44 protein-coding genes and 1 pseudogene (2 of these 45 running past the window's edge) are annotated in these 57671 nt (G+C 71.5%); 32 read left to right on the forward strand and 13 right to left on the reverse strand.

Features of this window, described 5'->3' with window-relative positions; translation table 11 throughout:
• Positions 1–971 carry the 5' portion of an adenosine deaminase gene (locus ACZ601_RS33500; protein WP_469544981.1) on the reverse strand. It extends 64 nt beyond the left edge of the window, so the window shows 971 of its 1035 coding nt (coding positions 1–971); its start codon is at positions 969–971; its stop codon lies off the left edge, out of view.
• Positions 972–1095: 124 nt separating this feature from the next.
• On the opposite strand from ACZ601_RS33500, the gene ACZ601_RS33505 reads away from it, so the two are divergent.
• Positions 1096–1872, forward strand: a complete 777-nt coding sequence (locus ACZ601_RS33505) for a DUF4190 domain-containing protein (RefSeq protein ID WP_469544982.1) — start codon at positions 1096–1098, stop codon at positions 1870–1872.
• 90 nt (positions 1873–1962) lie between these two features.
• Here the strand turns inward: ACZ601_RS33505 and ACZ601_RS33510 are convergent, their stop codons facing one another.
• The gene (locus ACZ601_RS33510; RefSeq protein ID WP_469544984.1) at positions 1963–2523 is read right to left on the reverse strand and encodes an NADAR family protein; all 561 of its coding nucleotides are present in this window, start codon (positions 2521–2523) and stop codon (positions 1963–1965) included.
• Positions 2524–2729: 206 nt separating this feature from the next.
• Between ACZ601_RS33510 and ACZ601_RS33515 the strand changes: the two genes are divergently transcribed.
• The 9 genes and pseudogenes from ACZ601_RS33515 to ACZ601_RS33555 all read left to right on the forward strand — a co-directional run bounded on the left by ACZ601_RS33515 (position 2730) and on the right by ACZ601_RS33555 (position 13635).
• Positions 2730–4244, forward strand: a complete 1515-nt coding sequence (locus tag ACZ601_RS33515) for a gamma-aminobutyraldehyde dehydrogenase (protein WP_469544986.1) — start codon at positions 2730–2732, stop codon at positions 4242–4244.
• Positions 4245–4287: 43 nt separating this feature from the next.
• Positions 4288–5538 (forward strand): polyamine ABC transporter substrate-binding protein, encoded by a 1251-nt coding sequence (locus tag ACZ601_RS33520; RefSeq protein ID WP_469544987.1) that lies wholly within the window; start codon positions 4288–4290, stop codon positions 5536–5538.
• Between the two features lie 88 nt (positions 5539–5626).
• Positions 5627–6775, forward strand: coding sequence for an ABC transporter ATP-binding protein (locus tag ACZ601_RS33525; protein ID WP_440578163.1), 1149 nt, complete (start codon positions 5627–5629; stop codon positions 6773–6775).
• On the forward strand, positions 6772–7698 hold the full coding sequence (locus ACZ601_RS33530) for an ABC transporter permease (protein ID WP_440578162.1): 927 nt from the start codon (positions 6772–6774) through the stop codon (positions 7696–7698). Before ACZ601_RS33525 ends, ACZ601_RS33530 begins: the two co-directional genes overlap by 4 nt.
• Entirely contained in the window at positions 7698–8501 is an 804-nt protein-coding gene (locus ACZ601_RS33535) for an ABC transporter permease (protein ID WP_469544990.1), read from the forward strand. The genes ACZ601_RS33530 and ACZ601_RS33535 overlap by 1 nt, the downstream gene beginning before the upstream one ends.
• A 23-nt stretch (positions 8502–8524) precedes the next feature.
• A complete protein-coding gene (locus ACZ601_RS33540) occupies positions 8525–9940 on the forward strand; it encodes an NAD(P)/FAD-dependent oxidoreductase (protein ID WP_469544992.1) in 1416 nt (471 codons plus the stop codon).
• Positions 9941–10093: 153 nt separating this feature from the next.
• Positions 10094–10555, forward strand: a complete 462-nt coding sequence (locus ACZ601_RS33545; RefSeq protein ID WP_469544994.1) for a hypothetical protein — start codon at positions 10094–10096, stop codon at positions 10553–10555.
• Between the two features lie 300 nt (positions 10556–10855).
• Positions 10856–11629: pseudogene (locus ACZ601_RS33550) on the forward strand (GH12 family glycosyl hydrolase domain-containing protein); the annotation flags it as partial.
• 176 nt (positions 11630–11805) lie between these two features.
• A complete protein-coding gene (locus tag ACZ601_RS33555; protein WP_469544996.1) occupies positions 11806–13635 on the forward strand; it encodes a chitinase in 1830 nt (609 codons plus the stop codon).
• On the opposite strand, the gene ACZ601_RS33560 is transcribed toward ACZ601_RS33555, so the two are convergent.
• Both ACZ601_RS33560 and gabT read right to left on the reverse strand, forming a co-directional pair.
• Positions 13586–14401: a phosphatase PAP2 family protein gene (locus tag ACZ601_RS33560; protein WP_469544997.1), complete on the reverse strand. Its 816-nt coding sequence runs from the start codon at positions 14399–14401 to the stop codon at positions 13586–13588. The two genes, ACZ601_RS33555 and ACZ601_RS33560, sit on opposite strands and share 50 nt — an antisense overlap.
• A 147-nt stretch (positions 14402–14548) precedes the next feature.
• A complete protein-coding gene (gabT, locus tag ACZ601_RS33565; protein ID WP_469544999.1) occupies positions 14549–15889 on the reverse strand; it encodes a 4-aminobutyrate--2-oxoglutarate transaminase in 1341 nt (446 codons plus the stop codon).
• Between the two features lie 258 nt (positions 15890–16147).
• Here gabT and ACZ601_RS33570 point away from each other — a divergent pair, with 258 nt between their 5' ends.
• The 12 genes from ACZ601_RS33570 (at position 16148) to ACZ601_RS33625 (ending at position 33380) form a co-directional block, all read left to right on the forward strand.
• Entirely contained in the window at positions 16148–18595 is a 2448-nt protein-coding gene (locus tag ACZ601_RS33570) for a type IV secretory system conjugative DNA transfer family protein (RefSeq protein WP_469545001.1), read from the forward strand.
• 146 nt (positions 18596–18741) lie between these two features.
• Positions 18742–20307: a PucR family transcriptional regulator gene (locus ACZ601_RS33575; RefSeq protein ID WP_469545003.1), complete on the forward strand. Its 1566-nt coding sequence runs from the start codon at positions 18742–18744 to the stop codon at positions 20305–20307.
• A 133-nt stretch (positions 20308–20440) separates the two neighbouring features.
• Positions 20441–21886 carry an aldehyde dehydrogenase family protein gene (locus ACZ601_RS33580; RefSeq protein WP_469545005.1) on the forward strand — a complete coding sequence of 482 codons (1446 nt, stop codon included), beginning with the start codon at positions 20441–20443 and terminating at the stop codon, positions 21884–21886.
• A gap of 217 nt (positions 21887–22103) precedes the next feature.
• Positions 22104–24065, forward strand: coding sequence for an acyl-CoA dehydrogenase family protein (locus ACZ601_RS33585; RefSeq protein WP_469545007.1), 1962 nt, complete (start codon positions 22104–22106; stop codon positions 24063–24065).
• Positions 24066–24149: 84 nt separating this feature from the next.
• Positions 24150–25403, forward strand: a complete 1254-nt coding sequence (gene aroA / locus ACZ601_RS33590; protein WP_469545009.1) for a 3-phosphoshikimate 1-carboxyvinyltransferase — start codon at positions 24150–24152, stop codon at positions 25401–25403.
• A 35-nt stretch (positions 25404–25438) separates the two neighbouring features.
• Positions 25439–25930, forward strand: a complete 492-nt coding sequence (locus tag ACZ601_RS33595; protein WP_469545055.1) for a nucleotidyltransferase domain-containing protein — start codon at positions 25439–25441, stop codon at positions 25928–25930.
• A 125-nt stretch (positions 25931–26055) separates the two neighbouring features.
• A complete protein-coding gene (dxr, locus tag ACZ601_RS33600) occupies positions 26056–27309 on the forward strand; it encodes a 1-deoxy-D-xylulose-5-phosphate reductoisomerase (RefSeq protein ID WP_469545011.1) in 1254 nt (417 codons plus the stop codon).
• The gene (locus ACZ601_RS33605; RefSeq protein ID WP_440577943.1) at positions 27306–28616 is read left to right on the forward strand and encodes a M50 family metallopeptidase; all 1311 of its coding nucleotides are present in this window, start codon (positions 27306–27308) and stop codon (positions 28614–28616) included. The genes dxr and ACZ601_RS33605 overlap by 4 nt, the downstream gene beginning before the upstream one ends.
• Positions 28617–28800: 184 nt before the next feature.
• The gene (gene ispG, locus ACZ601_RS33610) at positions 28801–29955 is read left to right on the forward strand and encodes a flavodoxin-dependent (E)-4-hydroxy-3-methylbut-2-enyl-diphosphate synthase (RefSeq protein ID WP_328865239.1); all 1155 of its coding nucleotides are present in this window, start codon (positions 28801–28803) and stop codon (positions 29953–29955) included.
• A gap of 165 nt (positions 29956–30120) precedes the next feature.
• The gene (locus tag ACZ601_RS33615; RefSeq protein WP_440577941.1) at positions 30121–30966 is read left to right on the forward strand and encodes a GNAT family N-acetyltransferase; all 846 of its coding nucleotides are present in this window, start codon (positions 30121–30123) and stop codon (positions 30964–30966) included.
• A gap of 74 nt (positions 30967–31040) precedes the next feature.
• On the forward strand, positions 31041–31607 hold the full coding sequence (locus tag ACZ601_RS33620; protein ID WP_440577940.1) for a GNAT family N-acetyltransferase: 567 nt from the start codon (positions 31041–31043) through the stop codon (positions 31605–31607).
• Between the two features lie 72 nt (positions 31608–31679).
• Positions 31680–33380 (forward strand): proline--tRNA ligase, encoded by a 1701-nt coding sequence (locus tag ACZ601_RS33625; protein ID WP_469545013.1) that lies wholly within the window; start codon positions 31680–31682, stop codon positions 33378–33380.
• Between the two features lie 629 nt (positions 33381–34009).
• On the opposite strand, the gene ACZ601_RS33630 is transcribed toward ACZ601_RS33625, so the two are convergent.
• Genes ACZ601_RS33630 through ACZ601_RS33640 form a run of 3 tightly spaced genes read right to left on the reverse strand, consistent with a single transcriptional unit; the run spans position 34010 to position 36038 of the window.
• Positions 34010–34942, reverse strand: a complete 933-nt coding sequence (locus ACZ601_RS33630; protein ID WP_469545014.1) for an aminoglycoside phosphotransferase family protein — start codon at positions 34940–34942, stop codon at positions 34010–34012.
• A gap of 29 nt (positions 34943–34971) precedes the next feature.
• Entirely contained in the window at positions 34972–35505 is a 534-nt protein-coding gene (locus ACZ601_RS33635; protein WP_440578917.1) for a ferritin-like domain-containing protein, read from the reverse strand.
• Complete coding sequence (locus ACZ601_RS33640) at positions 35502–36038, reverse strand: hypothetical protein (RefSeq protein ID WP_469545016.1); 537 nt, start codon at positions 36036–36038, stop codon at positions 35502–35504. The genes ACZ601_RS33635 and ACZ601_RS33640 overlap by 4 nt, the downstream gene beginning before the upstream one ends.
• A 177-nt stretch (positions 36039–36215) precedes the next feature.
• On the opposite strand from ACZ601_RS33640, the gene rimP reads away from it, so the two are divergent.
• The 10 genes from rimP (at position 36216) to ACZ601_RS33690 (ending at position 49550) form a co-directional block, all read left to right on the forward strand.
• Positions 36216–36713 (forward strand): ribosome maturation factor RimP, encoded by a 498-nt coding sequence (gene rimP / locus ACZ601_RS33645; protein WP_469545018.1) that lies wholly within the window; start codon positions 36216–36218, stop codon positions 36711–36713.
• 2 nt (positions 36714–36715) lie between these two features.
• A complete protein-coding gene (gene nusA / locus ACZ601_RS33650) occupies positions 36716–37756 on the forward strand; it encodes a transcription termination factor NusA (protein ID WP_073739165.1) in 1041 nt (346 codons plus the stop codon).
• Positions 37757–37915: 159 nt separating this feature from the next.
• Positions 37916–38194, forward strand: a complete 279-nt coding sequence (locus ACZ601_RS33655; RefSeq protein WP_469545021.1) for a YlxR family protein — start codon at positions 37916–37918, stop codon at positions 38192–38194.
• 154 nt (positions 38195–38348) lie between these two features.
• Positions 38349–41471 carry a translation initiation factor IF-2 gene (infB, locus tag ACZ601_RS33660; protein WP_469545023.1) on the forward strand — a complete coding sequence of 1041 codons (3123 nt, stop codon included), beginning with the start codon at positions 38349–38351 and terminating at the stop codon, positions 41469–41471.
• Between the two features lie 137 nt (positions 41472–41608).
• Complete coding sequence (locus tag ACZ601_RS33665; protein WP_073739168.1) at positions 41609–41905, forward strand: DUF503 domain-containing protein; 297 nt, start codon at positions 41609–41611, stop codon at positions 41903–41905.
• 22 nt (positions 41906–41927) lie between these two features.
• Complete coding sequence (rbfA, locus tag ACZ601_RS33670; RefSeq protein WP_440575964.1) at positions 41928–42380, forward strand: 30S ribosome-binding factor RbfA; 453 nt, start codon at positions 41928–41930, stop codon at positions 42378–42380.
• On the forward strand, positions 42377–43279 hold the full coding sequence (truB, locus tag ACZ601_RS33675) for a tRNA pseudouridine(55) synthase TruB (protein WP_469545026.1): 903 nt from the start codon (positions 42377–42379) through the stop codon (positions 43277–43279). Before rbfA ends, truB begins: the two co-directional genes overlap by 4 nt.
• 182 nt (positions 43280–43461) lie before the next feature.
• Entirely contained in the window at positions 43462–47376 is a 3915-nt protein-coding gene (locus tag ACZ601_RS33680) for a trypsin-like peptidase domain-containing protein (protein WP_469545028.1), read from the forward strand.
• A gap of 43 nt (positions 47377–47419) precedes the next feature.
• Complete coding sequence (locus ACZ601_RS33685; RefSeq protein WP_469545029.1) at positions 47420–48373, forward strand: bifunctional riboflavin kinase/FAD synthetase; 954 nt, start codon at positions 47420–47422, stop codon at positions 48371–48373.
• A gap of 79 nt (positions 48374–48452) precedes the next feature.
• Positions 48453–49550 carry an XdhC family protein gene (locus ACZ601_RS33690; protein WP_469545030.1) on the forward strand — a complete coding sequence of 366 codons (1098 nt, stop codon included), beginning with the start codon at positions 48453–48455 and terminating at the stop codon, positions 49548–49550.
• Between the two features lie 53 nt (positions 49551–49603).
• Here the strand turns inward: ACZ601_RS33690 and ACZ601_RS33695 are convergent, their stop codons facing one another.
• The 6 genes from ACZ601_RS33695 to ACZ601_RS33720 all read right to left on the reverse strand — a co-directional run.
• The gene (locus ACZ601_RS33695) at positions 49604–50599 is read right to left on the reverse strand and encodes an ABC transporter ATP-binding protein (RefSeq protein WP_469545031.1); all 996 of its coding nucleotides are present in this window, start codon (positions 50597–50599) and stop codon (positions 49604–49606) included.
• The gene (locus ACZ601_RS33700) at positions 50596–51624 is read right to left on the reverse strand and encodes an ABC transporter ATP-binding protein (protein WP_469545033.1); all 1029 of its coding nucleotides are present in this window, start codon (positions 51622–51624) and stop codon (positions 50596–50598) included. The genes ACZ601_RS33695 and ACZ601_RS33700 overlap by 4 nt, the downstream gene beginning before the upstream one ends.
• On the reverse strand, positions 51621–52589 hold the full coding sequence (locus ACZ601_RS33705) for an ABC transporter permease (protein ID WP_469545035.1): 969 nt from the start codon (positions 52587–52589) through the stop codon (positions 51621–51623). The genes ACZ601_RS33700 and ACZ601_RS33705 overlap by 4 nt, the downstream gene beginning before the upstream one ends.
• The gene (locus ACZ601_RS33710) at positions 52586–53668 is read right to left on the reverse strand and encodes an ABC transporter permease (RefSeq protein WP_469545036.1); all 1083 of its coding nucleotides are present in this window, start codon (positions 53666–53668) and stop codon (positions 52586–52588) included. The genes ACZ601_RS33705 and ACZ601_RS33710 overlap by 4 nt, the downstream gene beginning before the upstream one ends.
• Before the next feature lie 120 nt (positions 53669–53788).
• The gene (locus ACZ601_RS33715; RefSeq protein WP_469545039.1) at positions 53789–55666 is read right to left on the reverse strand and encodes an ABC transporter substrate-binding protein; all 1878 of its coding nucleotides are present in this window, start codon (positions 55664–55666) and stop codon (positions 53789–53791) included.
• A gap of 197 nt (positions 55667–55863) precedes the next feature.
• Positions 55864–57671: the 3' portion of an SCO5717 family growth-regulating ATPase gene (locus tag ACZ601_RS33720; protein ID WP_469545040.1), read on the reverse strand. The gene runs 907 nt beyond the window's last position; only the last 1808 of its 2715 coding nucleotides appear in the window; its start codon lies beyond the right edge, outside the window — the gene reads right to left on this strand; it ends in the stop codon at positions 55864–55866.

The following is a 57671-nucleotide window of genomic DNA, read 5'->3' on the forward strand; positions in this document are numbered from 1 at the left end:
TTGCCCGCCGGGTCGAGGAAGGATGCCTCGACGGCGTTCTTCGCGAGCGAGGCGAGCCCCCGCTCGTCGAGACCGAGGAGGCGGGCCGCCACTCCGTACTCGCTGTTGAGGTCGGTGCCGAACATGGGCGGGTCGTCGCTGTTGATCGTGACCAGCACACCCGCCTTCACCATCTCCTTGACCGGGTGCTCCTCGATGTCCGCCACCGCGCGGGTCGCGATGTTCGACGTGGGGCAGACCTCCAGCGCGATCCGGTGCTCGGCCAGGTGCTCCAGCAGCCTCGGGTCACGGACGGAGCTGGTGCCGTGGCCGATGCGCTCGGCGCGCAGCGCGGTCAGCGCGTCCCAGATCGTCTCCGGTCCGGTGGTCTCGCCGGCGTGCGGCACGGAGTGCAGGCCCGCCGCGATGGCACGGTCGAAGTACGGCTTGAACTGCGGGCGGTCCACCCCGATCTCGGGCCCGCCGAGGCCGAACGAGACCAGCCCCTCCGGCCGCAGGTCGACGGCGAGCCGGGCGGTCTCCTCCGCGGATGCGAGTCCCGCCTCGCCGGGGATGTCGAAGCACCAGCGCAGCACCACCCCGAGTTCGGCCTCTGCCGCCTTGCGGGCGTCCTCTATGGCCTCCATGAAGCCCTCCTCCGGGATACCGCGCCGGGTCGAGGAGTAGGGGGTGACGGTCAGTTCCGCGTAGCGGATGTTCTGCCGTGCCATGTCGCGGGCGACCTCGAAGGTCAGCAGCCGGACGTCCTCCGGGGTGCGGATCAGGTCCACGACCGAGAGGTAGACCTCGATGAAGTGCCCGAAGTCGGTGAAGGAGAAGTAGTCCGCCAGCGCCTCCGGGGCGGTGGGGACCTTGGAGTCGGGGTGTTTCGCGGCCAGTTCCGCGACGATGCGCGGCGAGGCGGAACCGACGTGGTGGACATGCAGCTCGGCCTTGGGCAGCCCCGCGATGAAGGGGTGCAGATCGGACATCGGATCCTCCGGGAGCAGGGGGTGGCGCGGGGCCCGGACATACGTGGGAACCGGGCGGCGGACGGAAGTCATCGTAGGACGGGGGCTGGCCGTAGCATGACGGGCATCACGATGGGGGAGGCCCATGTCAGACAACACAGAGCAGCCCGAGGACGGGGCCGTGGCACGCGATCCGTGGGCTCCGCCGGACAACAGGGTGCCGCTGGACAAGAAGAGCCCCCCGGAGACCGGCCCGCCGGCGGTGCACGACCAGCAGACCGTCACCGCGATGCCGGGCGTCGACGGGCCGCAGGACGCCCCGGCAGGACCCGCGCCCACGGCCGGTTTCGGCCCGACGGCGGGCTTCGGCCCCCCGGCCGGCACAGGGCAGCCGTCCGCCCCGTACGGCTCGGGGGCCGTGCCGCCGCCGCCCGTGGGCCCGAACGGTCCCGGTCAGCAGGGCCCGCCGGCCGCCGGCCAGTACGGCTACCCGGTGGGACCGGCCCAGCCGCCCGCCGGTCAGTACGGCTACCCGGCCGCCCCGCAGTACGGCGGCGGCTACCCGGGCTACAGCGGTCAGACGGCGTGGGGTGCGGCGCCCGCGAACGGCATGGGCACGGCGTCGATGGTGCTGGGGATCCTCGCCGTCTGCCTTTTCTGCATCTACGGGATTCCCAGTCTCATCCTGGGCACGCTCGCGCTGATCTTCGGCATCATCGGCCGCAAGCGGGCCTCGCGCGGGGAGGCGGACAACGCCGGCCAGGCGCTGGCCGGGCTCATCCTGGGTTCCATAGGCATAGCCATCGGCGTCATCATCATCGGCGGCCTCATCTGGCTCTTCGCCACGCACGCGGACGAGTTCGACGACGACACCTACAACGACACCTACGGGACGTCCCTGGTCATCGAGGACGCGCGCTGACATCCCCGCCAAGCGGGGGCGCCTGCTACGGGGCCTGCTACGGGGGCCCGCTAGAGCGTGGAGCACACTCCACGCTCTAGCGGGCCCGTCTCATATGCCGTCCGCGCCGTCGCGCAGCGCGGCCCGCGCGTCCATCAGCGCGAAGCCGAGCAGATTCAGCCCCCGCCAGGTCGCCGGGTCCTCCGCACGCGGATCGTCCGCCGCCAGCCCGATGCCCCATATGCGGTCCATCGGACTCGCCTCGACGAGCACCCGCTCGCCCGTGCCCAGCAGGAACGCCCGCAGCGCCGGATCCTGGCCGAACTTGTGCAGGCTGCCCGTCACCACCAGCCCGTACCGCTCGCGCTCCCAGAGCGCGTCGTCGAAACCACGGACCAGCCGGCCCGTCTTCTTCGCCTCGGCCGGGCTCTTCGCCGCCACCGCACGGGTCTCCGCCTCCGCGTCACCGAACAGCCGCGCCTTGCCGGCCATCATCCAGTGCTCGGCCGACGCGTACTGCACCCCGTCGACCGCGAACGGTGACGGCCACCACTGACTGAGGCAGCTCGCCCCGATCTCCCCGTCCGCCCGCGGCCGGTGCCCCCAGAACCTCAGGTACTTCACTTTCTCGCCCCGCCCGGCACGCGCCACGAGCTCTTCCATGTGTCCCATGACACGTGAGTCTGGCATCCGCCACTGACACTACGTACGGGGAATTCCGCACTGACACGACACATGGTCGACAGATTCCGTTGCGTAACCAAAAGGCAACAACGGAATCACTTGTTGGGCTCCGCCCCCTCTGCCAGGATCGGCACTCAAATCGAGCAGGAGCTACGCCGCCCCGCACTCCGGGAACAGCGGCGGAGGAGAGCGTGATGGGCAACAGCTTCCAGGTACAGGACCGCTTCGCGGACGGCGCGCAGTACATCGGCGGAAGACTGCGACCCGGCACATCGGGACGCAGCCACGACGTGGTGAACCCGGCTACGGGCAAGACCGTCCACACCTACGAACTGGCTGGTACCGCCGACGTCGACGCGGCAGTCGCCGCCGCGCGTGCGGCCTTCCCCGGCTGGTCCGGAGCCACCCCGGCCGAGCGATCCGAGGCGATGCACCGGTTCGCCGCGGTCCTCGCGGAGCAGGCGGACGACTTCGCGTACGCGGAGTCCCTCCAGTGCGGCAAGCCGGTCAAGCTCTCCACCGAGTTCGACGTGCCCGGCACCGTCGACAACGCGTCCTTCTTCGCGGGCGCCGCCCGCCACCTGGAAGGCAAGTCCGCCGCCGAGTACTCCGGTGACCACACCTCGTACGTACGGCGCGAGGCGATCGGCGTCATCGGCTCCATCGCCCCCTGGAACTACCCGCTCCAGATGGCCGCCTGGAAGGTCCTCCCGGCCGTCGCCGCGGGCAACACCATCGTGCTGAAGCCCGCCGAGATCACCCCGCTGACCTCGCTGATGTTCGCGCAGGCGGCCACCGAGGCGGGCATCCCCGACGGTGTGATCAACATCGTCAACGGCGCGGGCAAGGACGCCGGTGAACACCTCGTCGGCCACCCCGACGTCGTGATGACCTCCTTCACCGGCTCCACCGCTGTCGGCAAGCGGGTCGCGGAGATCGCCACCTCCACCGTCAAGCGCCTCCACCTCGAACTCGGCGGCAAGGCCCCCTTCGTCGTCTTCGACGACGCAGACCTGGAAGCCGCGGTCCACGGAGCGGTCGCCGGCTCCCTCATCAACACCGGCCAGGACTGCACGGCCGCCACCCGCGCCTACGTCCAGCGCCCGCTGTACGACGCGTTCGTCCAGGGCGTCGCGGAGCTGATGGCGACCGTCCGGGTGGGCGACCCGTTCGCCCCCGACACCGACCTGGGCCCGCTGATCAGCCACGCCCAGCGCGACCGGGTCGCCGCCTTCGTCGAGCGGGCCCGCGCCTACGCCACCGTCGTCACCGGCGGCGAGGCCCCCGGGGGCGAACTGGCCGACGGCGCCTACTACCGGCCGACCCTGATCACCGGAGCGGCCCAGGACAGCGAGATCGTCCAGGCCGAGATCTTCGGCCCGGTGCTGGTCGTACTGCCCTTCGACACCGACGACGAGGGCATCACGCTCGCCAACGACACCCCGTACGGGCTCGCCGCCTCCGCCTGGACCCACGACCTGTACCGGGCCAATCGCGCCACCCGCGAGATCAAGGCGGGCTGCGTCTGGATCAACGACCACATCCCGATCATCAGCGAGATGCCGCACGGCGGATACAAGGCCAGCGGCTTCGGCAAGGACATGTCGTCGTACTCCTTCGAGGAGTACACGCAGGTCAAGCACGTCATGTACGACAACACCGCGGTCGCCCGCAAGGACTGGCACCGCACGATCTTCGGGGACCGATAACCCGGCCGGTAAGGCCGCACACCCACCCGAAAGGGCAACGCGCATGGAGCAGTACGAGCCCGAGCGTCTCTCCGCGGCCCAGCTGGCCGCGATGCGTCGCACTCTGACCAGCGGCAGGGGAGCTCTCACCCGCCGATCACTGCTGCGCGCCTCCGGTACCGGCGCGCTCACACTCGGCGGCCTCGGCGTGCTCAGTGCGTGCGGAATCCCTCCCGCCAAGCGGGAGGGGGACGCCGCGGCCGCCTCCGACGACCACTCGGCCAAGGAGAAGCAGGTCAACTTCTCCAACTGGACCGAGTACATGGACGTCACCGACGACGGCAAGCACCGGCCCACTCTGGAGCAGTTCACCGAGCGGACCGGCATCAAGGTCAAGTACACCGAGGACATCAACGACAACGTCGAGTTCTTCGGCAAGATCAAGCCGCAGCTCGCGGCCGGCCAGGACACCGGCCGCGACATCATCTGCGTCACGGACTGGCTGGCCGCCCGCATCGTCCGGCTCGGCTGGGCGCAGAAGCTCGACCCCTCGAACCTGCCGCACGCCTACGCCAACCTCTCGGCCCAGTTCCGCTCCCCGGACTGGGACCCGGGCCGCGCCTACTCCTACCCCTGGGCCGGCATCCCCACGGTCATCGCCTACAACGTCAAGGCGACCGGCGGCCGCAGGATCGACTCCGTCAGCCAGCTGCTCGACGACCCGAAACTCAAGGGCCGGGTCAGCTTCCTCTCGGAGATGCGCGACTCCATCGGCATGACCCTGCTCGACATGGGCAAGGACCCCGCCACCTTCACCGACGCCGACTACGACGCCGCGATCGGCCGGATCCAGAAGGGCGTCGACCGGAACCAGATCCGCCGCTTCACCGGCAACGACTACACCGCGGACCTCGACAAGGGCGACATCGCCGCCTGCGTCGCCTGGGCCGGCGACATCATCCAGCTCCAGGCCGGCAACCCCGACATCAAGTACGCGATACCCGCCGCCGGATACGTCATATCCAGCGACAACATGCTGGTCCCGGTGAAGGCACGGCACAAGACCAACGCCGAGAAGCTCATGGACCACTACTACCGGCCGCCGGTCGCCGCCGAGCTCGCCGCGTACATCAACTTCGTCTGCCCGGTCGACGGCGTCCGCGAGGAACTCGCCAGGATCGACCGGTCGATGGCCGACAACCCGCTGATTCTCCCGGACAAGAAGATGGCGGCCGCCTCGCACGCCTTCCGGTCCCTGACCGCAGAGGAAGAGACGGCGTACGAGGAGAAGTTCGCCAAGCTCATCGGCGCCTGACACCGCCCCGTCCCGAAGACGCTCCGTCCCGAAGACGCCCCGTCCCGAAGAAACTCCGATCCCCCCGACACCACTGGGACCGCCCTCCATGACACAGCAGCAGACAGGCGGCGATGTCCGCCTCACCGGGATCAGCAAGAGGTACGGCTCCTTCGCCGCCGTCCAACCGCTCGATCTGACCGTCCCGCAAGGCTCCTTCTTCGCGCTGCTCGGCGCGTCCGGCTGTGGCAAGACCACCACCCTGCGGATGATCGCGGGCCTGGAGGAGGCCACCACCGGCACCGTCTCGCTCGGCGGCCGCGACATCACCGCGCTGCCCCCGTACAAGCGGCCCGTCAACACCGTCTTCCAGAGCTACGCGCTCTTCCCGCACCTCGACATCACGGAGAACGTCGCCTTCGGACTGCGCCGGCGCGGCATCAAGTCGGTCAAGAAGCAGGTCGACGACATGCTGGAGCTCGTCCAGCTCGGCGACTTCGCCCGGCGCAAACCGCACCAGCTCTCCGGCGGCCAGCAACAGCGCGTCGCCGTCGCCCGCGCCCTGATCAACCACCCCCAGGTGCTGCTCCTCGACGAGCCGCTCGGCGCCCTCGACCTCAAGCTCCGTCGCCAGATGCAGCTCGAACTCAAGCGCATCCAGACCGAGGTCGGGATCACCTTCGTCCACGTCACCCACGACCAGGAGGAGGCCATGACCATGGCCGACACCGTCGCGGTGATGAACGCGGGCCGGGTCGAGCAGCTGGGCGACCCCGCCGATCTCTACGAGAACCCCCGGACGACGTTCGTCGCCAACTTCCTCGGCACCTCGAACCTGATCGAGGGCGAAGTCGACTCCACCGGCACCGACATCGTCATAGCGGCCGGCGGCGGGAAGCTGCGGCTGCCCACCGGCCGATGTCCCGCGCCGACCGCGAAGGGCGGCAAACTGCTCCTCGGCATCCGCCCCGAGAAGATCTCCCTCACGCACCGCGACGACGCGGACGCGATAGCCGAGGGCCGCAACCGGGTCACCGGCCGGATCGTCGACTCCAGCTTCATCGGCGTCTCCACGCAGTACGTGGTGGAGAGCCCGGCCGGGAAGTCGCTCCAGGTGTACGAACAGAACATCGAGCGCGATTCCCGGCTCACCCCCGGGGCCGAGGTCGTCCTGCACTGGAACCCGGCGCACACCTTCGGCCTCGACGCCGATCAGGACATCGCCGCCGGTGTGGAGACGGTGGAGGACGCGGCGTGAGCGTCACCCAGGAGGCGCCACCCGCTCCCGCAGCGGAGCCGAAGGTGCGCAAGCCCTCCACCCGCAAGCGCCTCGTCCCCTACTGGCTGCTGCTCCCCGGCATCCTCTGGCTCGTCGTCTTCTTCGCGCTGCCGCTGATCTACCAGGGCTCGACCTCCGTCCAGACCGGATCCCTGGAGAAGGGGTTCGAGGTCACCTGGCACTTCCAGACGTACTGGGACGCGCTGGCCGACTACTACCCGCAGTTCGTCCGCTCCCTGCTGTACGCGGGCACCGCGACGATCCTGTGCCTGCTGCTCGGCTACCCGCTGGCCTACCTCATCGCGTTCAAGGCCGGGCGCTGGCGCAATCTGGTGCTGGTGCTGGTCATCGCACCGTTCTTCACCAGCTTCCTGATCCGTACGCTCGCCTGGAAGACGATCCTCGCGGACGGCGGCGCGGTCGTCGACGTACTGAACACCCTGCACGTCCTCGACGTCACCAGCTGGCTCGGCTGGACCGAGTCCAACCGGGTGCTGGCCACCCCGATGGCGGTGGTCTGCGGTCTCACGTACAACTTCCTGCCGTTCATGATCCTGCCGCTCTACACCTCGCTGGAGCGGATCGACGGGCGGCTCCACGAAGCGGCCGGGGACCTGTACGCCACCCCCGCGACCACGTTCCGGAAGGTGACGTTCCCGCTCTCGATGCCGGGCGTCGTCTCCGGCACCCTGCTGACCTTCATCCCGGCCAGCGGTGACTACGTCAACGCGGAACTGCTGGGCTCCACCGACACCAAGATGGTCGGCAGCGTCATCCAGACCCAGTTCCTGCGCGTCCTCGACTATCCGACGGCGGCCGCGCTCTCCTTCATCCTGATGGCGGTCGTCCTGATCGCGGTCACTGTCTACATCCGCCGCTCCGGGACGGAGGACCTGGTCTGATGCCCGTACTGCGCTGGCTGCGACGCCATCTGATCGTCATCGCGGGTCTGCTGACCCTCGCCTACATGATCCTGCCGAACATCGTCGTGATGGTGTTCTCCTTCAACAAGCCCAACGGGCGGTTCAACTACTCCTGGCAGCGCTTCTCGGTGGACGCCTGGAAGGACCCCTGCGGTGTCGCCGACATGTGCGGCTCGCTCTCGCTCTCCCTCCAGATCGCCGTCTGGGCCACGGTCGGCGCGACCGTGCTCGGCACGATGATCGCGTTCGCCCTGGTCCGCTACCGCTTCCGGGCGCGCGGCGCGATCAACTCGCTGATCTTCCTGCCGATGGCGATGCCCGAGGTCGTCATGGCCGCGTCCCTGCTCACGCTCTTCCTCAACATGGGCGCGCAGCTGGGCTTCTGGACGATCCTCATCGCGCACATCATGTTCTGCCTCAGCTTCGTGGTGACGGCGGTCAAGGCGCGGGTCATGTCGATGGACCCCAGGCTGGAGGAGGCGGCCCGCGATCTGTACGCCGGGCCCGTGCAGACCTTCGTCCGGGTGACGCTGCCGATCGCCGCCCCCGGAATCGCCGCGGGAGCGCTGCTCGCGTTCGCGCTCTCCTTCGACGATTTCATCATCACCAATTTCAACGCGGGCTCGACCGTGACCTTCCCCATGTTCGTCTGGGGATCGGCACAGCGCGGCACGCCCGTGCAGATCAACGTCATCGGTACGGCGATGTTCATCATTGCGGTACTGGTGGTTCTCGCCGGCCAGCTGATAGCGAACCGGCGGAAGAACAACGCACGACCCTGAAAGTCCCTAAGGAGTTGGAAAACATGGCCCCAGTTGCCATGAGTGCCGCCGCCCGGTCCATCGCAGGCGCCAAGCCGCTGTCGTTCTGGCTGGACGACCCCGGCAGGCCCGAAGCACTCCCCGCGCTCACCGGCGACGAGCACTGCGACCTCCTCGTCATCGGCGCCGGGTATAGCGGACTGTGGACCGCGCTGCTCGCCAAGGAGCGCGAACCGGAACGCGATGTCGTCCTCATCGAGGGCCGCGAGACGGGCTGGGCCGCCTCGGGCCGCAACGGCGGATTCTGCGCCGCCTCCCTCACCCACGGCCTGCCCAACGGCCTGGAGCGCTGGCCGGACGAGATCGAGAAGCTGGAGGAGCTGGGCGCCCGCAACCTCGACGCCATCGAGGAGGCGGTCGCCCGCTACGGCATCGACTGCGAATTCGAGCGCACCGGCGAGATCGATGTCGCCACCCAGCCCCACCAGCTCGAAGAGCTGCGGGAATGGCACCAGGAGCTGGAGCGGCGCGGCTTCGGCGGCGTCGAGTTCCTGGACGGTGAAGCGCTGCGCGCCCATGTCGACTCACCGACATTCCTGGGCGGCCTCTGGGACCGCCGTGGCGTCGCGATGCTGCACCCGGCCAAGCTCGCCTGGGGCCTGAAGCAGGCCTGCCTCGACCTGGGTGTCCGGATCTACGAGCACACCCGGGGCCTGGAGCTGGCCAGAACCGGAACCGGAATGGCGGTCCGGACCCCGGGCGGAAGGGTGCTCGCCCGCCGCGTCGCCCTCGGCACCAACATCTTCCCCTCGCTCGTGAAGCGGGTCCGCCCGTACACCGTCCCGGTCTACGACTACGCGCTGATGACCGAGCCGCTGACCGAGGAACAGCTCGCCGCCATCGGCTGGCAGAACCGGCAAGGACTGGGGGACAGCGCCAACCAGTTCCATTACTTCCGGCTCTCCGCGGACAACCGCGTTCTGTGGGGCGGATACGACGCGATCTATCCGTACGGGGGCCGGCTCAGCGCCGCGCTCGACCAGCGTCCGGAAACGTTCCTGAAGCTCGCCGGACAGTTCTTCGAATGCTTTCCGCAATTGGCGGGAGTGCGTTTCACCCATGCCTGGGGCGGCGCGATCGACACCTGTTCCCGGTTCTCCGCGTTCTTCGGCACCGCCCATCAGGGCCGGGTCGCCTATGCCGCCGGATACACCGGACTCGGCGTCGGGGCCACCCGGTTCGGCGCCGAGGTGATGCTCGACCTGCTGGCCGGCGAGGAGACGGAGCGGACCGCGCTGGAGATGGTCCGCGGCAAGCCGATGCCGTTCCCGCCGGAGCCCTTCGCGTGGGCCGGGATCGAGCTGACGAAGCGTTCCCTGGCACGGGCCGACGAGAACGGCGGCCACCGCAATCTGTGGCTGCGGACGATGGACCGGCTGGGGCTCGGCTTCGACAGTTAGTGCGTGCCGTCCGGATCCTGCCCGGCTCCGGGGCGTGACCCAGTTCACTACCGGTTGGTAGCCGAAGCCGCGTAATGGATCGGCTCCACCGCGCTCTCTCCCGTGAACGCACCCGCGACTCCCCGCGGGTGCGATACGGAACGGAGGCGGGTCATGGCTGGCTCGGGAGTCAGGGCAGCGGTCGAGTGGCTTGTGTCGGTGGCACCGGACCCGGACGCCTGCCGGTGGGAGTGGGAGCGCAATCCGCGGGGGATCGCGCTCCTTCCCGCCGGCCGGCGCTGGGACGTGCTGATTCTGCCGGGGGAGCTGGGCTATCCGACGCTCGACGTGCTCACCCGGCTCATCGACCGGCCGGGGCCGGTCCTCGCGGGCTTCGGTGACGCCCGCATGGGGTTCTTCGTGCCGCCGGGCACCGCCGACCGTTGGATCGGGACCGGGGTGCGGGGCGCCGGGCAGGGCACCTGGATCGTGGTGCCGTATCCGGGGCGGGTCGCGGGCGGAGTGCGGTGGCTGATTCCGCCGGACGGATCGGGCACGCTCACCGACGCCACGCTGCTGGAACTAGCGATGCACGAGGCCGCGGGAGGGGCCGCGGCGGGGGAGGGTCGGGAGTAGGGAGGAAGGCCGTTCCGCGGCAGGCTCCTGGCCGAAAAGCGAGGTGCCCCGGACTGCTGATCGTCCGCGTGGCGTGCCTGCTCGCCTCGGGTGAGGGGGAGTAATCAGGCTCCCGGCGGCAGGCGCGCGGGGCGTCGATTGCGCGCGTCCAAGGGTGAGTTCACGCCATTGACGGGTGACACGTTGTTGCGGGGGCGAGAGGTTCGTAGGGTTCCGTTGAAGCAAGGGATGGGAGCGCTCCCAAGCTCCCATGGACCCCCCACGGTCCACCCCCACACCCGCCCGACGGAAGGAACTCCCGTGACTGCCACGCCCCACCGTGCGCACCGCATCCGTACCCTGGCCGCCGCGCTCGCCCTGGCCGCCGGCTCACTCGTCGCCGTGACCGCCACGGCCGGCCCGGCCGGCGCCGATGCGCAGACCTGCGAACAGTTCGGATCGGCCACCACCCCCGGCGGCTACGTCGTGCAGAACAACGCCTGGGGCACCACCGCCCCGCAGTGCGTCAACCAGGTCGGCGACGGTTTCGAACTCACGACGGCCGACGGCTCCGTGTCCACGGGCGGTGCCCCCAAGTCGTACCCCTCGATCTACGCGGGCTGCCACTACACCAACTGCTCGCCGGGCACCGTGCTGCCCAAGCAGGTCAGTGCGATCGGGAGCGCGCCCAGCGAGATCGCGTACACGTACACCGACGGCGCCGTCTATGACGCCGCGTACGACATCTGGCTCGACCCGACGCCGAAGACGGACGGGGTCAACCGGACCGAGATCATGATCTGGCTGAACAAGGTCGGCCCCATCCAGCCGATCGGTTCCAAGACCGGCGTCGCGACCATCGCCGGACAGACCTGGGACGTCTGGAAGGGGAACAACGGCGGCAACGACGTCATCTCCTACGTCGCCCCCTCGGCGCTGACGGGTCTGAACTTCGACGTGAAGGACTTCGTCAACGGGGCCATCGCGGAGGGCCTGGCCACGCCGGACTGGTATCTCACCAGCGTCCAGGCGGGATTCGAGCCGTGGGAGAACGGTGCGGGCCTGGCCGTCACTAGGTTCTCCGCACGTTTCAACTGACCGGAAGCGGCCGGTAGCTCCCGTTCCCTTCGCGTGCGGCGCGCCGCTGTAGGCGAAGGGGGCAGGCCGGGAGCCGGTGTGCGGGCGAGGGGTTCGGCTGCCAGAGGTCTTGACAACCGGATTGGTCTGGACCATGTTGTGGCCACCCGATTCCCCCCTGCACGGAGGCCGTTGTGGAACGTACGGGACCCCCTGCCCGCATCACCGGACTGCTGGCCGCCTTCACGGCCGCCCTGCTGGCGGCGGGCGGCCTGGCCGCCGCCGCGCCGAGCGCCGCCGCTGCCGACGCCGATCTGGCCCGCAACGGAACCTTCGAGGCCGGTCTGGACGGCTGGAGCTGTACGGGCGGCAGCGGAGCCGTCGTCAGCACCCCGGTGCACGGCGGCACCTCGGCGCTGAAGGCGACCCCGGCCGGCAGCGACTACGCCAAGTGCTCCCAGGCCGTCACGGTCAAGCCCGGCTCCACGTACACGCTGAGCACCTGGGTGCAGGGCAGCTACGTCTACCTGGGCGCGGAGGGCACCGGCACGACGGACGTGTCCACCTGGACGCAGTCCGCCGGGGCCTGGCAGAAGCTCACCACCACGTTCAAGACCGGCGCGTCCACCACCTCGGTCAACGTGTACACACACGGCTGGTACGGCACCCCCGCGTACTACGCCGACGACCTCAGCCTCGTCGGCCCCGGCGGCGACCCGGTCGCCCTCCCCGCGGTACCGGCGGGCCTCAAGGCCGGCACCGCCACCGCGTCCTCCGTACCGCTGTCGTGGACGGCCGCCTCCGGTGCCACCGGTTACAACGTCTACCGGGGCGGCACGAAGGTCCTCTCCACCACCGGCACCTCCGCGACCGTGACCGGCCTCGCCGCCTCGACCGCGTACAGCTTCCAGGTCACCGCGACCAACGCGGCGGGCGAGTCCGCCAAGTCGGCCGCCGTCCCCGCCACCACCACGGCGGGCGGCAGCGGGGGAGAGAGCGGCTCGGACCTGCCGGCCCATGCCCTCGTCGGCTATCTGCACTCCAGCTTCGCCAACGGCTCCGGCTACACGCGCATGGCGGACGTGCCCGACTCCTGGGACGTCATCGACCTGGCCTTCGGCGAACCCACCTCCGTCACCTCCGGCGACATCCGCTTCTCGCTCTGCCCGGTGGCCGAGTGCCCGAACGTCGAGTCGGCGGCCGAGTTCAAGGCGGCCATCAAGGCCAAGCAGGCCAAGGGCAAGAAGGTCCTGATCTCCATCGGCGGCCAGAACGGACAGGTGCAGCTCGCCACCACCGCCGCCCGTGACACCTTCGTCTCCTCGGTCAGCAAGATCATCGACGAGTACGGTCTGGACGGACTCGACATCGACTTCGAGGGCCACTCGCTCTCGCTGAACACCGGCGACACCGACTTCCGCAGCCCCACCACGCCGGTCATCGTCAACCTGATCTCCGCGGTGAAGTCGCTCAAGGCCAAGTACGGCGAGAAGTTCGTCCTCACCATGGCCCCCGAGACCTTCTTCGTGCAGCTCGGCTACCAGTACTACGGCTCCGGCCCCTGGGGCGGCCAGGACCCGCGCGCCGGCGCCTACCTCCCGGTGATCCACGCCCTGCGCGACGATCTCACCCTGCTGCACGTCCAGGACTACAACTCGGGCTCCATCATGGGCCTGGACAACCAGTACCACTCGATGGGCGGCGCCGACTTCCACATCGCGATGACCGACATGCTGCTGGCCGGCTTCCCGGTGGCGGGCGACCAGACCAAGGTCTTCCCTGGCCTGCGTCCCGACCAGGTCTCGATCGGACTGCCGGCCTCCACCCAGGCGGGCAACGGCCACACCTCGCCCGCCGAGGTCACCAAGGCGCTCAACTGCCTGACGAAGAAGACCGACTGCGGCTCGTACGCCACCCACGGCACCTGGTCCGGACTGCGCGGACTGATGACCTGGTCGATCAACTGGGACCGCTTCAACAACTGGGAGTTCTCGAAGAACTTCGACGCCTACTTCGGGAGCTGAGCGACAGCGGGATCAGCAGCAGCCCGCACAGGAACCAGCTGCCCAGCACGTCCAGCGGCCAGTGATAGCCGCGCAGCACCAGACCGATGCCCGTCGCCGCCGTCAGCAGGACGGCGGCGACGGGCATCATCCATGAACGCCGCGGGTACGGGGCGAGCAGCAGCGCCGCCGCCCCGTACGCCACCGCCGCGGTCGCCGCGTGACCGGAGGGGTAGTAGCCGGTTGCGTCGGTCAGCGGTCCGGGGCGGGCGATCCAGTCCTTGAGCGGGACGACGAGCAGCGGCACCGCGGCCATCGTGAGCGCGGCGGTGACCGGGGCGCGGCGCTCACCGCGCAGCAGCGACCAGACGATCGCGCAGCCCAGCACCGGGAGCGCGACCTGCGTGTTGCCGAGATCGGCGAGGAATTCGGTGAGCCACCGTGGGCCGTGTCCGACGAGGGCCCGTCCGGTGCGTTCGTCGAACGTACGCAGCGGGCCCTCGGCCGCGATCTGCCAGGTGCTGAGCGCGAACAGGGCCAGCAGGCCGGACACCACGGAGAAGAGAAGAGCCGTCCGTCCCGGAACAGGGGGGGTTGTTCCGGGACGGACGGTCGGACCGGTGTGCCGCGCGCCCCGGGGGGTGTGGGGCGGGCGGCCATCCGATCGGTGAGGAGTTCCGGAGCCCGAGGCTCCAGTGGTGTGCGCGAAGGCACAACCAGGACGGTGCCGGGGAAGCTCCGACCCGGTGTCGCCGGCAGTCCCCTGCGGGCGGGGTGTTTCTCTCATCTGCGCAAACCGTACGTCAGGCGGTGGGGGGTCCGACAGCGGGAACGTTATCCCGCCATCGCCCCCGCACACCTTCTTCACAGGCCCTCAACCGGGCACCGGGCATCCCCGGAGGAAACACCGCGCCGCTCCGGGGGCCCGCACGGCTCAGACCCCGGCGAACGCCTGCTCGATGACGTCGAGTCCCTCGGTCAGCAGGTCCTCCCCGATCACCAGCGGCGGCAGGAAGCGCAGGACGTTGCCGTACGTGCCACAGGTGAGGACGAGGACGCCCTCGGCGTGGCAGGCCTTCGCGAGCGCGCCGGCCGCCTCCGGGTTCGGGTCCTTCGTGCCGGACTTCACCAGCTCGATCGCGATCATCGCGCCACGGCCGCGGATGTCACCGATGAGGTCTCCGTTGGGCAGCTTCGCCCGCATCTCGGCGAGCCGGCCCTTCATGACCTCCTCGATGCGCTTGGCCTTCCCGTTCAGGTCCAGCTCGCGCATCGTCTCGATCGCGCCGAGCGCGCCGGCGCAGGCGACCGGGTTTCCGCCGTACGTGCCGCCGAGGCCGCCCGCGTGCGCGGCGTCCATGATCTCGGCGCGGCCGGTCACGGCGGAGAGCGGCAGACCGCCCGCGATGCCCTTGGCGGTGGTGATCAGGTCGGGGACGATGCCCTCGTCCTCGCAGGCGAACCACTGGCCGGTGCGGCAGAAGCCGGACTGGATCTCGTCCGCGACGAAGACGATGCCGTTGTCCTTGGCGAACCGCGCGATCGCCGGGAGGAAGCCCTTGGCCGGCTCGATGAAGCCGCCCTCGCCGAGCACCGGCTCGATGACGATCGCGGCGACGTTGTCCGCGCCGATCTGCTTGGTGATCTCGTCGATGGCCTGCGCGGACGCCTCGGCCCCCGCGTTCTCGGCACCGGTCGGCCAGCGGTAGCCGTACGCCACCGGGACGCGGTAGACCTCGGGCGCGAACGGGCCGAAGCCCTGCTTGTACGGCATGTTCTTAGCCGTCATGCCCATGGTGAGGTTGGTCCGGCCGTGGTAGCCGTGGTCGAAGACGACGACGGCGGTGCGCCTGGTGTAGGCGCGGGCGATCTTCACCGCGTTCTCGACGGCCTCCGCGCCCGAGTTGAACAGCGCGGACTTCTTCGCGTGGTCGCCCGGCGTCAGCTCGGCGAGCTGCTCGCAGACCTCCACGTACCCCTCGTACGGGGTGACCATGAAACAGGTGTGGGTGAAGTCCGCGAGCTGCGCGGACGCCCGCCGCACCACGGCCTCCGCCGAGGCGCCGACCGACGTCACGGCGATACCGGAGCCGAAGTCGATCAGCCGGTTGCCGTCCACGTCCTCGATGATCCCGCCACCGGCACGGGCGGTGAACACCGGCAGGGTGGAGCCCACCCCCGCGGCGACCGTCGCGAGCCGGCGGGCCTGCAGCTCCACCGACTTCGGGCCGGGGATGGCGGTGACGACGCGGCGCTCCTGCGGAATTGCGGTCATGCGGGGCTCCTGGGGTGCTTCGGACGTTGTGTCTCGGACGCTTCTGTTTCTGCAGGCTAGGGGCGGGGGCGGGGCGCGGGCATGCTCCGATCGGGAGTGGTGGCGGGCGTGTCCTTGTCCGCGACGGACAGAAGGCGGTACGGGGACGGGGGCGGCCCGTTCCCCGTCACTATCCGGGCGCGTTGCTGAACTCCCCGTGTCCGCGCACTAGATTGACCGTGCAGCGGTCGGACCTGGCTGGTCAGGGGGCAACGGTTCATGGACAACGAAGGCACGCACGGCGCCCGGGGCACGCGGGGTGCGCAGCCGCCCGACGGCCGCCCCGGAGGCTCCGTGCCGCACCCGGCGGGACCGCCTCCCGCCCGGCCGCCCGGCCCGCCGCCGACGGCCCCGCCGGCGTTTCCGCCCGCGGTGCCGGTCCAGCACAGCCCCGCCGGAACGGGGGCGCCCACCGCGGACTGGCTGAACGCGCCGCGTCCCGAGAGCGATCCCGGCGTGTGGCGCTACGCCTACGTGCCCCGGCCCGCCGAGCGGCTGTCCCGGCCCTCCCTGGTGGGGCCGGCGGCCACTCTGGTGCTGTGGCTGCTGCTGTGGCTGCTGCTCGATCAGCGAAACGTCCCCTATGTGTTCAAACCGATCGAGATCATCACCGGACCCGAATGGTGGACCTTCGGGACCCTCAGGGACGGCGCGCCCCCCCTCGTCGAAATCTCCACGACGCTCTATTACCAGGCCCTGGTGGTCCTCCTGGGCTTCTGGGCCGCCCGGATCGGCAACTGGGCAGGGCTCTTCCACTACTACGCGGGAGAACGGCTGGGCCGGGCCAGAGCGGTGACCACGGTGCTGGCGGCGGCGCTGGCCCTATGGCTCTACTTCAGCCAGCGCGTGCCCCTGGTGGGCCTGCTGTACTCCCTCATTCCCCAGGGCATCCAGCAGGGCGGCGGCAACAAGTACCTGGCCGGGCTGATCTCCTGGATCCTCTACGCTGCGGCGGCCGCCCTGATCGTCTGGCCCTTCGCCCGCGTCGGCGCGTGGTCGAAGGAGCTGGGCCCCCTCCTGCCGAAGAGGCTGCGCCCCCTCCTGAGGCGCGGCGACCCCGCGCCCGACCGTCCCCGGGCGGCCCCCGAGCGGACCGGGCCTGCCCCGGCGGAGTGGCCCGAGCTGCGGGCCGCGGGCCGGACGGATGCCGCGGAGGCGCTGACGGCCGCCGTGCGCACCGGCCGGATGAACGATGTGGACTGCGTACGGCTGCGGCACGCCTGGGCCGTCGCCCGGACCCGCGCGGACCGCCTCGAATCCTTCACCGAGACCGTGCTGCGCAAGGGCCCGGCCGCCTACCTGCACCCCTCGGGCGACCACGATCTGCCGCTGCGCACCGCCCCGCACGACCCGCTCACCGGCCAGGTCCGGATCGGGGACTGCGCGGACGACCCGCGCAATCCCTATCCGCGCCGGGGTTCCGGCATGGCCCTGGAGCCCGCCTCGCTGGGCACCTCGCTGCTGGCCGTGGGCCCGCCCGGCTCGGGCAAGACCGCCAAAGTGGTCCGGCCGGTCATCGAATCCCTCGCCATCAGGGCGCTCACCGGCCAGGCCGCGGTGCTCGCCGTCGGCGGGGCGGGCGCACAGCTGGGCCCGGACGACTCCTACGACGTCGTCGTCCGGATCGGTGACCCCGCCTCGGTGCACGACTTCGACCTGTACGGCGGCACCACCGACCCCGACGAGGCGGCGGCCACCCTCGCGGAAGGGCTGGCCGGCGACCTCCCGGGCCTGGACAGCAGGCGCGCGGGCACCGTTCTCGGCCAGCTCCTCGGCCCCTACCGCGCCGCCCACGGCCGGTTCCCCGGGGTCCCCGAACTCCGCGAACTCCTTGAGGGCTCCATCACCGCGCTGACCGCCCTGCGGCAGGCCCTGGAGGCGGGCGGCGAGCACACGATGCTGCGCGAGCTGGACGCCCGCGCCCGGCAGGCGGGCGGCGCGGGGGATCCCGCCGCAGTCCTCGCCGACCGGATCGCCGTGCTCGACCGGCCGGCCTTCGCCGCCTTCTTCTCCACCGGCCAGGACGCCCGGCCGTTCTCGCTGCGCTCCCTGGAACAGCACCCGCTGCGGGTCCGCGTCGATCTGCCGGAGCGCGCGCACGCCGAGGCGTCCCACGTACTGGCGCGCCTCATCCTCGCCCAGTTCAACGCGATCACCGCGGCCCGCTCCGACCGCTCCCTGTTCGTCTGCCTGGTCCTGGACGACGCCACCCACACCGTCACCGCCGAGACCGTCCGGGGCATCCGACGCCTGCGGTCCGTCAACGCGGGAGCGGTCCTCGCGCTGCGGACCCTGGACGACGTGCCGGAAGAGCTGCACACCGCCCTGCTCGGGTCCGTCGGCTGCAACATGGCCTTCGCGGGCGTCTCCACCTGGGACGGCAAACGCTTCGCGGAGGCATGGGGCAAGGAGTGGGTGGAGGTCCGGGAGGTCGCCCAGCACGGTGTCTTCGCCGACCAGCCGCTCACCCGGGCCCTGCACGCCCTGCGGAAGCTGGCCACCGGCAAGGCCGTCACCACCGACGCCGTGACCGTTCGCCAGGTCGAGCGGGAACGCTGGTCCGCCTCCGGGCTCGCCTACGAGGTCGCCGCCGGCCACGCGGTGATCTCCCTCACCACGGTCGACGGCCGGCACGCGCCTCCGCTCCTGATGAAACTGGGTGCCTGAGACCGGCGGTACGGGAGAGGCGGCAGCGGTTACGGGAACCCTGCCGCCCTGGCAGAATCGATGGGAGTCGTTCATACGCGACGGCGCAATCGACGCCCCTCTCAGGCGCCCCGCCCAGACGCCCCCTCTCAAAGGTCGCCCGTCCCATGCCGCCCACGCTCGCCTCGCTCGTCCAGCACTCGGCGCTCAGACTCACGGTCCGTGCGGGGGCGGACCGGCTCGACACGCCCGTGCGCTGGGCGCACGCCAGTGAGCTGGCCGACCCCGTCCGCTACATGGAGGGCGGCGAGCTGCTGCTGGTCACCGCGACCAACCTCGACGCGGCGAGCCCGGAGGGCATGCGGCGCTACGTGCGACGGCTGGCCGGATCCGGGGTCGTCGGCGTGGGCTTCGCCGTCGGCGTCAACTACGACGAGGTGCCGGGGGCACTGATCGAGGCCGCGGAGGAAGCGGGGCTGCCGCTCCTCGAAGTGCCCCGCCGCACCCCGTTCATCGCCATCGCCAAGGCCGTCTCCTCGGAGATCGCCGCCGACCAGTACCGGGCCGTCACCGCCGGTTTCGAGGCGCAGCGCGAACTCACCAGGGCGGCGCTCGCAGGGGACGGCCCCGGCGAACTCCTCACCAGGCTCGCCGCCCACGTCGACGGCTGGGCCGCGCTGTACGACGCCGCCGGGGCCGTCGTGGCGGCCGCCCCCGACTGGGCCGCCCGCCGCGCCGCCCGACTCACCCCCGACGTGGAACGCCTGCGGGACCGCCCGGCCCCCGCCAGCGTGGTCGTCGGCGGCAGCGACGACCGGGTCGAGCTCCAGTCCCTGGGCACCGGACGCCGGGCCCGCGGCGCGCTCGCCGTCGGCACCGGGGCCGCCCTCGGCACCGCGGAACGGTACGCAGTGAACTCGGCGGTCGCCCTGCTCACCCTCATCACCGCCCGCTCCCGCTCGCTCCAGGGCGCGGAACAGCGACTCGGCGCCGCGGTGCTGCGCATGCTCCTCGCCGGCCAGCCCGACCACGCGCGCGCCGTCGCCGGAGACCTCTACGGCGGGCTGCTCGACGCGCCGTTCCGGTTGCTCATCGCGGAGGCGTCCGAATCCTCGACCACGGCGCAGCTGGCCGAGGCGATGGAGACCGCGGCCTCCCGGTCGGGCGAGACCGTCCTGATGGTGCCCGAGGGGGAACGCCTCGTCGTGCTGGCCGCCGACGGCGGCGCCGCGGTCGCCGCCTGCACCGCCTACGCCGAGACCCAGGAGGAACGCCCGGCGCACGAACCGGCGGACGACAGCCACGTCGTCGTCGGCCTTTCCGCCCCCGCGGGCCCGATCGCCGTCTCGGCCGCGTACAAGCAGGCGGAGCAGGCCCTCTCCGTGGCCCGCCGACGGGGCAGGGCGCTGGTCGAGCACGAGGAGCTGGCGACCGGCTCCGTGCTCCCGCTGCTCGCCGACGACGCGGTGCGCGCCTTCGCGGACGCCATGCTCCGCGCCCTGTACGAACACGACACCAAGGGCCGCGGCGATCTGGTCGCCTCGCTGCGGGCCTGGCTCTCCCACCACGGCCAGTGGGACGCCGCCGCGGCGGACCTGGGGGTGCACCGGCACACCCTGCGCTACCGGATGCGGCGGGTGGAGGAGATCCTCGGCCGTTCGCTGGACGATCCGGACAGCCGGATGGAACTCTGGCTGGCCCTCAAGGTCACCAGCCCGCCGACGACGCCGTAGAGACACCGGTCCACCTGCGACAAACAGGCGCACGCCGGGTCGCCTCTGCTCCACGCCGGACAAACGCCAGGCGGACGGCGCGCCCCTACGGTGGGGACGGAACACCCCACGACATCGAAGGGCCGGAACCTCCATGACCTCCACCCACGCCTTCTGGCTGGCCGGCCGCGAGGCCACCGGCGAAGAGACCTTCGACGTCACCAGCCCTTGGGACGGCCGCCTCGTCGGCACCGTCGCCGTGCCCACAGAGGCCCAGGTCGAGGAGGCGGTGGCCGCCGCCCACGCCGTGCGCGACGAGTTCGCCGCCACCCCGGCCCACGTCCGCGCCGCCGCACTCGACCACGTCGCCCGCCGCCTCACCGAGCGCACGGAGGAGATCGCCCAGCTGATCTCCGCCGAGAACGGCAAGCCCGTCAAGTGGGCGCGCGGCGAGGTCGGCCGAGCCGTCTCGGTGTTCCGGTTCGCCTCTGAGGAGGCCCGCCGCTTCAACGGCGGCGAGGCCCAGCGCCTGGACACCGACGCCGGCGGCACCGGCCGGCTCGGACTCACCCGCCGCTTCCCGCGCGGCACGGTCCTGGGCATCGCACCGTTCAACTTCCCGCTGAACCTCAGCGCCCACAAGGTCGCCCCGGCCATCGCCGTCGGCGCCCCGATCATCCTGAAGCCCGCCCCGGCCACCCCGGTCTCGTCGCTGATCCTGGGCGAGCTGCTGGCCGAGACCGAGCTGCCGGCCGGTTCCTGGTCCGTCCTGACGGTCCCCAACGACCGGATGCCCGCCCTCGTCCAGGACGAGCGGCTGCCCGTGATCTCGTTCACCGGCTCCGCCCAGGTCGGCTACTCGATCATGGACTCGGTGCCGCGCAAGCACTGCACCCTGGAGCTCGGCGGCAACGGCGCGGCGGTCGTCCTCGCCGACTACGCCTCGGAGGCCGACCTGGACTGGGCCGCGACCCGCATCGCGACCTTCTCCAACTACCAGGGCGGCCAGTCCTGCATCTCCGTACAGCGCGTCATCGCGGACGCCGCGGTCTACGACCGGCTGCTCCCGAAGATCGTCGCGGCCGTGGAGGCCCAGGTCACCGGTGACCCGTCCGACGCCGCCACCGACGTCGGCCCGCTGGTCAACGAGGACGCGGCCAAGCGCGTCGAATCCTGGGTCGACGAGGCCGTACAGGCCGGCGGCAAGCTGCTCACCGGCGGCGGGCGGGACGGGGCGACCTACGCGCCGACCGTCCTCACCGACCTCCCCGACGGCGTCAGCCTCTCCTGCGAGGAGGTCTTCGGACCGGTGCTCTCGGTACAGAAGGTGGACGGCGAAGCCGAGGCGTTCGCCTCCGTCAACTCCTCCAAGTACGGTCTCCAGGCGGGCGTCTTCACCCACGACCTGCAGACCGCCTTCCGCGCCCACCGCGCCCTTGAGGTCGGCGGCGTGATCATCGGCGACGTCCCCTCGTACCGCGCCGACCAGATGCCGTACGGCGGCACCAAGCAGTCCGGCACCGGCCGCGAGGGCGTCCGGTACGCGATGGACGACTACACCTACGAGCGGGTCCTGGTCCTCACCGGCCTCGCCCTGTAGTCCCGCGGCCCGCAGGGGCCGTAACCGAATGGCCGGAGCCCACTGTGCGGGGGCTCCGGCCGTTCCGGTTTTCCGCCAGCGGGCCGGGGCACTTGAGTGGCGGGCGACCCGATCGGCGTCCCGACGATGGTGGCACCGGCCGGAATCAGGTACATACGGACGAGTAGACCCATAGACGAGTAGAAGACTCCCGACGAAGCGGCGAGGTGAGCTCCTCATGTCCGCACCATCCGCACAACGGCCCTCCGCGCGACAGCACACCCCCAAGGTCTCGGAGCGCGAGGCGCGCCAGGTGGCAGAGGACGCGCGTGAACGGGACTGGCACAAACCCAGTTTCGCCAAGGAACTCTTCCTGGGCCGCTTCCGCCTGGACCTGATCCATCCGCATCCGCTGCCGGCCGGCGAGGACGTCCGGCGCGGCGAGGAGTTCCTCGCCCGGCTGCGCGAGTTCTGCGACAGCAGGGTCGACGGCGCCCTCATCGAGCGCGAGGCCAGGATCCCCGACGAGGTGGTCAACGGCCTCAAGGAACTCGGCGCGCTGGGCATGAAGATCGACGTGAAGTACGGCGGTCTGGGCCTGACCCAGGTGTACTACAACAAGGCCCTCGCCCTGGTCGGCTCCGCCAGCCCGGCGATCGGCGCCCTGCTCTCCGCCCACCAGTCCATCGGCGTGCCCCAGCCGCTGAAGACCTTCGGCAGCCAGGAGCAGAAGGACACCTTCCTGCCCCGGCTGGCCCGTACCGACATCTCGGCGTTCCTGCTGACCGAACCGGACGTCGGCTCCGACCCGGCCCGCCTCGCCACCTCCGCCGTACCGGACGGCCCCGACTACGTGCTCGACGGGGTGAAGCTGTGGACGACCAACGGGGTCGTCGCGGACCTCCTCGTCGTCATGGCCCGGGTACCGAAGTCCGAGGGCCACAAGGGCGGCATCACCGCCTTCGTGGTCGAGGCGGACTCCCCGGGCATCACCGTGGAGCACCGCAACGCCTTCATGGGCCTGCGCGGCCTGGAGAACGGCGTCACCCGCTTCCACCAGGTGCGCGTCCCCGCCGCGAACCGCATCGGACCGGAGGGCGCCGGGCTCAAGATCGCGCTCACCACCCTCAACACCGGACGGCTCTCGCTCCCCGCGATGTGCGTCGGCTCCGGAAAGTGGTGCCTGAAGATCGCCCGCGAGTGGTCGGCGGTCCGCGAGCAGTGGGGCAGGCCGGTCGCCCGGCACGAGGCGGTCGGCTCGAAGATCTCCTTCATCGCCGCGACCACCTTCGCCCTCGAAGCGGTCGTCGACCTCGCCTCCCAGATGGCCGACGAGGACCGCAACGACATCCGGATCGAAGCCGCGCTCGCCAAGCTGCTGGGCTCCGAGATGGGCTGCCTGATGGCCGACGAGCTCGTCCAGATCCGCGGCGGCCGAGGCTTCGAGACGGCGGAGTCCCTCGCCGCCAGAGGCGAACGGGCCGTCCCCGCCGAGCAGATGCTCCGGGACATGCGCATCAACCGGATCTTCGAGGGCTCGACGGAGATCATGCACCTGCTGATCGCCCGCGAGGCGGTCGACGCCCACCTGAAGGTCGCCGGGGACATCATCGACCCCGACAAGCCGCTCTCCGCCAAGGCGAAGGCGGGCGCCAACGCCGCCGGCTTCTACGCCCGCTGGCTGCCCAAGCTCGTCGCCGGACCCGGACAGCTCCCCGGCACCTACCCGGAGTTCAACCCGGCCGGCCACGCCGACCTCTCCGGCCACCTGCGCTACGTCGAACGCTCCTCCCGCAAGCTGGCCCGCTCCACCTTCTACGCCATGTCGCGCTGGCAGGGCCGGATGGAGACCAAACAGGGCTTCCTCGGCCGGATCGTCGATATCGGCGCGGAACTCTTCGCGATGAGCGCCGCCTGCGTCCGGGCCGAACTCCTGCGCACCGGCGACGACCACGGCCGCGAGGCCTACCAGCTCGCGGACGCCTTCTGCCACCAGTCCCGCGTCCGGGTCGAGGAACTCTTCACCCGGCTCTGGTCCAACACCGACGAGCTGGACCGGCGCGTCGTCGAGGGCGTCCTGTCGGGCACGTACACCTGGCTGGAGGAGGGCATCATCGACCCGAGCGGCGAAGGCCCGTGGATCGCCGACGCCACCCCCGGCCCCTCCACCCGGGACAACGTGCACCGGCCCATCCGCTGAGCGCCTGACGCCGGACCGGCGGGGCGCGTCCACTCGCTGGACGCGCCCCGCCGCCGTGCGCGCGGCACGGCAGGATGGGGGCCCGTGACCGTCATCCACGTCCCCGGTTCCAAGTCCGTCACCGCGCGCGCCCTGTTCCTGGCCGCCGCCGCGAACGGCACCAGCACCCTGGTACGTCCGCTGAGCTCGGACGACACCGAAGGCTTCGCGCAAGGGCTCACCGGCCTCGGCTACCGGGTGGACCGGGAACCGGACCGGTGGCGGATCGAGGGCCGGCCCTCCGGACCCGCCGCCACCGACGCCGACATCTACTGCCGCGACGGAGCGACCACGGCCCGCTTCCTGCCCACCCTCGCAGCGGCCGGTGCGAGCGGCAGCTACCGCTTCGACGCCTCCGCCCAGATGCGCCGCCGCCCCCTCGCCCCGCTCACCGAGGCGCTGCGCTCCCTCGGCGTCGACCTCCACCACGAGGCGGCCGAGGGCCACCACCCGCTGCGGATCAGGGCCGCGGGCATCAAGGGCGGCGAACTGACCCTGGACGCCGGGCAGTCCAGCCAGTACCTCACCGCGCTCCTGATGCTCGGGCCGCTGACGGAGACCGGACTGCGGATCACCGTCACGGAACTGGTCTCCGCGCCCTACATCGAGATCACCCTGGCGATGATGCGGAGCTTCGGCGTCGAGGTCACCCGGGGCGGCCCCAGCGGCAACATCTTCACCGTGCCGCCCGGCGGCTACCGGGCCACCAGCTACGCGATCGAGCCGGACGCCTCCACCGCGAGCTACTTCTTCGCCGCCGCGGCCCTCACGGGCGGCGAGGTCACCGTCCCCGGCCTCGGCACGGACGACCTCCAGGGTGATCTGGCATTCGCCGCCGTGCTACGGAGGATGGGCGCTCAGGTGCGCACCACCGCCGAATCCACCACGGTCCGCTCCACCGGCACGCTCCACGGCCTCACCGTCAACATGCGCGACATCTCCGACACCATGCCGACGCTGGCCGCGATCGCTCCGTACGCCTCGGGGCCGGTACGCATCGAGGACGTCGGCAACACCCGGGTCAAGGAGTGCGACCGGCTGGAGGCGTGCGCCGGGAACCTGCGGCGGATGGGCATCACCGTCGCGACCGGCCCCGACTGGATCGAGATCCTGCCCGGCACCCCGCGCGCAACCGAGATCGCCACCCACGGCGATCACCGCATCGTCATGTCCTTCGCCGTGGCGGGACTGCGTACGCCGGGCCTCACCTACGACGACCCCGGCTGCGTACGCAAGACGTACCCCCGCTTCCACGAGGAGTTTGCCGCGTTCGCGAAGGGCATCGAGAAAAGGGCGTGAGCCGACGGACGGACGCGCATAGGCTCCCGGCCATGATGTCCGCCACCGAGGTGCTGTCCGTCCTGTCGGTGCTCCGCGCGGCCGGTACGGATGTGGTGATCGCCGGCGGCTGGGGGATCGACGCCCTGATCGGCGCGGAGACCCGCGGCCACCGGGACCTCGACCTGCTGCACCGCGAGGAACAGGAACCCGCCCTGATCGCCGCCCTGACGGCCGTCGGCTACGCGGAGACGCTCGACTGGCGCCCCGCCCGGTTCGTCCTCAGCCACCCCTCCGGGCCCGAAATCGACCTGCACCCTCTGCGGTTCGCCCCCGACGGCTCGGCCCTCCAGTCCTCGCTTGACCCGCAGGAGCCCTTCCGCTACCCGGCGGAGTGCTTCGTCACCGGCACCATCGGCGGGACGCGGGTGCGCTGCATCTCGGTGCGGCAGCAGATCGAGTTCCACCAGGGGTACGAACCCGGCCCGGCCGACCTCCACGACATGGCCCGGCTGCGCGCGGAGTTCGGCGTGACCACGCACTTCTGAGAACCGCCGGCACCCGGCACGACCGGAGCACGACCGACGACGGGAGCCGGCGAATGGGCACCGGCGGCCACGGTGTGACGGAAGCTGTGTCCACGCACCCGGTGGATGCGGCAACAATGGGGGGCATGAGCGACAGCCCTGCCCCCCTAGCAGACCCGCACCTCGTCTTCGACGCCGTGGAAGGCCGCCGGGATCTCGTCATCCTCGGCTCCACCGGGTCCATCGGCACCCAGGCCATCGACCTGGTGCTGCGCAATCCCGACCGCTTCCGGGTCACCGCGCTTTCGGCGGCGGGCGGCCGGGTCGCCCTCCTCGCCGCACAGGCCCGCCGCCTGCGGGTGCGTACGGTCGCGGTCGCCGCCCCCGAAGCGGTCCCCGCCCTGCGCGAGGCGCTGCGGCAGGAGTACGGAAGCGCGGAGCCGCTCCCGGAGGTCCTCGCCGGTCCGGACGCGGCCACCGAGCTCGCCGCCAGTGACTGCCACACCGTGCTCAACGGGATCACCGGCTCGATCGGCCTGGCGCCCACACTGGCCGCGCTCAGGGCGGGCCGCACGCTGGCCCTCGCCAACAAGGAGTCGCTGATCGTCGGCGGTCCGCTGGTCAAGGCGCTGGCCGCGCCGGGCCAGATCATCCCGGTCGACTCCGAGCACGCCGCCCTCTTCCAGGCGCTGGCGGCCGGCAAGCGCGGCGATGTGCGCAAGCTCGTGGTCACCGCGTCCGGCGGCCCGTTCCGCGGCCGCACCAGGAGCGAGCTGGCGGACGTCACGAGGGAGCAGGCGCTCGCGCACCCGACCTGGGCCATGGGCCCGGTCATCACGATCAACTCCGCGACCCTGGTCAACAAGGGGCTGGAGGTCATCGAGGCGCATCTCCTCTACGACATCCCCTTCGACCGGATCGAGGTCGTGGTCCACCCCCAGTCCTACGTCCACTCCATGGTGGAGTTCGCCGACGGCTCGACCCTCGCCCAGGCCACCCCGCCCGACATGGGCGGACCGATCGCCATCGGCCTCGGCTGGCCGCAGCGCGTCCCCGACGCCGCCCCCGCCTTCGACTGGTCGAAGGCCTCGTCCTGGGAGTTCTTCCCGCTGGACACCGAGGCGTTCCCGTCCGTCGGCCTCGCCCGGCACGTGGGCACCCTGGGCGGCACCGCCCCGGCGGTGTTCAACGCGGCCAACGAGGAGTGCGTGGACGCGTTCCTGTCCGGACGCCTCGCGTTCAACGGCATCATGGACACCGTCACCGCGGTGGTGGCCGAACACGGAACACCCCCGACGGGAACTTCACTGACCGTCGCGGACGTCCTTGAAGCGGAGGCCTGGGCGCGGACCCGGGCCCGGGAACTCTCGGCCGAGGCCGCAGCGGAGGCGCGCGCATGAGTATGACGTCGGTCCTGTTGACCGTTCTGGGTATCGCCGTCTTCGTCGTCGGACTGCTCTTCTCCATCGCCTGGCACGAGCTGGGACACCTCTCGACCGCCAAGCTCTTCGGCATCCGGGTACCCCAGTACATGGTCGGCTTCGGCCCGACGATCTGGTCGCGCAAGAAGGGCGACACGGAGTACGGGTTCAAGGCCATCCCGGCCGGCGGCTACATCCGCATGATCGGGATGTTCCCGCCGGGACCCGACGGCCGGATCGAGGCACGCTCCACGTCACCGTGGCGCGGCATGATCGAGGACGCCAGATCCGCCGCCTTCGAGGAGCTGGAGCCGGGCGACGAGAAGCGCCTCTTCTACACGCGCAAGCCGTGGAAGCGCGTGATCGTCATGTTCGCCGGACCCTTCATGAACCTGGTCCTGGCCGTCGCGATCTTCCTCGGCGTGGCCATGACCTTCGGTTTCCAGACCCAGACGACCGAGGTCGCCGGCGTCCAGAAGTGCGTGATCTCCCAGAGCGAGAAGCGCGAGACCTGCAAGTCGTCCGACCCGGTCTCGCCCGCCCAGGCGGCCGGGCTCCGGGAGGGCGACAAGATCGTCGCGTTCAACGGCCGGCCGGTCGACGAGTGGTCCGTGCTCTCCGACAGGATCCGCGACACGATCGGCCCCGCCACCATCACGGTCCAGCGGGACGGCCAGGAGCAGACCCTGCACGCCGTGCTCAAGAAGAACGCGGTGGCGAAGAAGGACTCCGACGGCGAGGTGATCCCCGGCAAGTTCGTCTCCGCCGGCTACCTCGGATTCGCCGCGCAGACGAAGATCATCCCGCTCTCCTTCGGTGACTCGGTCGTCCGCATGGGCGACATGTTCGAGAACGGCGTCGACTCGATCGTCGCCCTGCCGTCCAAGATCCCCGCCCTCTGGAACGCGGCCTTCGACGGCGGCGAGCGCGCGGACGACTCCCCGGTGGGCGTCGTCGGCGCGGCCCGGATCGGCGGCGAGGTGATGACGCTGGACGTGCCGGCGCAGAACCAGATCGCGATGATGCTGTTCCTGCTGGCCGGCTTCAACCTCTCACTGTTCCTCTTCAACATGCTGCCGCTGCTGCCGCTGGACGGCGGTCACATCGCGGGAGCCCTGTGGGAGGCCCTGCGCCGGAACGCGGCGCGCGTCTTCAAGCGGCCCGACCCGGGCCCCTTCGACGTGGCCAAGCTGATGCCCGTCGCCTACGTGGTCGCCGGGGTGTTCATCTGCTTCACGCTGCTCGTCCTGGTGGCCGACGTCGTCAATCCGGTCAAGATCACCTGACCGGCGCGACGGACGCACCCGATGTATCCCGAGTGACGGCGGATGCGCGTGATGCGTCCGGTGGCCCACATTTTGTGCGGACGCCGGACGCCGTGTGCCTCATGTTGTCCTCGGTGCCGTAACCTCGAAGGTCGGAGCCCGCCGATCTCGGGACGTTGATCCAAACCTTGGGGATGCTCAGCGCATGACTGCGATTTCTCTCGGAATGCCTACCGTTCCGACCCAGCTCGCCGTACGGCGGGTCAGCCGCAAGATCCAGGTCGGGTCGGTGGCGGTCGGCGGGGACGCGCCGGTCTCCGTGCAGTCGATGACGACGACACGCACGTCCGACATCGGCGCGACGCTGCAGCAGATCGCGGAGCTGACGGCCTCCGGCTGTCAGATCGTGCGGGTGGCGTGCCCGACCCAGGACGACGCCGACGCGCTCAAGACGATCGCCTCGAAGTCGCAGATCCCGGTGATCGCGGACATCCACTTCCAGCCGAAGTACGTGTTCGCGGCGATCGACGCCGGCTGCGCGGCGGTGCGGGTGAACCCCGGCAACATCAAGCAGTTCGACGACAAGGTGAAGGAGATCGCGCGGGCCGCCAAGGACGCCGGGACCCCGATCCGGATCGGTGTGAACGCCGGTTCGCTGGACGCGCGGCTGCTGAAGAAGTACGGCAAGGCGACCCCGGAGGCACTGGTCGAGTCGGCCCTGTGGGAGGCGTCCCTCTTCGAGGAGCACGGCTTCCGCGACATCAAGATCTCGGTCAAGCACAACGACCCGGTCGTGATGGTCAACGCCTACCGCCAGCTCGCCGCGCAGAGCGACTACCCGCTCCACCTCGGCGTCACAGAGGCCGGACCCGCGTTCCAGGGCACCATCAAGTCCGCCGTGGCCTTCGGCGCGCTGCTGAGCGAGGGCATCGGTGACACGATCCGCGTCTCGCTGTCCGCGCCGCCCGCGGAGGAGGTCAAGGTCGGGCTCCAGATCCTGGAGTCGCTGAACCTCAAGCAGCGGCGCCTTGAGATCGTGTCCTGCCCGTCGTGCGGTCGCGCCCAGGTGGACGTGTACAAGCTCGCGGACCAGGTCACCGCCGGTCTGGAGGGCATGGAGGTGCCGCTGCGGGTCGCCGTGATGGGCTGCGTCGTCAACGGCCCCGGTGAGGCCCGCGAGGCCGACCTCGGCGTCGCCTCCGGCAACGGCAAGGGCCAGATCTTCGTCAAGGGCGAGATCATCAAGACGGTGCCCGAGTCGAAGATCGTCGAGACCCTCATCGAGGAAGCCCTCAAGATCGCGGAGCAGATGGAGAAGGACGGCATCGCCTCCGGCGAGCCCGAGGTCTCCATCAGCTGAGCCCATGACAGCCACGGACAGCGCCCCGCGGAGGCACCTCCGCGGGGCGCTGTCCGTGAGCGAGCTCACCGCCTTCCGCAGAAGCTGTTCAGGGCCACGAGCGGCGCCCCACGGGCTCTTTCGGTACAGTGCGGAAATCAGCAGACCGCATGGTGAGGCCCCCTCGTGTTGACGCAGACCACCACTCGGGTCCTCGAACCCAGCGACCTCGGCGCCGCCCTCGCGGTGCTGGAGAGCGAACCCGTAGCCAACGCCTTCGTGACCTCCCGGGTCCAGATCGCGGGCCTCGACCCATGGCGCCTCGGCGGCGAGATGTGGGGCTGGTACGCCAACGGGCGGCTGCGCTCCCTCTGCTACTCCGGGGCCAACCTCGTCCCCATCTGCGCCGGACCCGAAGCCGTCAGGGCCTTCGCGGACCGGGCCCGCAGGGCGGGGCGCCGCTGCTCCTCGATCGTCGGCCCCGCAGAGCCCACCGCACAGCTGTGGCGGCTGCTCGAACCGGGCTGGGGCCCCGCCCGCGAGGTCCGGGCCAACCAGCCGCTCATGGTCGCGGACAGCCCCTCCGCCGAGGTGGCGCCCGACCGGCAGGTCCGCCGCGTCCGCAAGGACGAGATGGACATCCTGATGCCCGCCTGCGTCGCCATGTTCACCGAGGAGGTCGGCGTCTCCCCGCTCGCCGGCGACGGCGGACTCCTCTACCAGGCCCGCGTCGCGGAGCTCATCGCCGCCGGCCGCTCCTTCGCCCGGATAGAGGACGGCAAAGTCGTCTTCAAGGCCGAGATCGGTGCCACCACCCCGCAGGCCTGCCAGATCCAGGGCGTCTGGGTGGCCCCCGAATCCCGCGGCCTCGGCTACTCGGAGACCGGTATGGCGGCCGTCCTGCGCCACGCGCTGACCGAGGTCGCGCCCATCGTCAGCCTGTACGTCAACGACTACAACACCCCCGCGCGCAAGTCGTACAGCCGGATCGGCTTCCGCGAGGTCGGCTCGTTCATGAGCGTGCTGTTCTGACCCCGCGGCCGGTACAGCCACCTTCCCTCACCGGTCCGTACCCCGCCCGCCGCGCCGGACAGTAGGGTCTGTCCATGGCAGCAGCTTCCGGGGGCGGCCCCCACACACCCAGCGTCCGGATCGCACCGGTCGATCTCGCCGCACGCGTGGACGAGGCGCTCGCCGTCCAGGCCGTCGCCTTCGGCCTCGGCCCCGACGAGATCGAAGTACGCCGCCACATCGTCCTCAGACACCTCGACCACCCCCACGCCCGCGCGCTGGGCGCCCTGACCCCCGACGACCGGCTCGTCGGCTTCGTCTACGGAATGCCGAACGAACGCGGCCACTGGTGGTCCACCGTCGTCGAGCCCTGTCTGCGCGCCACCGGCTCCGCGCACTGGCTCGACGACTCCTTCGTGATCACCGAGCTGCACGTCCACCCGGAGTTCCAGAACCGGGGGATCGGCCGCGCCCTGATCACCACCGTCACCGACGCCGTGGACCAGCCCCGCTCCATCCTCTCCGCGATCGACACGGAGAGCCCGGCCCGCGGCCTGTACCGCTCGCTCGGCTACCAGGACCTGGCCCGGCAGGTGCTCTTCCCCAGCGCTCCCAAGCCGTACGCGGTCATGGGAGCACCGCTCCCACTGCGCCGCCGCTGACGAATCGATTTCCGCCCGCGCGGGCCGCCCGGCTAACCTCGGGGCCATCACCCTTCCGAGCAGGAGTTCACCATGGCCCAGGTCCAGCGCATGTCCCGATTGATGATCAAGACACTGCGCGACGACCCGGCGGACGCCGAGACGCTCAACCACAAGCTGCTCGTCCGGGCCGGATACGTACGTCGCACCGCCGCAGGCATCTGGTCATGGCTGCCGCTCGGCAAGAAGGTCCTCGAAAACGTCAGCCGCGTCGTCCGCGAGGAGATGGACGCCATCGGCGGACAGGAGGTGCTGCTCCCCGCGCTGCTCCCCAAGGAGGCGTACGAGGCGAGCGGCCGCTACGACGAGTACGGCGACCTGCTCTTCCGCCTCCAGGACCGCAAGGGCGCCGACTACCTCCTCGGCCCCACCCACGAGGAGATCTTCACCCAGGTCGTCAAGGACATGTGCTCGTCCTACAAGGACCTGCCGGTGATCCTCTACCAGATCCAGACCAAGTACCGCGACGAGGCCCGCCCCCGCGCCGGTGTGCTGCGCGGCCGCGAGTTCCAGATGAAGGACTCGTACTCCTTCGACACCACGGACGAGGGTCTGGCGGAGGCGTACCAGCTGCACCGCGGCGCCTACATCCGGATCTTCGAGCGGCTCGGCCTCGACCACCGCATCGTCTCCGCCGTCTCCGGCGCCATGGGCGGCTCCGCCTCCGAGGAGTTCCTCGCCCCCGCCCCGGCCGGTGAGGACACCTTCGTCGACTGCCCGAACTGCGACTACGCGGCCAACACCGAGGCCGTGACCTTCAACGCCACCCCGGGCGACGCCTCCGCCGTCGGCGGAGTCGAGGAGCTGGACACCCCCGACACCCCGACCATCGAGACCCTCGCCGCCCACCTCGGCGTCCCTGCCTCCGCCACCCTGAAGAACCTCCTGGTGAAGGTCGACGGCGAGATCGTCGCCGTGGGCGTGCCCGGTGACCGTGAGGTCGACCTCGGCAAGCTCGGCGAGCACCTGGCCCCCGCCGTCGTCGAGCTCGTCACCGCGGAGGACTTCGTCGGCCGCCCCGACCTGGTACGCGGCTACGTCGGACCGCAGGGCCTGGAGAAGGTCCGCTACATCGCTGACCCCCGCATCGCCGCCGGCACCGCCTGGATCACCGGCGCCAACAAGGACGGCAAGCACGCGAAGAACGTCGTCGCGGGCCGCGACTTCGAGGTCGACGACTACCTCGACGTCGTCGTCGTCGAGGCGGGCGACCCCTGCCCCAAGTGCGGCACCGGCCTCCAGGTGGACCGTGCCATCGAGATCGGCCACATCTTCCAGCTGGGCCGCAAGTACGCCGACATCTTCTCCCTCGACGTCCTCGGCCAGCAGGGCAAGCCCGTCCGCGTCACGATGGGCTCGTACGGCATCGGCGTCTCCCGCGCGGTGGCCGCCCTCGCCGAGCAGACCGCTGACGACAAGGGCCTGTGCTGGCCCCGTGAGATCGCCCCGGCCGATGTGCACGTGGTCGCCGCCGGCAAGGCGCTCCAGACCGAGCTGGCCCTCGACGTCTCCGAGAAGCTGGGCGCGGCCGGTCTGCGCGTACTGGTCGACGACCGCGCGGGCGTCTCGCCCGGCGTCAAGTTCACCGACTCCGAGCTGATCGGCGTCCCGAAGATCCTGGTCGCCGGCCGCCGCTCGGCCGAAGGCGTCCTGGAGCTGAAGGACCGCCGCACCGGCGAGCGCGAGGAACTCACCGTCGAGGAGGCGATCGCCCGCCTCTCCGACCTCGCCTGAGGGACCCCGTCGGGGCCGGGTCGCCGTGTTTCGGCTGGCCCGGTCGGCGGTGGGGGTGGCCCCGGCGGGACGGGGGTGCGGGCGTCGAGCCACACGGGGCTGCCGCTCGTCCGGGGCGCGGGCTTCTGTCCTCAATCGCCGGACGGGCTTGGTGTGGGCGCCGAGCCCCGCGGGGTGCGCCTGCGCTTGTGGGTGGGGGTCCGGGGTCCCTCCGGGGCGTCTCCTCGAACGACGAACGTTTCCAGCCCGACGCAGCGGACCCGGGTATCTGTTCGTCGTCCTGCGGGGACTCCCCTGCACGCCCCCGGACCCGGCCGCCATGCGTCTGCGCCCCGGTTCTTCCACCGGTGGCGTCACCGGGCCGCAGACGCACTGTGGCGTCGGGTGGGGCCGTGCAGGGGCGTCCCCGCAGGAAAATGGCGTACTACCCGGCCCCCGCAACGGTTCCGGTTGCCACGCCAGTTTCTGAGGAGACGCCCCGGAGGGGCACCGCCCCCCACCCACCGGCAAAAGGCGCACCCCCACGGGAAACCCGCACCAAACCAAGCCCGTCCGGCACTTGAGGACGGAACCCCGCGCCCCGGAGCGGGGCGACCAACACCAGCTGACCCGGCCCCGCAGGGCCCCCGCTACAGCCAGCCCGCGAACTCCAGCGTCACTTCGCCCTCCTGGCGGCGGCCGGCGGCCAGCGCCCGGGTGCCGGACTCCACCGCGCGGAACAGCGTCCAGCCGTGCAGCCGCTCGCGGTCCACGTCCAGGGACTCCGCGAGCCGCTTGATCCTGCGCCGGGCGGTCATCGCGCCGCCGGGCGAGGCGATCAGATCCTCCACCCGGTCCCGCACCAGCCGTGCCAGATCGTAGGCCCGCTCACCGACCAGCGGCTCCGGCCCGACCGTCAGCCAGGGCGCGCGCTCACCGGAGAGCACCTTGCTCTGCCGGAAGTTGCCGTGGAGCAGCAGGGTTTCGGGGGAGCCGTCGACCAGTTCCCGGCGTGCCGCCAGGGCTGCGGAGACCAGCGGCTCAAGGTCCGGCTCCGCCTCCGCGGCCGCCAGCATCGGAGCGGTCCGCCGCGCGGTCCGCTCCGCGACCGTCTCGAAGGCGTGCCCGGCGGGCGGCTCGACCCACAGCCGCCGTACCGTGCCCGCCGCCTCCAGCAGGGCCTTCGCCTCCGGCAGCGAACGCAGCGACACCTCGGGGTGCAGCCGCTCCAGCAACAGGGCGCCGGCGCCGGGGTCCCCGGGGAGCAGCTCCTCACCCGGTGCGATCAGCTGGACCGCGCCCCAGCCGTTCCAGTGCGCCAGCGCCGCCCTTTCGAGCTCGGGCGCGGCCCCCGACGGAGAGATCTTCAGCGCCGCCGGAGCGCCGTCGGCGCCCCGCACCAGCAGGACCAGGCTGCTGCGCCCGCCCGGGGCGGCGACCCGGTCCACGGACAGCTCCCGCCCTGACCGGTCCAGCGCCTGGCCGGTCAGGGCGGGAAGCTCCGCGAGCCATTCCCCGGCGGCCGTATCCCCGTACGACTCGCCGAGCGCTCGCACCAGACGCTGCGGCGGTTCAAAACCCATACGTGCTGTGTTCCCTTTCAGAGCCTGCTTCAGCGCGTCGTGCCGGTCCGGCCCTTCGCGTCCGACCCGGTCTTCGCGTCGGCACCCGTCGCCTCGTCCTTCTCACCGGCGCCGTCCTTGCGGGAACCGTCGGCGGCCCGCTCGACGAGCCCGGGAAAGGGTACGCCGCTGCCCCGCCAGCGCACCGCGCGCACCGCGGCCTCCCGCAGCGCGTCCGCGGCATCCCGCCGCAGCGGCCCCTCGGCAGCCCGTACGAGGTCGGAGTAGACGTCCGCCACCCGGTCCTCCAGCACGGCGGCGAGCCGCACCGCCTCGGCCGGGCCCGGCACCGCGAACGGCAGAGCGTACGCGGGGTCCGCCGCCACCGGTTCACCGCCCAGGCCGCGCACCGTGCGCACCAGCGCGTCGCGGCGGGCCCGGTGGGCGTGGTGCGCGGCGGTGGCCTCGGCGCGGCGGCCCGCGGCGACCCGGCCGCCCGCCACCCCGTAGCCGTACACCGCGGCGTGTTCCGCGGCCAGCGCCGCCTGTGCGGCCTTGAGGGTCGCCTCGTCCTCGTCGCTCACGCCTTCGTCTCCTTGGCCAGTCCGGTCAGCAGGTAGGAGTGCGCAGAGGCGGCCCCCGCGACGGAGGCGAGCAGCCGGGCCAGCTCGGGGGGCGCGTCCATGAGGGCCTCCGTGTACGAGGCCGCGGCCCGGCGCTCGGCGGCCGCCAGTGCCTTGACGGCCTCCGGGGGGCTGCCGGCGGGCCGGGTCCGGACGAATTCGAGCGAGGCCTTGCCGGCCGGCGCGAGGGCCGTGACGTGGGCACGTACGGCGTCGCGCAGCGGGGTGAGCCCGGCCGAGGTCGCCGGATGGGCGGCGAGCACATTCTCGTACTGCCCCAGCAGGGACGTGGATACGCCGACGGCCTTCTTCCGCAGCGACGTCTCCGCCTTGACCGCGGTGGCGGAGGCGGTCCGGGCGTCGGCGTGCGCGGAACCCTTCCGGCCGCCGCCCCCGTCCTCCGCACCGTCTCCGCAGCCGGCCAGCACCGCCCCCATGGCGATCGCTCCCGTCGCGGTGAGCGCGCCCCTGCGCGTCGTCCCCGTGCGCCGCACCTGTTCTCCTTCGGGCTGGACCTGTCTTGACCGGATGTGTCCGGAAGTGATCACCGCAGGCGAGCGTACCCGCGCTCGCGGGGCCGGCGGACGGCAACACCCCTTGGGACCGGATACCCTTTGACCCAGACACGCGACGATCCACACAACAGCACACGCGGCCGAGGAGTCACCCGGATGAGCACCACCCAGAGCGAGAGGCTGCGCGGGCTGGTAGAACCGCTCGTCAGCGCCGAGCAGCTGGATCTGGAAGAGATCGAAGTGTCCCGGGCCGGCCGCCGCCGGGTGCTGCGGATCATCGTGGACTCCGAAGAGGGCGTGGAGCTCGACGCCTGCGCGGATCTGAGCCGCGCGATCTCCGAGAAGCTCGACGAGACCGACGCGATGGGCGAGGAAGAGTACGTCCTGGAGGTCAGCTCTCCCGGTGCCGACCGCCCGCTGACGGAGCACCGCCACTACGTACGCAACACCGGCCGCCTGGCCAGGCTGACCCTGAACGAGGGCGGCGAGCTGGTGGCCCGCGTTCTCGCGGTCGACGAAGAGGGCCTCGATCTTGAGGTACCGGGCGTCAAGGGCCGCAAGCCCACGTCCCGCCGGATCTCCTTCGACGAGATCGCCAAGGCGCGCGTGGAGCTGGAATTCAACCGCAAGGACAAGAAGGAAGAGGAGGCGTAGCCGTGGACATCGATGTGAAGCTTCTGAAGGGCTTGGCGCAGGACAAGGAGATCCCGTTCGACGTGCTCGTCGAGGCGATCGAGTCGGCCCTCCTCATCGCGTACCACCGCACGGACGGCAGCCACCGCAGGGCGCGCGTGGAGCTGGACGAGCGCGGCCATGTGACGGTGTGGGCCAAGGAGGACCCGGCCGATCTGGAGGAGGGCCAGGAGCCCAAGGAGTTCGACGACACCCCGTCGGGCTTCGGCCGGATCGCCGCGACCACCGCCAAGCAGGTCATCCTGCAGCGGCTGCGCGACGCGGAGGACGACCGCACGTTCGGTGAGTACGCGGGCCACGAGGGCGATGTCGTCACCGGCGTCGTCCAGCAGGGCAAGGACCCGAAGAACGTCCTGGTCGACATCGGCAAGCTGGAGGCCATCCTGCCGGTGCAGGAGCAGGTGCCCGGCGAGGAGTACACCCACGGGCTGCGGCTGCGCACCTATGTCGTACGGGTGGCCAAGGGCGTGCGCGGTCCGTCGGTGACGCTGTCCCGGACCCACCCCAACCTGGTGAAGAAGCTCTTCGCGCTTGAGGTCCCGGAGATCGCGGACGGTTCCGTCGAGATCTGCGCGATCGCCCGCGAGGCCGGCCACCGCACCAAGATCGCGGTCCGCTCCACCCGTTCCGGCCTCAACGCCAAGGGCGCCTGCATCGGCCCGATGGGCGGCCGGGTGCGCAATGTCATGGCCGAGCTGCTCGGCGAGAAGATCGACATCGTGGACTGGTCGGACGACCCGGCCGAGATGGTCGCCAACGCGCTGTCGCCCGCCCGGGTCAGCGAGGTCGAGGTCGTGGACCTCGGCGCACGTTCCGCCCGGGTCACGGTGCCCGACTACCAGCTCTCGCTGGCGATCGGCAAAGAGGGCCAGAATGCCCGTCTCGCCGCCCGCCTCACCGGCTGGCGCATCGACATCCGTCCGGACACCGAGACCGACGCCGAGCGCGATGTGGCCGACCGGGAGCGGGCCGAGCGGGCCCGGGAGCGCGCCGAGCGCAACTGATCCAGCGACGGGCCGGGGCGCGGTACGGAGTGCGCCGAGGCCCGTCCGGAGCAGGCCGCCAAGGAATAGATCTCGTCGACATTCCGCTGAGATCACGACAACATCCGTTCGATCGTTGCCCCAAACAGGTGAGGTCGGTACGGGGAGGTAGACTTAAACGTGTCTGGCCGGACGCACGCCCGCGCTTGCCCTGAGCGAACCTGTGTGGGTTGCCGGGAGCGAGCGGCCAAGAGCGAGCTGCTGCGCATCGTGGCGGACGGAGGCGCCTGCGTCCCCGACCCTCGCGGTACGCTGCCCGGCCGGGGTGCATATGTACACCCCGTATCTGTCTGTCTCGACCTGGCGGTCCGCCGCCGGGCATTCCCCCGGGCCTTCAAGGCCAAGGGGCCGTTCGACGCCGCAGCGGTACAGCGGTTCGTCGAACGGGCGACACCGTAGGAACAGGAAATTGAACGGCACGGGTCCCCGTACGGTCAGGTACCTCGCGAGTTGGAAGTAGGTCGAGATTGCGATGAGCACTCGATGAGTACGCGATGAGTACGCCCATGAAGTAGCGACGGTCCGGCGGTAACCCGGACCTAAAAGGAGCGAAGTGGCTAAGGTCCGGGTATACGAACTCGCCAAGGAGTTCGGAGTTGAGAGCAAGGTCGTCATGGCCAAGCTCCAGGAACTCGGTGAGTTCGTACGTTCGGCGTCCTCGACGATCGAGGCGCCGGTTGTACGCAAGTTGACTGACGCACTGCAGGGTCCCGGTGGCAACGCCGGCAAGTCCGCTGCAAAGCCTGGCGCGCCCCGCAAGGCCGCCCCCTCGAAGCCCGCAGCGCCCTCCCCGGCCGCTGCGGCACGTCCCGCTGCCCCGAAGCCCGGCGTACCGGCTGCCAAGCCGGCCGCCGCCGAGGCCCCGAGCAGCACCCCCGCTGCGGCCTCCACGCCGTCGGCGGGCCCGCGTCCGGGCCCCAAGCCCGCACCCGCGAAGCCCGCCCCGGTCACCCCGGTGCCCGCGGCCGAGTTCTCGGCCCCGGCCCCGGCACAGCCGGCCGCACCGCAGCAGCAGTCCCCGCGTCCCGCGGGTGCCACCCCGGGTCCCCGCCCTGCCCGTCCGGCTCCGGCCGCCGGTCAGCGTGACGGTGGCCGCGAGGGTGGTCAGCGTGACGGCGGCCGCGACGGTGGCCGTGGTGGCGACCGTCCGGCGCGTCCCGCAGGCCAGGGCGCCCCGCGCCCCGGCGCACGTCCGGCGGGTCCCCGTCCGGGCAACAACCCGTTCACCTCCGGTGGCTCGACGGGCATGGCCCGTCCGCAGTCGCCCCGTCCCGGCGGCGCCCCGCGTCCCGGTGGCGGCTCGGAGCGCCCCGGCGCCCCGCGTCCGCAGGGCGGCCCCGGCGGCGCCCCGCGCCCGCAGGGCCAGGGTCAGGGCGGCGCGCGTCCGTCTCCGGGCGGCATGCCGCGCCCGCAGGCTCCTCGTCCCGGCGGCGCCCCCGGCGCCGGCGGTAACCGTCCCAACCCGGGCATGATGCCGCAGCGTCCCGCTGCCGGCCCGCGTCCCGGCGGTGGCCCCGGCGGTGGCCGTGGTCCCGGTGGCGGCGGCGGTCGTCCCGGCGGCGGTGGCGGCGCGGGCCGTCCCGGTGGCGGCGGCTTCGCAGGCCGTCCGGCCGGTCCCGGTGGCGGTGGCGGCGGTTTCGCCGGTCGTCCCGGTGGCGGTGGCGGCGCAGGCCGTCCCGGTGGTGGCGGCGGCTTCGGCGGTCGTCCCGGCTTCGGTGGCCGCCCCGGTGGTCCCGGTGCCCGTGGTGGCACACAGGGTGCCTTCGGCCGTCCCGGTGGTCCCGCGCGTCGTGGCCGCAAGTCGAAGCGGCAGAGGCGCCAGGAGTACGAGTCGATGCAGGCCCCGTCGGTGGGCGGCGTCATGCTGCCCCGCGGCAACGGGCAGGCTGTCCGGCTGTCCCGCGGTGCTTCGCTCACGGACTTCGCGGAGAAGATCAACGCGAACCCGGCTTCGCTCGTCGGCGTGATGATGAACCTCGGCGAGATGGTCACTGCCACGCAGTCCGTCCCGGACGAGACGCTGAAGCTCCTCGCGGACGAGATGAACTTCGTCCTGGAGATCGTCAGCCCCGAGGAGGAGGACCGCGAGCTGCTGGAGTCCTTCGACATCGAGTTCGGCGAGGACGAGGGCGGCGAAGAGGCCCTGGTCTCCCGTCCGCCGGTCGTGACCGTCATGGGTCACGTCGACCACGGTAAGACCCGGCTGCTGGACGCGATCCGCAAGACGAACGTCGTCGCGGGCGAGGCCGGCGGAATCACGCAGCACATCGGTGCCTACCAGGTCGGCGCCGAGGTCAACGGCGAGGACCGCCGCATCACCTTCATCGACACCCCGGGTCACGAGGCGTTCACCGCCATGCGTGCACGTGGTGCGAAGTCCACCGACATCGCGATCCTCGTGGTGGCGGCGAACGACGGTGTGATGCCCCAGACGATCGAGGCGCTGAACCACGCCAAGGCGGCCGACGTGCCGATCGTGGTCGCGGTCAACAAGATCGACGTCGAGGGCGCGGACCCGACCAAGGTGCGCGGTCAGCTCACCGAATTCGGTCTGGTGGCGGAGGAGTACGGCGGCGACACGATGTTCGTCGACATCTCCGCCAAGCAGGGCCTCAACATCGAGGCTCTTCTGGAGGCCGTCGTCCTCACCGCCGACGCCTCGCTCGACCTGCGGGCCAACCCGGAGCAGGACGCTCAGGGTATTGCGATCGAGTCCCACCTCGACCGTGGCCGCGGTGCCGTCTCGACCGTCCTGGTGCAGCGCGGCACGCTGCGCATCGGCGACACCGTGGTGGTCGGCGACGCGTACGGCCGTGTCCGGGCGATGCTCGACGACAACGGTCAGAACGTCCAGGAAGCGGGTCCCTCGACCCCCGTCCTGGTCCTGGGTCTCACCAACGTCCCGGGTGCCGGCGACAACCTCCTGGTGGTCGACGAGGACCGTACGGCCCGTCAGATCGCCGAGAAGCGTGCCGCTCGTGAGCGCAACGCCAACTTCGCCCGCAAGGGTGTCCGGTTCTCCCTGGAGAACCTGGACGAGGCGCTCAAGGCCGGTCTGGTCCAGGAACTCAACCTCATCATCAAGGGCGACGCGTCCGGTTCGGTGGAGGCTCTTGAGTCCTCGCTGCTCCAGCTCGACGTCGGTGAAGAGGTCGACATCCGGATCCTGCACCGAGGTGTGGGTGCGGTCACCGAGTCGGACATCAACCTGGCGACCGGCTCCGACGCCATCGTGATCGGCTTCAACGTGCGCGCCGCAGGGCGTGCCGAGCAGATGGCCGACCGCGAAGGTGTGGACGTCCGGTACTACTCGGTCATCTACCAGGCGATCGAAGAGATCGAAGCGGCCCTCAAGGGCATGCTCAAGCCGGAGTACGAAGAGGTCGAGCTCGGTACGGCGGAGATCCGCGAGATCTTCCGCTCGTCCAAGCTGGGCAACATCGCCGGTGTGCTGGTCCGGTCCGGCGAGGTCAAGCGCAACACCAAGGCGCGCCTGCTTCGCGACGGCAAGGTCATCGCGGAGAGCCTCAACATCTCCGGGCTGCGCCGCTTCAAGGACGACGTCACCGAGATCCGCGAAGGTTTCGAGGGCGGTATCAACCTCGGAAACTTCAACGACATCAAGATCGACGACGTCATCGCGACGTACGAGATGCGCGAGAAGCCGCGAGGCTGACCCGTACCTCAACAGTCGGGGCCGGTCGACGGGTCGTATTTCCGTCGATCGGCCCCGGCCGTTCCGTGTACGGTTCTTGTGTCCCTGCCAATCACCGGCGGGGCACGAACCCGAACCGGCGGGACATCCGGACATACATGTATGTGGGGACACTGTCCTTCGATCTGCTTCTCGGCGACGTACGGTCGCTGAAGGAGAAGCGCTCCGTAGTCCGTCCGATCGTTGCCGAGCTCCAGCGCAAGTACGCGGTGAGTGTGGCGGAGACGGGCGGCCAGGACCTCCATCGCAGGGCCGAGATCGGCCTCGCCGTGGTCTCCGGGGACACCGGGCACCTCACGGACGTGCTGGACCGGTGCGAGCGGCTGATCGCCGGCCGGCCGGAAGTGGAGCTGCTGTCCGTACGGCGGCGGCTGCACAGCGACGAAGACGATTGAGCAAGGCGAAGGAGACGGACCAGTGGCCGACAACGCGCGGGCTAAGAAGCTGGCGGACCTCATCCAGGAGGTGGTCGCCGAGAAACTGCAGCGCGGAATCAAGGACCCGCGCCTGGGTACGCACGTGACCATCACGGACACCCGCGTCACCGGCGACCTGCGGGAGGCCACGGTCTTCTACACGGTCTACGGCGACGACGAAGACCGGGCGAGCGCGGCAGCCGGCCTGGAGAGCGCCAAGGGCATCCTGCGTTCGGCGGTCGGTGCGGCGGCGGGGACGAAGTTCACCCCCACGCTCGCCTTCATGGCGGACGCGCTCCCGGAGAACGCCAAGGCGATCGAGGACCTCCTCGACCGGGCACGGGCCTCGGACGCCAAGGTGCGCGAGGCGTCCTCGGGCGCCACGTACGCGGGCGGGGCCGACCCGTACCGCAAGCCGGAGGACGAGACCGACGAGGACACCGCCTCCGAATGACAGCGCAGAACCAGAGGACGCCGGACGGCCTTGTCATCGTGGACAAGCCGTCCGGCTTCACTTCGCATGACGTCGTCGCCAAGATGCGGGGCATCGCCAGGACCCGCCGGGTCGGCCACGCCGGCACGCTGGACCCGATGGCGACCGGTGTGCTCGTGCTCGGCGTCGAGAGGGCGACCAAGCTGCTCGGCCATCTCGCGCTGACCGAGAAGGAGTACCTCGGTACGATCCGGCTCGGCCAGGACACCGTCACGGACGACGCGGAGGGCGAGATCACCTCGTCCACCGACGCCTCCGGAGTGACCCGCGAGGGCATCGACGCCGGGGTCGCCGCACTGACCGGCGCCATCATGCAGGTGCCGTCCAAGGTCAGCGCCATCAAGATCGACGGCAAGCGGTCCTACGCGCGGGTGCGCGGCGGCGAGGAGTTCGAGATCCCGGCCCGGCCGGTGACCATCTCGTCGTTCAACGTCTACGACGTCCGCGAGGCCGTCGCAGGGGACGGCACGCCCGTGGTCGACCTGGTCGTCTCGGTGGTCTGCTCCTCCGGTACGTACATCCGCGCCATCGCCCGTGACCTCGGCGCCGGACTCGGCGTGGGCGGTCATCTCACCGCGCTGCGGCGTACCCGCGTCGGGCCGTACGGTCTCGACGGGGCGAGGACGCTGGACCAGCACCAGGAGGAGCTGGTCGTGATGCCGGTGGCCGAGGCCGCCGCCTCCGCGTTCCCGCGCTGGGACGTCGACGAGAAGCGGGCCAGGCTGCTGCTGAACGGGGCGCGGCTGGACATGCCCGCCTACCCGCCGGGGCCGGTCGCGGTCTTCGGGCCCGACGGGCGGTTCCTGGTCCTCGTCGAGGAGCAGAAGGGCAAGGCCAAGAGCCTCGCCGTCTTCAGCTGACGAACGGACCGGTCCACCCGCACCAGGCCGTAACCGCTGTTCCAGGCCCCCGTCGCCTCCTGTCTTCCGAATGCCCCTGATTCACCCCAATGGGCAGGCGCTCGGAGTGAATCAGGGGTGCGAACGGGGGCGCTTTTACTCCGATGGCCTCTTGTCGATCACGGCGGACCTACCGTCGGATCATGGGATGCGGGGACCTGGCGACGCTGGTACGACTGTGCGATCCGGCCGGCAGGACGAGGGGGACCGGGTTCGTCGCGGACGACCGGGGCACGGTCGTGACCAGCCACGAGGCGGTCGATGCGGTCGGCGGGGGCGGCCACCTCGTCCTGCACGGCGTGGACGGACGCAGTTGCCGCGTCGAGGCGGCGAACATCACCGCGCTGCCCGAGCTGGATCTCGCGCTCCTGCCCACCGGCGGACCGGAGGCGCTGGGCGCGCGGCCGCTGCCGATCGTGGAGCGGGAGCGGATCGAGGCCGGCAGCTATGTGAAGATCGCCGCGCACGGCTGGCGCGAGGCCCGCGTCCTGGGACCGGTCCCGGTGACGTACACGGCGGGCGGACCCGCCCACCGGATCGGCCGGGCCCTCGAACTGGCCCTCGGCACGGACGGCAGCGACGCGCTCCGGCTCGGTGGCGCCGCCGTGGGCGGGCCGGTCCTCGACCCGGAGACCGGCGCGGTCATCGCGGTGCTCGGCACCGCGCTGCGAGCCGGACACGCCGCCGCCGGATGTGCGGTGCCACTGGCCGGGGCGGGCGAAGGAGGGCCGCTGGGCGAGCTGCTGCGGCGCAACGCGATGAGCGTCCCCGGCTACGGCCGCGATCTGAACCTGGCCGGAGCGCTCCAGCTGACCGCCATGTCCGTCGCCTCCGCGGACGCGCCGGGCGACCGGCCCGATCCGGTGGAACGCTCCGAGGCCACCGCGGAGTTCAGCGCGTTCGCCGCCGCGGGACCGGCGATGCCCGGCGAGCGGGGCGCGGTCGTCCTCGGCCTCGTCGGGGAGCCGGGCACCGGCCGCACCACCGAACTGGCCGCGCTGGCCGCCCGGCGGGCCCGCGGCCAGGTGCCGGCCCTCACCCTGTGGCTGCGCGGCGCGGATCTGCTGGCCGACGACACCTCCGTGGCCGACGCGATCGTCCGCACGCTCGGGCAGGCCGGACGCATCGTCACCGCCGCCGGGGCCCCCGGAGACATGGCGACCGCCACCCCGGAGCGGGTGGCCCGGCTGGCGGCGGACGCGGGCAGCCCGCTGCTCGTCCTGCTGGACGGCCCCGAGGAGATGCCGCCCGTCCTGGCGCACCGGCTGGCCCGGTGGACCACGGGCACGGTCGACTGGCTGCGGGAGAACGGGGCGCGGCTCGTCGTCGCCTGCCGCGCCGAGCACTGGGAGACCGCCGGCGCACTCTGCCCGCCGGACGCGCTGCACCGCCCCGCCAGGCCCGCCGGGCGGCTGCCGTCCGCCCTGCGCATCGACGACCTCACCGTGGGCCAGGCCGAGCTGGCCCGACAGCGGTACGGGCTCCCGCCCGACGCGCTCGCCGCCGGCCACGACCGGCACCCGCTCACCCTGCGGCTGCTGGCGGAGGTACGCGAGGCACTGCCGCCGGACACCCCGGGGCGGCCCGGCACGGAGGAGGTCTTCGGCGCACACCTGGACCTGATGTGCCTGCGCATCGCGGTCCGGATCGCCGCCCAGTGGCGGCCGGCCCCGAGCGGCACCGCGGTACGGCGGCTGGCGGCGCAGGTGGCCGGACAGGTCCACGAGGCGGCCCGGCGCTGCCTCGGGCCGGGGCAGGGAGAGCTGGACCGGGCCGCGTTCGAGCACGTCTTCCCGTGGCGCACCGGCTGGGCCTCCGCCGTGCTCACCGAGGGCCTGCTGGTCCCGGCAGGAGCGGGCTACCGCTTCGCGCACGAGGAGCTGGGGGACTGGGTCCAGGGCGCGCACCTGGACCTGGACGCGGCGCTGCGGTCGCTGGTGCACCGCTGGCACGCTCCCGGCGCCTCCTCGGGCGAGAGCGACGGACGGGTTCCGCGACCCCGCCGCCCGGACGCGGCCGACAGCCCCGGCACCGGCTCCGCGGCTGCTGCGGCTCCCGTGGCCCCTGCGGGCCCGGCCGACCGGATGCGGAGGTCAGCTCCGGCCGCCTCTGCCGCCCGGACGCGGCCGCCGGCCCCGGCCGCCCCGGCAGCCGCAGCCGCCCACGCCGGGGGAGCCGAGGACGCGGAGCCACGCACCCTCCCGGTGCCGCGCCACCGGATCGGCCCGGTGATCCAGGCGCTGCTGCTGCTCGGCCGCCGCCAGGGCCCCGCCGCGCTGGCCCACCGGCTGGCCGGCCTGATCGAGGCGCTGGACCGGCTGCCGACCGGACGGGACGGGGCAGCGGCGAGGACCGGCGCACCGGGCCCCTCGCGGAACGCCCCGGCCGCTGCTGATGCGCGCGAGGACGGGCCCGCACCCGAGGACGACGATCCCGCCGGACCGCCCGCCGCCGGAGGCTGCCCGCCTCCCGACGCCCGCTGGTGGGCCGCGCACCTGCTCGCGGAGACGCTGCAGCGGGTGCCCGACGCCCGACCGCACCTCGGCGTGCTCCGGCTGCTCACCGGGCGCATCGTCCGCAGCTCGGCCGAGGCGGACGGGGCCGGTGCGCAGGGGGTGTACGCGGAGTTCGGGCCGTGGTTCTGGCGGCGGCTGCGGCTGCCGGAGGCGGACCGGATGGACCTGTTCCGGCGGCTCGTCCCCGCGGACGGGCCGCCGCGCGGCGAGGGCGACACCGGCGGCGAGCGCTTCCTGGACGCGGTGGCACGGCGGCTCGCCGCCCATCCGCGTACGCTCCAGCCGCTCCTGTGCGCCTGGTTCACCGACGAACAGCCCCTGGGCCATGTCCGCGCGGGAAACGGCCTCGCGGCCGGCCGGGGAGCGGCGGAGCGCCCCACCGTCGCGGCAGCTGCCCAGGCCCTCCTCCACGCCCGCCGGGACCTCGCCGTGGACGAACTGGCCGACGCGCTCGTCTCGACCGATCACCCCCGCGCCGACGAACTGCTCGCGGCGCTGGCCGAGGACGAACCCTCCGCGCTGTGCCGGGCCGTCGAGCGCTGGTCCCGCGACGACGACCGCCGCGCCCGGCGGATCGCGGCCGCCTGCTACGGAGCGGTCCTCGCACCGAACCTCACCCGCGACGACGACCGGGACCTGCTGCGCCGCTCCGCCCTCGCCCTGCTGGCCCGCCCCGGTGACACCGATCTGCACGGACCGGCGCTGACCCGGCTGGTGGCCGATCCGCAGACCAGGGACCGCTATCTGCCGCAGGCGCTCCGTACCTTCGTCGCGGGCGGACCCCGGCTCTCCCCGGCCGCGCTCGCCGTCGCCCTGCCCAGCCACCCCGAGCAGGTGCTGACCGCGTACCGCGAGCGCCTCCTGCGGTCCGGGGACGGCGCGGGCGAGGTGCTGCGCGCCCTCGCCGGGATCGACGCCCCCGCGCTCGCCCTGCACGCCGCCGGGCTCGTACGGGCGTATGTCGACAGCCACCCGGAGGACACGGTGCACACCGCCGCGTACCTCGACCGCAGGCTGGAGCACGGTCCCGCGGCCCGCGCCCTGCTGCTCCCCCTGCTGACCGGGCTGCTCCGGGACCGGCCGGCGGCCGCGCCCGTGCGCGGATCGCTCGCCGCCGTGCTGGCCACGCCCGGCAGCCCGGCCTCGCAGCCGCTGCGGGACGAGCTGCTGGAAGTGCTGCTGGACTTCGAGCAGGGCGGTGCGCACCGGGACCCGGTCGTGCTCGACGCGCTGCTGCGGGCCGCCGCGGCGGGCAGTGCCGGGCGCGGCCGGGCCCGCACCAGGGCCCTGGTCCACCGCACCGGGATGCTGCTCGTGCGGACCCCGCAGGGTGCCGCGCGGTTCGACCGGCGGCTGGTCGAACTGGCCCGTGACGTGCCCGGATTCGCCGGCCTGGTCATCGGGTGGCTGGCGGACGCCCCGCAGGAGTGGGCGGCGGTCATCGGTCCCGGCGCACGGCGGACCGTGGAGTCCCTCGGGACCCCGATGCCCATGCCGATGCAGGCCGCAGAGCGTGAGCATGGCAGTCTTAGACCTGCGTAAGAGACAAACCCACGTACACAGGTTCGGGCGAGGAGCGGTCAGAGTGCAGCGCTGGCGTGGCTTGGAGGACATCCCCCAGGACTGGGGACGCAGCGTCGTCACCATCGGCTCCTACGACGGGGTGCACCGCGGACACCAGCTCATCATCGGCCGTGCCGTCGAGCGGGCCCGCGAGCTGGGCGTTCCGTCGGTCGTCGTGACGTTCGACCCGCACCCCAGCGAGGTCGTCCGGCCCGGCAGCCACCCGCCGCTGCTCGCCCCGCACCACCGGCGCGCCGAACTGATGGCGGAGCTCGGCGTGGACGCGCTGCTGATCCTCCCGTTCACCACCGAGTTCTCGAAGCTCGCCCCGGCCGACTTCATCGTGAAGGTGCTTGTCGACAAGCTCCACGCGCAGCTGGTCATCGAGGGCCCCAACTTCCGCTTCGGCCACAGGGCCGCGGGGAACGTGCAGCTGCTCACCGAGTTCGGCGGTACGTACGACTACCGGGTCGAGGTCATCGACCTGCGGGTGCGCGGCGAGGCGGGCGGCGGCGAGCCGTTCTCGTCCACCCTCACCCGCCGCCTGGTCGCCGAGGGGGACATGGCCGGCGCCCGCGAGATCCTGGGCCGCCCGCACCGCGTCGAGGGCATCGTCGTCCGAGGCGCGCAGCGCGGCCGCGAGCTCGGCTTCCCCACCGCGAACGTGGAGACCCTGCCGCACACCGCGATCCCCGCCGACGGGGTGTACGCGGGCTGGCTGAACGTGAACGGCGAGGCGATGCCCGCCGCGATCTCCGTCGGCACGAACCCGCAGTTCGACGCCACGGAGCGGACCGTGGAGGCGTACGCGATCGACCGCGTCGGCCTCGATCTGTACGGGCTGCACGTCGCCGTGGACTTCCTCGCCTACGTGCGGGGGATGCTGAAGTTCGAGTCGGTCGACGAGCTGCTCGTGGCGATGGCCGCCGATGTGAAGCGGTGCACCGAGCTGATCTCCGCCTACGACCGGGGCTGAGAACCGGCACGGTCGCCGCGCCGGGCTTCCCGCGCCGGGGCTTCGTCTAGGGTGGACCGGGCCGAAGGAGGTGGGTGCCGTGCGTGAACTGCTTCCCGAGCTGCGTGCCTGGCACGAGGCCGGCACACCGTTCGCCCTGGCCACGGTCGTCTCCGTCCGGGGCAGCGCCCCGAGGTCGCCGGGCGCCGTGATGGCCGTGACCGCCGACGGAGCGGTGGCGGGAAGCGTCTCCGGGGGCTGTGTCGAGGGCGCGGTGTACGAGCTGGCCGGCGAGGTGCTCGCCTCCGGCATCCCGCAGCTCCAGTCGTACGGGATCAGTGACGACGAGGCTTTCGGCGTCGGGCTGACCTGCGGCGGCACGATCGACATCCTGGTCGCGCCGTTCGCCTCCGCCGCCGACCGCGCATGGCTGCGGGGCGTCACGGACTCCATCGCGGCCGGCGAACCCGTCGCCGTGGCCACCGCCCTGCCCGGCTCTGCCGCGGCCGGGGCCCGCCTGGTGGTCCGGCCCGGCGGCGCACAGGGATCGCTCGGCAACGAGGGGCTCGACGCGGCCGTCACCGACGACGCCCGGGGCCTGCTCGCCCAGGGTGCCACCGGCCTCCAGTGGTACGGGGAGCGCGGGGAGCGCCGGATGCAGGACGTGTCCGTCTTCGTCCAGACGTACGCGCCGCCGCCCCGGATGCTCGTGTTCGGGGCCATCGACCACGCGGCCGCGACCGCGCGCATCGGCTCGTTCCTCGGGTACCGGGTCACCGTGTGCGACGCCCGTCCGGCGTTCGCGACCCGTGAGCGCTTCCCCACCGCCGACGAGGTCGTCTGCGCCTGGCCGCACACCTACCTCTCGGAGACGGAGATCGACGGGCGCACGGTCGTCTGCGTCCTGACGCACGATCCGAAGTTCGATGTCCCGCTGCTGGTCGCGGCGTTGCGGACGCCCGCCGCGTACATCGGCGTGATGGGGAGCCGGCGCACCCATCTGGACCGGATCGCCCGGCTGCGCGAGGAGGGCGTGGCCGAATCCGAGCTGGTCCGGCTCGCCTCACCCGTGGGCCTCGACCTCGGCGCCCGTACCCCGGAGGAGACGGCGGTCTCGATCGCCGCGGAGATCATCCAGCACCGCTGGGGCGGCACGGGGCGGCCGCTCGGCGAACTGACGGGCACGATCCACCACTGAACGGCGGCGGGCGGGCCCGCTGTCCCGGACCCGCCCGCCACCGCGCGTAACGCCTACGGCGCGGCCGCCACCGCCGCGTTCGCCCAGTGGCACGCCACCTGCGTCTCGCCGCCCCCCGCCAGTACCGGGAGATCCTTCGTACGGCACGCGTCCGCGACCCCCGCACGCTCCGCCTCGCCCGAGGCCAGCACCTGGCAGCGCGCGTGGAAGCGGCAGCCGGACGGGATCTTCGACGGGTCCGGCGGCTCTCCTGTCAGCACTACCGGCTCGCCCGGCGCCTCCGGCAGCACCGACAGCAGCGCCTGGGTGTACGGATGCCGGGGCGCCGTCAGGATCTGCTCGACGTCACCGGTCTCCACGATCCGGCCGAGGTACATCACCGCCACCCGGTCCGCGATGTTCCATGCCAGCCCGAGATCGTGCGTGACCACCAGCGCGGACAGCCCCAGTTCGTCCCGCAGCCGCAGCAGCAGCGCCAGGATCTCGCCGCGTACCGAGGCGTCCAGCGAGGCCACCGGCTCGTCGGCCACGATGAGTTCCGGTTCCAGGACCAGGGCGCCCGCGATCACGACGCGCTGGCGCTGGCCGCCGGAGAGCTCGTGCGGGTAGCGCAGGAAGAACCGCTCCGGAGGCCGCAGCCCCGCCCGGGAGAGGGCGTTGGTGACCGCCTCCCGCTCGTCACCGCCGTACCGGTGGATCCGCAGGCCCTCGGCCACCGCGTCGTACACCGTGTGGCGCGGGTTCAGCGAGCCGCTCGGGTCCTGGAGCACCAGCTGGACCCGCTTGCGGTACGCCTTGAGGGCCCGGTTCCCGTAGCCGAGCGGTTTGCCGCCGAAGGTGATCTGCCCGGAGGCCGGCGGGACCAGACCCAGCAGCGAACGGGCCAGTGTCGTCTTGCCGCACCCGGACTCCCCGACCAGGGCGACGATCTCGCCCGGCCTGATGTCCAGGTCGACGCCGTCGACCGCCCGCGCCGGCTCCGCGCCGTGCCGGCCGGGGAAGGTGACCTGCAGCGCCTGGGCGCTCAGCAGGTCCGTGGTGGTGCTCATGTGGTGCTCCTTGCTTCCTCTGCGCCCGGCAGGACCGGCGCCGCGGCCCCCTGCGGACCCACCAGCACACAGGCGGCCCGCCGCCCCGGCCCGGCGTCCCGCAGCTCCTGGTCCTGTGTGGCGCAGGAGTCCAGGGCCACCGGGCAGCGGGGGTGGAACGTGCAGCCGGCCGGCAGCGCCGACGGGTCGGGCGGATCGCCCGGCAGCCCCCGGGGAGCGAACCGGGAGGCCGGGTCCCCGATGCGCGGGAAGGCGCCCGACAGCGCCTTGCTGTACGGATGGGTCGCGTTCTCGTAGACCTCGGAGGCGGGGCCCTGCTCGACGACCCGTCCCGCGTACATCACCGCGAGCCGGTCGCAGGTGTCGGAGAGCACTGCCAGGTCATGGCTGATCATGATCAGTCCGAGGTCCTGCTCGGAGACCAGCTGCTCGATCAGGCGCAGGATCTGGGCCTGGATCATCACATCGAGGGCGGTCGTCGGCTCGTCCGCGATGATCAGGCCCGGGTCGCAGGCGAGCGCCATCGCGATCATCACGCGCTGCCGCTGCCCACCGGACAGCTCGTGCGGATAGGCGTCCACCCGGGCGGCGGGCAGGCCCACCTGCTCCAGCAGCTCGCCGGCCCGCTTCCGGGCGGCGGCCTGGGACGCCTTGCTGTGCAGCACGATCGGCTCGGCGATCTGGTCCCCGATGCGGTGCACCGCGTTGAGCGAGTGCATCGCGCCCTGGAAGACGATCGAGGCACCGGCCCAGCGCACGGCCCGGACCTGGCCCCACTTCATGGTCAGGACGTTCTCGCCGTTCAGCAGGATCTCGCCGGTGACCTTGGTGCCGGCCGGCAGCAGCCGCAGCAGCGCGAGCGCCAGCGTCGACTTACCGCAGCCCGACTCCCCGGCGATGCCGAGCTTCTGGCCCGCGTCCACCTCCAGATCCACCCCGCGGACCGCCTGGGCCCCTCCGGCGTACGTCACCGTCAGATCGCGGACTTGGAGAAGAGGCGTCTTGACGATGCTCGTCGTGCTCAACGGGCCACCCCCAGCTTGGGATTGAGGACGGTCTCGATGGCGCGGCCGCACAGCGTGAACGCCAGGGCCACCAGGGCGATGGCGATACCGGGCGGCGCCAGGTACCACCAGTCGCCCGCGCTGACCGCGCCGGCCTCGCGGGCGTCCTGGAGCATGCCGCCCCAGGAGACGATGGTCGGGTCTCCGAGGCCGAGGAAGGCCAGGGTGGCCTCGGTCAGGATCGCGCTGGAGATCACCAGCGTGGTCTGGGCGAGCACCAGCGGCATCACGTTCGGCAGGACGTGCCTGGTCATGATGTGGCCGTGTCCGCCGCCCAGCGCGCGGGCCCGCTCGATGTAGGGGCGGGACTCCACGGCGAGCGTCTGCGCCCGCACCAGACGGGCCGTCGTCGGCCAGGTGGTGACGCCGATCGCGATGATGACCGTCCACAGTGAGCGGTCCATCACGGTGGCGAGCGCGATCGCCAGGACAAGGGTCGGCATCACCAGGAACCAGTCGGTGACCCGCATCAGGACCGTCGAGTACCAGCCGCGGAAGTGGCCCGCGAGGATGCCGACGACCGTGCCGATGGCGACGCACAGGAAGGCGGCGAGCAGCCCCACCGTCAGCGAGACGCGCGCCCCCCACACCAGCAGGGCGAGCACGCTGCGTCCGAACTGGTCGGTGCCGAGCGGGAACTCACCGCTCGGGGACTCCAGCGCACCGCCGGGGGCGGAGGTGACGCTCTGCGAGTCGGTGCCGACCAGGACCGGCGCGAACAGGGCGATCAGTGCGATCAGGATCAGCCCGGCCAGCCCCCACAGCCCGCCCGGGTGCTTGCGGTACTCGCGCCAGAAGCGGGCCACGGAGCGGCGCTTGCGGGCCCGTGCCAGCGCGCGCGGGCTCTTGGCCGCCCCGGTACCCGTACCTTCGGGCGTGGGCTTCTCGGCCTCCGGGGTGGAGGCCGGCATGGATTCGGTCGTCATCGGCCCACCCGGGGATCGAGCAGCGGATACAGCACATCGGCCAGGGTGTTCGCCAGGATCACCGCGGTGGCGAAGACGAAGAACAGCCCTTGGACGAGTGGCAGGTCAGGGACGCTGAGCCCCTGGTAGAAGAGGCCGCCGAGACCCGGCCAGGAGAACACCGTCTCGACCAGGATCTGTCCGGCGACCACATGTCCCAGGTTGACGAACATCAGCGTGAAGGTCGGCAGCATCGCGTTGGGCACGGCGTGCTTGCGTCGTACCGCGTCGTCGCGCAGTCCCTTCGCGCGGGCCGTCGTCAGGTAGTCGCTGCCCATCTCGTCGAGCAGCGAGGAGCGCATCACCAGCAGCGTCTGCGCGTAGCCGACCGCGACCAGGGTGATCACCGGGAGCACCATGTGGTGCGCCACGTCCAGTACGTACGCGAGACCGGTCTCGTTGCCCGACTCCAGACCGCCGGTCGGGAACATCCCCGGGATCGGCCCGATGCCCACGGAGAAGACGATGATCAGGAGCAGCCCGAGCCAGAACGACGGCACCGAGTAGAGCGTGAGCGCCAGCGCGGTGTTGAACCGGTCGCTCGTGGAGCCGTTGCGCCAGGCGGTACGGGTGCCCAGCCAGATGCCCAGCGCGCTGTAGAGGACGTACGCCGTGCCGGTGAGCAGCAGCGTCGCCGGAAGCGCCTCGACGATCTTGTCCATCACCGGGGCGTGGAACTGGTACGAGGTGCCGAAGTCGCCGGTGAGCGCGTCGCCCACGTAGGAGGTGAACTGCTTCCACATCGGCTGGTCGAGGCCGAGCTGATGACGCAGCGACTGGAGCTGCTCCGCCGAGACCCGGCGGCCGCCCGTCATCTGCTTCACCGGGTCGCTGGGGATGAGCCGGAAGAGGAAGAAACTGGTGACCAGTACGGCGAACAGCGAGACGATCGCGCCGAGGATCTTGGCGGCCACATACCTGAGATAGGCCTTGGTATTGCGCGCCCGTGGGCCGCGGGCGGCCGCCGGACCGGCCGGAGCCGGGCCTTCGGTATCCGCATCCGCCTGTTTCACGAGCGCCGGAGTGCTGTCAGCTGTCATGAGGGAACTCTCGTTACTCGTGCTGCGCTTAGAGGGACCGGCCGGCGGGGCCGCAGTGCTTCGGGCCCCGCCGCCGCTCCCTCTCATCCCGTCCGCGGGAAGTACCCGCGGTCCATGGAACTACTCGCGGTCGTCCGCGGTGGTGCGACGCCGCCTCATGAGGAGGAATCCGCCACCCGCGAGGACTACGACGACGACCACGATGCCGATGACGACCCCGGTGGAACTCGATCCGCTGTCGCTGTCCGTGCCGTCGCCGCCGCCCGCCGGTACGGCCGACCACCAGCTCCAGTAACCGTCCTGGCCGTAGATGTTGCCGGCCGCCTCCGGCATGGTCGTGATCGACTTGATCTGGTCGGTGCGGTAGGCCTCGACCGCGTTCGGGTACGCGATGACGTTCATGTACCCGGAGTCGTAGAGCCAGGACTGCATCTGCTTGACGATGTCCGCCCGCTTGGCCGGGTCGTACTCGGCGAGCTGCTTCTTGTACAGCTCGTCGTACGTCTTGTCGCAGATGAAGTCGTCCGTGGTCGCGCTCTCCTTGGCCTTGACCGGCAGGGCGGCGCAGGTGTGGATGCCGAGGACGAAGTCCGGGTCCGGGTTGACGGACCAGCCGTCGAAGGCGAGGTCGTACTCACCGGCGAACCAGGGTACGGAGACGTCGTCGAGGCAGTCGACCTTGAGGCCGATGCCGAGCTTGCCCCACCACTCCTTCAGGTACTTGCCGACCGCCTTGTCATTCGGGTCCGTGGCGTGGCAGAGGATGCGCAGGTCGAGCGGCTTGCCGTCCTTGCCGACGCGCTGGTCACCCTTGAGCTTGTAGCCCGCCTGGTCGAGGAGCTTGGCCGCCTTGGCCGGGTCGTAGCCCAGCTTCTGGTCTGCGGAGGGTTCCCACTTGTACGCCGGGAAGCGCGGCGGGATGTAGCCGGCGCCGTTGACGGCGTGGCCCTGGAAGACCTTGTCGATCAGGGTGTCGCGGTCGATCGACAGGAACAGTGCCTGGCGGACCTTCTGGTCGAGCAGCGCCTTGTTGCCGTTGCCGAACTTCTTGCCGTCCTTGGTCTGCGCGCCGGGGTTGGTGGCCAGCGCGAAGAACCGGCGGCCGGGACCCTCGTTCACCTTGACGTTCTTCTCGCCCTTGAGCGAGTTGGCCTGGGCGGGTGTCAGCGCGGGGGAACCGGCGACGAAGGAGACCTCGCCCTTGCGGAGTGCGGCGACCGCGGCGTCCTGGTCCTTGTAGGTCTTGAAGACGACCTCGTCGAACTTGGGCGAACCGCGCCAGAAGTCCTTATTGGCCTTGAGCTTCACATACTGGTCGACCTTGTAGTCGGTCAGGATGAACGGCCCGTTGCCCACGATCGGGAACTTCGTGTCGTTGTTGAACTTCGAGAAGTCCCCGACCTTGTCCCAGAGGTGCTTGGGGACGATCGGGACATCGAGCGCGGCCATGGTGGCCTGCGGCTCCTTCAGCTCGATGACCAGCTTCGTGGGGCTCGGAGCCGTCACCTTCTTGAAGTTGGTGACGAAGCCGCCGTTGGCCTGGCCTGCGGCGTCATCGGTCATGATCTTGTTGAAGGTCCAGGCCGCGTCCTCCGCGGTGGCCTGCTGGCCGTCGGACCACTTGGAGTTGGACCGAATGGTGTAGGTCCACGTCAGCTTGTCCGCGGACGGCTCCCACTTGGTGGCCAGGCCCGGGATCGCGTGGTTGTCCTTGGCGTCGTAGTTCGTCAGGAAGTCGTACATGAGCCGGGTGAGGCTGGTGCTCATCAGCTTCTGGGCGAGGAACGGACTCAGTGAGTCGACGCTCTGCGCGACCGCGACGGTCAGTGTCGTCTTGCCGCTGTCGGCGGCCTGCGCCTGCTGGGGCGAGGCGGCCCCGAGCGGGACCCCCGGCACGACGGACGCGGCGGCGAGCCCGAGAGCGGCGGCACCGGAGGCCAGGAGGATACGCAGACGTGAACGTGGCTGGGCGGCGTGGGGTGGGACTCTTTCGACCATGGTCAGGGACCTCGCGTCATGACTCGCACGGAGAAGGCGGGTTGATCTGTGGATCGCCAGCTGGTGAAGCGAAGGTTTATCAGCGGTGGTCGAGCCGCGTCAACGGTCATCGAAACGGCGTGTGGGCTGCGGGAATGCGCAGAGGGTCCGCATCGTGGAGACGATGCGGACCCTCATTGGTTTAGACCTCTGACGCCTTACTGCTGAGGCGCTGACGGCGGCTGCTGCTGCCATCCGGCGGGAGGCACCGGGCCCTGCAGTCCGGGGTGAGCGGGCTGTCCCGGCTGACCGGGCCGGCCGGCCTGTCCGCCGTATTGCTGGTGCTGCGGCGGCTGACCGCTCGGGTCTGCGGGCGGCTGGGCCTGCGGGGGCTGCTGCTGCCAGCCCTGCCCGCCACCGGGAGCCCCCTGCTGGGGGTAGGGCTGCTGCCCCCCGTACGGCTGCTGGGGCTGCTGCCCGCCGTAGGGCTGCTGGGGCGGATACGGCTGGCCCGGCTGCTGCTGCGGGTAGGGCTGCTGGCCCGGCGCCTGCTGCTGGCCGGGCATCGGCGGTGCGTACTGCGGCGGTTGGTTGCCGCCGTTGGCCGTCCACAGCCCCTGCTGCTGCTGGGCGCGCGCGAAGTCCTCCGCGACGAGGGCGGAGAGGTTGAAGTACGCCTCCCGCGTCTTCGGACGCATCATGTCGAGGTCGACCTCGGCGCCGGCCGACAGATGCTCGTCGAACGGTACGACGACCACGCCTCGGCAGCGCGTCTCGAAGTGCTGCACGATGTCGTCGACCTTGATCATCTTGCCGGTCTCGCGCACGCCGGAGATCACCGTGAGCGACCGCTGCACGAGATCGGCATAGCCGTGCGCCGACAGCCAGTCCAGCGTGGTGGAGGCACTTGACGCACCGTCGACCGACGGAGTGGAGATGATGATCAGCTGGTCGGCGAGGTCCAGCACACCGCGCATCGCGCTGTAGAGGAGACCGGTGCCGGAGTCGGTGAGGATGATCGGGTACTGCTTGCCCAGCACCTCGATCGCGCGCCGGTAGTCCTCGTCGTTGAACGTCGTCGAGACCGCCGGGTCCACGTCGTTGGCGATGATCTCCAGACCGGAGGACGCCTGCGAGGTGAACCGCCGGATGTCCATGTACGAGTGGAGGTGCGGGATCGCGTGCACCAGGTCGCGGATGGTCGCCCCGGTCTCGCGGCGGACCCGGCGGCCCAGCGTTCCGGCGTCCGGGTTGGCGTCGATGGCGAGGATCTTGTCCTGCCGCTCGGTGGCCAGGGTGGAGCCGAGCGCGGTGGTCGTCGTGGTCTTGCCGACGCCGCCCTTGAGGCTGATCACCGCGATCCGGTAGCAGGAGAGGACCGGGGTGCGGATCAGTTCGAGCTTGCGCTGCCGCTCGATCTCCTCCTTCTTGCCACCGATCTTGAAGCGGGAGGCCGCGGACGGCCCGCGGCTGCTCTTCGTCTTCTGCTTGCCCCGGACCAGCCGGTCGGACGAGAGCTCCACCGCGGCCGTGTACCCCAGCGGCGCGCCCTGTACCGAACGCTCCCGCTGGTCGTGGGTGACGGGGGTGGGCCAGGCGGCTCCGGTGCGCGGGTCGACCGGCGCACCCTGCGGCGGAAGCTGCTGACCCGGCTGACCCTGCTGGGGCTGGGGCGGGGTGATCTGGGCGGGCAGGTTCGGGTTGCCCTGGTTGCCCTGGTTGCCCTGGGGGAAGCCGTAGCCGCCCTGCTGCTGCGGCTGGGCTCCGGGCGGTGGCAGCGGGGCGCCCCCGCCGCCGGGCTGCTGAGCGGGCCACTGCGCTGCCTGCGGCTGAGGGGCCTGCGGTGCGTAAGGGGAGGGCTGCTGCGTGTGCGGCATCGGGAGCGGGGCTCCGGGCTGCTGCTGGTGGAGCTGCTGCGGCTGCTGCGGTGCCGGAGGCTGCTGGGGGAAGCCGTAGCCCGCCTGCGGCGCGGGCGCTCCGGGCTGGGGCTGCTGAGGAAACGCGGGCTGCTGCGGGTTCTGAGGCG

It is taken from the genome of Streptomyces sp. NPDC104307 (assembly GCF_055584045.1).

Excerpts from the sequence above, each read along its gene's own strand:
- ACZ601_RS33665 (WP_073739168.1), top strand. The coding sequence starts at position 41,609 with ATGTATGTGGGGACACTGTCCTTCGATCTGCTTCTCGGCGACGTACGG.
- ACZ601_RS33545 (WP_469544994.1), top strand. The coding sequence starts at position 10,094 with ATGGCTGGCTCGGGAGTCAGGGCAGCGGTCGAGTGGCTTGTGTCGGTG.
- ACZ601_RS33570 (WP_469545001.1), top strand. The coding sequence starts at position 16,148 with ATGGACAACGAAGGCACGCACGGCGCCCGGGGCACGCGGGGTGCGCAG.
- ACZ601_RS33580 (WP_469545005.1), top strand. The coding sequence starts at position 20,441 with ATGACCTCCACCCACGCCTTCTGGCTGGCCGGCCGCGAGGCCACCGGC.
- ACZ601_RS33710 (WP_469545036.1), bottom strand. The coding sequence starts at position 53,668 with ATGACAGCTGACAGCACTCCGGCGCTCGTGAAACAGGCGGATGCGGAT.
- ACZ601_RS33540 (WP_469544992.1), top strand. The coding sequence starts at position 8,525 with ATGGCCCCAGTTGCCATGAGTGCCGCCGCCCGGTCCATCGCAGGCGCC.
- ACZ601_RS33560 (WP_469544997.1), bottom strand. The coding sequence starts at position 14,401 with ATGAGAGAAACACCCCGCCCGCAGGGGACTGCCGGCGACACCGGGTCG.
- truB (WP_469545026.1), top strand. The coding sequence starts at position 42,377 with ATGACAGCGCAGAACCAGAGGACGCCGGACGGCCTTGTCATCGTGGAC.
- ACZ601_RS33620 (WP_440577940.1), top strand. The coding sequence starts at position 31,041 with ATGGCAGCAGCTTCCGGGGGCGGCCCCCACACACCCAGCGTCCGGATC.
- ACZ601_RS33525 (WP_440578163.1), top strand. The coding sequence starts at position 5,627 with ATGACACAGCAGCAGACAGGCGGCGATGTCCGCCTCACCGGGATCAGC.
- ACZ601_RS33630 (WP_469545014.1), bottom strand. The coding sequence starts at position 34,942 with ATGGGTTTTGAACCGCCGCAGCGTCTGGTGCGAGCGCTCGGCGAGTCG.
- ACZ601_RS33695 (WP_469545031.1), bottom strand. The coding sequence starts at position 50,599 with ATGAGCACCACCACGGACCTGCTGAGCGCCCAGGCGCTGCAGGTCACC.
- ACZ601_RS33510 (WP_469544984.1), bottom strand. The coding sequence starts at position 2,523 with ATGGGACACATGGAAGAGCTCGTGGCGCGTGCCGGGCGGGGCGAGAAA.
- ACZ601_RS33575 (WP_469545003.1), top strand. The coding sequence starts at position 18,742 with ATGCCGCCCACGCTCGCCTCGCTCGTCCAGCACTCGGCGCTCAGACTC.
- ACZ601_RS33715 (WP_469545039.1), bottom strand. The coding sequence starts at position 55,666 with ATGGTCGAAAGAGTCCCACCCCACGCCGCCCAGCCACGTTCACGTCTG.
- dxr (WP_469545011.1), top strand. The coding sequence starts at position 26,056 with ATGAGCGACAGCCCTGCCCCCCTAGCAGACCCGCACCTCGTCTTCGAC.
- ACZ601_RS33515 (WP_469544986.1), top strand. The coding sequence starts at position 2,730 with ATGGGCAACAGCTTCCAGGTACAGGACCGCTTCGCGGACGGCGCGCAG.
- ACZ601_RS33535 (WP_469544990.1), top strand. The coding sequence starts at position 7,698 with ATGCCCGTACTGCGCTGGCTGCGACGCCATCTGATCGTCATCGCGGGT.
- ACZ601_RS33625 (WP_469545013.1), top strand. The coding sequence starts at position 31,680 with ATGGCCCAGGTCCAGCGCATGTCCCGATTGATGATCAAGACACTGCGC.
- ACZ601_RS33585 (WP_469545007.1), top strand. The coding sequence starts at position 22,104 with ATGTCCGCACCATCCGCACAACGGCCCTCCGCGCGACAGCACACCCCC.
- ACZ601_RS33520 (WP_469544987.1), top strand. The coding sequence starts at position 4,288 with ATGGAGCAGTACGAGCCCGAGCGTCTCTCCGCGGCCCAGCTGGCCGCG.
- ACZ601_RS33680 (WP_469545028.1), top strand. The coding sequence starts at position 43,462 with ATGGGATGCGGGGACCTGGCGACGCTGGTACGACTGTGCGATCCGGCC.
- ACZ601_RS33595 (WP_469545055.1), top strand. The coding sequence starts at position 25,439 with ATGTCCGCCACCGAGGTGCTGTCCGTCCTGTCGGTGCTCCGCGCGGCC.
- ACZ601_RS33705 (WP_469545035.1), bottom strand. The coding sequence starts at position 52,589 with ATGACGACCGAATCCATGCCGGCCTCCACCCCGGAGGCCGAGAAGCCC.
- ispG (WP_328865239.1), top strand. The coding sequence starts at position 28,801 with ATGACTGCGATTTCTCTCGGAATGCCTACCGTTCCGACCCAGCTCGCC.
- gabT (WP_469544999.1), bottom strand. The coding sequence starts at position 15,889 with ATGACCGCAATTCCGCAGGAGCGCCGCGTCGTCACCGCCATCCCCGGC.
- ACZ601_RS33505 (WP_469544982.1), top strand. The coding sequence starts at position 1,096 with ATGTCAGACAACACAGAGCAGCCCGAGGACGGGGCCGTGGCACGCGAT.
- ACZ601_RS33605 (WP_440577943.1), top strand. The coding sequence starts at position 27,306 with ATGAGTATGACGTCGGTCCTGTTGACCGTTCTGGGTATCGCCGTCTTC.
- rimP (WP_469545018.1), top strand. The coding sequence starts at position 36,216 with ATGAGCACCACCCAGAGCGAGAGGCTGCGCGGGCTGGTAGAACCGCTC.